45 protein-coding genes and 1 tRNA gene are annotated in these 54319 nt (G+C 51.8%); 17 read left to right on the top strand and 29 right to left on the bottom strand.

All coding sequences use genetic code 11. The features are described 5' to 3' along the window. The coding region (locus tag AC27K1_RS20315; RefSeq protein ID WP_487152620.1) for a nucleoid-associated protein at window positions 1-267 on the bottom strand (267 nt) is incomplete at its 3' end. Window positions 268-854: 587 nt separating this feature from the next. On the opposite strand from AC27K1_RS20315, the gene AC27K1_RS20310 reads away from it, so the two are divergent. Beyond that, window positions 855-2657, top strand: coding sequence for a phenylacyl-CoA dehydrogenase (locus AC27K1_RS20310; protein WP_487152619.1), 1803 nt, complete (start codon window positions 855-857; stop codon window positions 2655-2657). A 63-nt stretch (window positions 2658-2720) separates the two neighbouring features. Here AC27K1_RS20310 and AC27K1_RS20305 read toward each other — a convergent pair whose 3' ends face one another. Both AC27K1_RS20305 and yqfB read right to left on the bottom strand, forming a co-directional pair. Beyond that, the gene (locus AC27K1_RS20305; protein ID WP_395180021.1) at window positions 2721-2981 is read right to left on the bottom strand and encodes a hypothetical protein; all 261 of its coding nucleotides are present in this window, start codon (window positions 2979-2981) and stop codon (window positions 2721-2723) included. Between the two features lie 323 nt (window positions 2982-3304). After that, entirely contained in the window at window positions 3305-3649 is a 345-nt protein-coding gene (yqfB, locus tag AC27K1_RS20300) for a N(4)-acetylcytidine aminohydrolase (RefSeq protein ID WP_487152618.1), read from the bottom strand. A gap of 231 nt (window positions 3650-3880) precedes the next feature. On the opposite strand from yqfB, the gene AC27K1_RS20295 reads away from it, so the two are divergent. Then, a complete protein-coding gene (locus tag AC27K1_RS20295; RefSeq protein WP_487152617.1) occupies window positions 3881-5674 on the top strand; it encodes an acyl-CoA dehydrogenase C-terminal domain-containing protein in 1794 nt (597 codons plus the stop codon). Window positions 5675-5768: 94 nt separating this feature from the next. Here the strand turns inward: AC27K1_RS20295 and AC27K1_RS20290 are convergent, their stop codons facing one another. The 6 genes from AC27K1_RS20290 to AC27K1_RS20265 all read right to left on the bottom strand — a co-directional run bounded on the left by AC27K1_RS20290 (window position 5769) and on the right by AC27K1_RS20265 (window position 12886). Next, window positions 5769-6059: a hypothetical protein gene (locus AC27K1_RS20290; protein WP_487152616.1), complete on the bottom strand. Its 291-nt coding sequence runs from the start codon at window positions 6057-6059 to the stop codon at window positions 5769-5771. A gap of 139 nt (window positions 6060-6198) precedes the next feature. Further along, complete coding sequence (locus AC27K1_RS20285) at window positions 6199-6831, bottom strand: endonuclease (RefSeq protein ID WP_487152615.1); 633 nt, start codon at window positions 6829-6831, stop codon at window positions 6199-6201. 322 nt (window positions 6832-7153) lie between these two features. Next, on the bottom strand, window positions 7154-9952 hold the full coding sequence (locus AC27K1_RS20280) for a response regulator (protein ID WP_487152614.1): 2799 nt from the start codon (window positions 9950-9952) through the stop codon (window positions 7154-7156). Between the two features lie 13 nt (window positions 9953-9965). Next, entirely contained in the window at window positions 9966-10517 is a 552-nt protein-coding gene (locus AC27K1_RS20275) for a YfiR family protein (protein WP_487152613.1), read from the bottom strand. 27 nt (window positions 10518-10544) lie between these two features. Further along, on the bottom strand, window positions 10545-12641 hold the full coding sequence (locus AC27K1_RS20270; RefSeq protein ID WP_487152612.1) for a TonB-dependent receptor plug domain-containing protein: 2097 nt from the start codon (window positions 12639-12641) through the stop codon (window positions 10545-10547). Between the two features lie 168 nt (window positions 12642-12809). Next, window positions 12810-12886, bottom strand: a tRNA-Ile gene (locus tag AC27K1_RS20265). A gap of 197 nt (window positions 12887-13083) precedes the next feature. Here AC27K1_RS20265 and AC27K1_RS20260 point away from each other — a divergent pair. From AC27K1_RS20260 to yciH, 3 genes are all read left to right on the top strand, one after another. Next, window positions 13084-13737: a transglutaminase-like cysteine peptidase gene (locus AC27K1_RS20260; protein WP_487152611.1), complete on the top strand. Its 654-nt coding sequence runs from the start codon at window positions 13084-13086 to the stop codon at window positions 13735-13737. 119 nt (window positions 13738-13856) lie between these two features. Beyond that, window positions 13857-14909: a DUF2333 family protein gene (locus tag AC27K1_RS20255; RefSeq protein ID WP_487152610.1), complete on the top strand. Its 1053-nt coding sequence runs from the start codon at window positions 13857-13859 to the stop codon at window positions 14907-14909. Window positions 14910-14932: 23 nt separating this feature from the next. Beyond that, the gene (gene yciH, locus AC27K1_RS20250; protein WP_487152609.1) at window positions 14933-15256 is read left to right on the top strand and encodes a stress response translation initiation inhibitor YciH; all 324 of its coding nucleotides are present in this window, start codon (window positions 14933-14935) and stop codon (window positions 15254-15256) included. Between the two features lie 48 nt (window positions 15257-15304). On the opposite strand, the gene panD is transcribed toward yciH, so the two are convergent. The 3 genes from panD to panB all read right to left on the bottom strand — a co-directional run bounded on the left by panD (window position 15305) and on the right by panB (window position 17452). Beyond that, window positions 15305-15685 (bottom strand): aspartate 1-decarboxylase, encoded by a 381-nt coding sequence (panD, locus tag AC27K1_RS20245; protein WP_395180010.1) that lies wholly within the window; start codon window positions 15683-15685, stop codon window positions 15305-15307. Window positions 15686-15806: 121 nt separating this feature from the next. After that, the gene (panC, locus tag AC27K1_RS20240; RefSeq protein WP_487152608.1) at window positions 15807-16655 is read right to left on the bottom strand and encodes a pantoate--beta-alanine ligase; all 849 of its coding nucleotides are present in this window, start codon (window positions 16653-16655) and stop codon (window positions 15807-15809) included. Then, entirely contained in the window at window positions 16652-17452 is an 801-nt protein-coding gene (gene panB, locus AC27K1_RS20235; protein WP_487152607.1) for a 3-methyl-2-oxobutanoate hydroxymethyltransferase, read from the bottom strand. The genes panC and panB overlap by 4 nt, the downstream gene beginning before the upstream one ends. Window positions 17453-17845: 393 nt before the next feature. On the opposite strand from panB, the gene AC27K1_RS20230 reads away from it, so the two are divergent. After that, window positions 17846-18445 (top strand): hypothetical protein, encoded by a 600-nt coding sequence (locus tag AC27K1_RS20230; protein ID WP_487152606.1) that lies wholly within the window; start codon window positions 17846-17848, stop codon window positions 18443-18445. Between the two features lie 151 nt (window positions 18446-18596). On the opposite strand, the gene AC27K1_RS20225 is transcribed toward AC27K1_RS20230, so the two are convergent. The 11 genes from AC27K1_RS20225 to dksA form a co-directional block, all read right to left on the bottom strand. Then, entirely contained in the window at window positions 18597-19298 is a 702-nt protein-coding gene (locus AC27K1_RS20225; RefSeq protein WP_487152605.1) for a deoxynucleoside kinase, read from the bottom strand. A gap of 139 nt (window positions 19299-19437) precedes the next feature. Then, window positions 19438-19941, bottom strand: coding sequence for a 2-amino-4-hydroxy-6-hydroxymethyldihydropteridine diphosphokinase (folK, locus tag AC27K1_RS20220; RefSeq protein ID WP_487152604.1), 504 nt, complete (start codon window positions 19939-19941; stop codon window positions 19438-19440). A 68-nt stretch (window positions 19942-20009) separates the two neighbouring features. Continuing rightward, window positions 20010-21407, bottom strand: a complete 1398-nt coding sequence (gene pcnB, locus AC27K1_RS20215; protein WP_487152603.1) for a polynucleotide adenylyltransferase PcnB — start codon at window positions 21405-21407, stop codon at window positions 20010-20012. Window positions 21408-21543: 136 nt separating this feature from the next. Beyond that, entirely contained in the window at window positions 21544-22311 is a 768-nt protein-coding gene (locus AC27K1_RS20210; RefSeq protein WP_487152602.1) for a hypothetical protein, read from the bottom strand. A 213-nt stretch (window positions 22312-22524) separates the two neighbouring features. Continuing rightward, window positions 22525-23898, bottom strand: coding sequence for a sigma-54-dependent transcriptional regulator (locus AC27K1_RS20205; protein ID WP_487152601.1), 1374 nt, complete (start codon window positions 23896-23898; stop codon window positions 22525-22527). Between the two features lie 19 nt (window positions 23899-23917). Continuing rightward, window positions 23918-26902, bottom strand: coding sequence for an ATP-binding protein (locus AC27K1_RS20200; RefSeq protein ID WP_487152600.1), 2985 nt, complete (start codon window positions 26900-26902; stop codon window positions 23918-23920). Further along, complete coding sequence (locus AC27K1_RS20195) at window positions 26892-27068, bottom strand: hypothetical protein (RefSeq protein WP_211825455.1); 177 nt, start codon at window positions 27066-27068, stop codon at window positions 26892-26894. Before AC27K1_RS20195 ends, AC27K1_RS20200 begins: the two co-directional genes overlap by 11 nt. A 108-nt stretch (window positions 27069-27176) precedes the next feature. Further along, window positions 27177-27731 (bottom strand): YfiR family protein, encoded by a 555-nt coding sequence (locus AC27K1_RS20190; protein WP_487152599.1) that lies wholly within the window; start codon window positions 27729-27731, stop codon window positions 27177-27179. 8 nt (window positions 27732-27739) lie between these two features. Then, a complete protein-coding gene (locus tag AC27K1_RS20185; protein ID WP_487152598.1) occupies window positions 27740-29812 on the bottom strand; it encodes a TonB-dependent receptor plug domain-containing protein in 2073 nt (690 codons plus the stop codon). 111 nt (window positions 29813-29923) lie between these two features. Beyond that, a complete protein-coding gene (gene gluQRS / locus AC27K1_RS20180; protein ID WP_487152597.1) occupies window positions 29924-30826 on the bottom strand; it encodes a tRNA glutamyl-Q(34) synthetase GluQRS in 903 nt (300 codons plus the stop codon). A gap of 11 nt (window positions 30827-30837) precedes the next feature. Further along, window positions 30838-31281 carry an RNA polymerase-binding protein DksA gene (gene dksA, locus AC27K1_RS20175; RefSeq protein WP_487152596.1) on the bottom strand — a complete coding sequence of 148 codons (444 nt, stop codon included), beginning with the start codon at window positions 31279-31281 and terminating at the stop codon, window positions 30838-30840. A 412-nt stretch (window positions 31282-31693) separates the two neighbouring features. Between dksA and sfsA the strand changes: the two genes are divergently transcribed. After that, window positions 31694-32422: a DNA/RNA nuclease SfsA gene (gene sfsA, locus AC27K1_RS20170; protein ID WP_487152595.1), complete on the top strand. Its 729-nt coding sequence runs from the start codon at window positions 31694-31696 to the stop codon at window positions 32420-32422. Between the two features lie 35 nt (window positions 32423-32457). Here the strand turns inward: sfsA and AC27K1_RS20165 are convergent, their stop codons facing one another. The 3 genes from AC27K1_RS20165 to AC27K1_RS20155 are packed head-to-tail and all read right to left on the bottom strand — an operon-like array spanning window position 32458 to window position 33664. Continuing rightward, window positions 32458-33117, bottom strand: a complete 660-nt coding sequence (locus AC27K1_RS20165) for a DUF2959 domain-containing protein (RefSeq protein ID WP_487152594.1) — start codon at window positions 33115-33117, stop codon at window positions 32458-32460. Further along, window positions 33110-33316, bottom strand: coding sequence for a YqaE/Pmp3 family membrane protein (locus AC27K1_RS20160; RefSeq protein WP_487152593.1), 207 nt, complete (start codon window positions 33314-33316; stop codon window positions 33110-33112). Before AC27K1_RS20160 ends, AC27K1_RS20165 begins: the two co-directional genes overlap by 8 nt. Window positions 33317-33346: 30 nt before the next feature. Beyond that, window positions 33347-33664, bottom strand: a complete 318-nt coding sequence (locus AC27K1_RS20155) for a Rieske (2Fe-2S) protein (protein WP_487152592.1) — start codon at window positions 33662-33664, stop codon at window positions 33347-33349. Between the two features lie 303 nt (window positions 33665-33967). Between AC27K1_RS20155 and AC27K1_RS20150 the strand changes: the two genes are divergently transcribed. Further along, a complete protein-coding gene (locus tag AC27K1_RS20150; RefSeq protein WP_487152591.1) occupies window positions 33968-34474 on the top strand; it encodes a hypothetical protein in 507 nt (168 codons plus the stop codon). Window positions 34475-34565: 91 nt separating this feature from the next. Here AC27K1_RS20150 and hutX read toward each other — a convergent pair whose 3' ends face one another. From hutX to AC27K1_RS20135, 3 genes are all read right to left on the bottom strand, one after another. Further along, the gene (hutX, locus tag AC27K1_RS20145) at window positions 34566-35075 is read right to left on the bottom strand and encodes a heme utilization cystosolic carrier protein HutX (RefSeq protein ID WP_487152590.1); all 510 of its coding nucleotides are present in this window, start codon (window positions 35073-35075) and stop codon (window positions 34566-34568) included. Beyond that, window positions 35072-36394, bottom strand: a complete 1323-nt coding sequence (hutW, locus tag AC27K1_RS20140) for a heme anaerobic degradation radical SAM methyltransferase ChuW/HutW (RefSeq protein WP_487152589.1) — start codon at window positions 36392-36394, stop codon at window positions 35072-35074. The genes hutX and hutW overlap by 4 nt, the downstream gene beginning before the upstream one ends. A gap of 376 nt (window positions 36395-36770) precedes the next feature. Continuing rightward, complete coding sequence (locus AC27K1_RS20135) at window positions 36771-38957, bottom strand: TonB-dependent hemoglobin/transferrin/lactoferrin family receptor (protein WP_487152588.1); 2187 nt, start codon at window positions 38955-38957, stop codon at window positions 36771-36773. A 214-nt stretch (window positions 38958-39171) separates the two neighbouring features. Between AC27K1_RS20135 and AC27K1_RS20130 the strand changes: the two genes are divergently transcribed. The 9 genes from AC27K1_RS20130 to AC27K1_RS20090 form a co-directional block, all read left to right on the top strand. Then, window positions 39172-39948 (top strand): energy transducer TonB, encoded by a 777-nt coding sequence (locus tag AC27K1_RS20130; protein WP_487152587.1) that lies wholly within the window; start codon window positions 39172-39174, stop codon window positions 39946-39948. A 77-nt stretch (window positions 39949-40025) separates the two neighbouring features. Then, window positions 40026-40709, top strand: a complete 684-nt coding sequence (locus AC27K1_RS20125; RefSeq protein ID WP_487152586.1) for a MotA/TolQ/ExbB proton channel family protein — start codon at window positions 40026-40028, stop codon at window positions 40707-40709. After that, entirely contained in the window at window positions 40706-41128 is a 423-nt protein-coding gene (locus tag AC27K1_RS20120) for an ExbD/TolR family protein (protein WP_487152585.1), read from the top strand. Before AC27K1_RS20125 ends, AC27K1_RS20120 begins: the two co-directional genes overlap by 4 nt. A gap of 2 nt (window positions 41129-41130) precedes the next feature. Continuing rightward, window positions 41131-42000, top strand: coding sequence for a heme/hemin ABC transporter substrate-binding protein (locus AC27K1_RS20115; RefSeq protein WP_487152584.1), 870 nt, complete (start codon window positions 41131-41133; stop codon window positions 41998-42000). A gap of 271 nt (window positions 42001-42271) precedes the next feature. Beyond that, a complete protein-coding gene (locus AC27K1_RS20110) occupies window positions 42272-43318 on the top strand; it encodes a FecCD family ABC transporter permease (protein ID WP_487152583.1) in 1047 nt (348 codons plus the stop codon). A gap of 2 nt (window positions 43319-43320) precedes the next feature. Beyond that, window positions 43321-44100 (top strand): heme ABC transporter ATP-binding protein, encoded by a 780-nt coding sequence (locus tag AC27K1_RS20105; protein WP_487152582.1) that lies wholly within the window; start codon window positions 43321-43323, stop codon window positions 44098-44100. Between the two features lie 93 nt (window positions 44101-44193). Next, window positions 44194-45075, top strand: coding sequence for a ChaN family lipoprotein (locus tag AC27K1_RS20100; RefSeq protein ID WP_487152581.1), 882 nt, complete (start codon window positions 44194-44196; stop codon window positions 45073-45075). Between the two features lie 260 nt (window positions 45076-45335). After that, window positions 45336-45533, top strand: a complete 198-nt coding sequence (locus AC27K1_RS20095) for a hypothetical protein (RefSeq protein WP_487152580.1) — start codon at window positions 45336-45338, stop codon at window positions 45531-45533. 548 nt (window positions 45534-46081) lie between these two features. Further along, window positions 46082-54319 (top strand): Ig-like domain-containing protein (locus tag AC27K1_RS20090; RefSeq protein ID WP_487152579.1); only part of this gene is annotated, 8238 nt, incomplete at its 3' end.

The raw sequence follows: 54319 nt of genomic DNA, 5'->3' as shown, positions 1-54319 counted from the left end.
CTCAGTGATAGCCTTAAAGGTGTTGTCATCAATCGTATTATCATGGTATTCACGGAAATCGGTAGGAAAAGTAAATGGGGAGTTTTCCTTGAAAGTTCCGTATACAGCAGAGTTTTCTTTTCTACTGAACAGAGATACGAGGCTAGATACAAGGCGAATGACAACTTCGGAAGAGCTATCTAATAGATCTTCACCTGCTTGTGAAGTGCATTCTTTGGTCTTTTGCTCTTTGATTAGCTTATGAATAATAGCGTGATGTATCTGCATTGAATTATCTGTCCATGTAATTTGGTGGTCTTATATATTCGTGGCAAATAATAAACATTGATCTAAGCCATATAAAACCCTTTAAAAGCCAACCTCCCCCTTGTGCTGCCTTAATCTGCGACGGTCGTCAGTTGGTTGAGGGAAAATCCTACCGCTACTACAGCCCCGCTTGTTACTGGGACAAACACGGCAACGTGCGTTCGATCAAGTCCGTGGGGTTGACCAACACTTAGAACCTGTCGGAACTCCCGGCATTCAACCACCAGTCATTTAAACCAGAAGGAGAATAAAAAGTTACCAGACTTATCCCCAATTCCCTTTGCAGGTATAGCTATCAGAATCTGGTGCAGACGGAGTAATAACACTGATTCCAGAGCTGTTGTGCGGGTCGAAATATAGCAAGTCCATCTAGGTGAAAATGCCTATTTTGTTGTGGAATGCCCTTGACACGGGCTACACTCATACGTAAGTTTCAAACACTTGTTTAAATACGCTATCTACTACAGCCGTAAATAAGAACAGTCTTCAGGTAATGACCGCTCCGGTGGTCGGAATGATTACAACGAGAATAGCCCGAGGTAGACGCTATGCCTGAGTACAAGGCCCCCCTTCGCGATATCCGCTTTGTTCGCGACGAACTGCTGAACTATCCAGAGCACTATGCCACCCTGCCCGGTGCGGAAGACGCCACTCCGGACATGGTCAACGCTATCCTGGATGAAGGTGCAAAATTCTGTGAACAGGTACTGGCGCCATTGAACCAGGTGGGGGATCAGGAAGGCTGTACCCTGACAGAAGACGGCGTGACCACACCTACAGGCTTTAAGGAAGCCTACCAGCAGTTTGTGGAAGGCGGCTGGCCGTCGCTGGCGCACAATCCTGATCACGGTGGTCAGGGCCTGCCAGAGTCGCTCAACCTGGTGATGAGCGAGATGATCGGTGAAGCCAACTGGTCTTGGGGTATGTACCCCGGCCTGAGCCATGGTGCCATGAACACCTTGAGCGCGCACGGGACGCCGGAACAGCAGGAAACCTACCTGACCAAACTGGTTTCCGGTGAATGGACTGGTACCATGTGTCTGACCGAGCCTCACTGTGGTACGGACTTGGGTATGCTCAGAACCAAGGCTGAACCGCAGGCTGATGGCACCTACAAGGTTTCCGGTACCAAGATCTTCATTTCTGCCGGTGAGCACGACATGGCAGAGAATATCGTTCATATCGTACTGGCCCGCCTCCCTGATGCGCCGGAAGGCACCAAGGGTATTTCACTGTTTATTGTTCCCAAGTGCCTGCCGAATGGCGATGGCAGTGCCGGTGAGCGGAACGCTGTCAGCTGTGGTTCCCTTGAGCACAAAATGGGTATCCACGGTAACGCGACTTGTGTCATGAACTTTGACGGCGCAACCGGTTTCCTGATCGGCCCGCCGAACAAAGGTCTGAACTGCATGTTCACCTTCATGAACACGGCGCGTCTGGGTACTGGTCTGCAAGGTTTGGCCCATGCTGAGATCGCGCATCAGGGTGCACTGCGTTATGCCCGTGAGCGTCTGCAGATGCGTGCCCTGACCGGTCCCAAGAACCCGAATGGCCCGGCGGACCCGATCATCGTTCATCCGGATGTTCGCCGGATGCTGCTGACCATCAAGGCCTTTGCCGAAGGTAACCGTGCACTGGCTTACTACGCTGCGCGCCTGGTAGACGTTCAGGCGCACAGTGAAGATGAAGAAGCCTGCAAGGCCGCTGACCAGATGCTGGGCTTCCTGACCCCGATTATCAAGGCCTTCATCACCGAAACGGGCTTTGAAGCCGCCAACCTTGGTGTTCAGTGCTACGGTGGTCATGGCTTTATCAGCGAGTGGGGTATGGAGCAGAACGTGCGTGACTGTCGTATTGCCCTGCTGTATGAAGGCACCACCGGTATCCAGGCGCTGGATCTGCTGGGTCGTAAGGTACTGATGACCCAGGGTGAATCGCTGAAAGCCTTCACCAAGGTTGTGCACAAGTTCTGCAAAGAAAACGCTGACAATGAAGACCTGAAGGAATTCATTGAGCCGCTGACAGCCCTGAACAAGGAATGGGGCGACCTGACCATGAAAGTGGGCATGGCAGCCATGAAGAACCGGGATGAAGTCGGCGCGGCATCCGTGGATTACCTGATGTACTCCGGCTACGCCTGCCTGGCCTACTTCTGGGCTGACATGGTGCGGGTTGCCAAGCAGAAGCTGGCAGAAGGCACCACGGAAGAAGGTTTCTATCAGGCCAAGGTGCAGACTGCGCAGTTCTACTTCCAGCGTATCCTGCCGCGGACCCGTACCCACAAGGCCTGCATTGAGTCTGGTGCGGATAACCTGATGGCGATGGATGAAGCTAACTTCGGTGATGTCTGATTAGCTTGATTAACGCGATATAAATGAAATAAAGGCTCCTGTTATGCAGGGGCCTTTTTTGTATCAGGGGGTTTCGTCCAGAATCGCGAAAGATAACAGGGTCACTGGCAGGCCGATCAGCAGGGCAAACCACGGCAGTGGATAACAAAGTATTAACAGCCCGGCCACCATCCAGATATGTTTCACCAGCCGTTTCTTGGCCTGATAGCGTCGGCTGAACATACGGCGGTAAAAGTGGTTGTTGTCGGGGGTACGGCAGTGCATCCAGTCCGGAAACAGGTGCTCATCCAGCCATAGCCTGAGCATTTCTAACAACAGGTGCATAGTCACTCCATCGACAGCGGTATCTTTTAATCTAGCAGTATTCCAGAGGGCTGGTGGCGGGCAGAAAACAGGCATAAAAAACGCCCCAAAAAGGGGCGTGATAAGAGAGCACAGGTTGAAGCAAAATCGTCAGCCGATGTGTTGATCAGTTCGCTGTCAACGCATTGGCTACAACAAATGCATGGCTTTACTTTAATCATCCTGCGGTAAACCGAACTTGATCTGGGTCAATGTCGAAGGTTTTATGCGGCAAGTTTCGTTTTTTCAGGCGGGAAAAGAACTGTTTTCCTGCTCATGTCTGTTATCTGCAGGCACTTAAAGCTTTAGTTGTGTGTGACTGGAACGTTGTTGGTGACGTCCAGACGGGTGAAATCGATGACAAAGAATTCTTTCTGGTCGGGGTAAATGGCCCGGATCACGGATTTCAGTTCCTCAAGCGTCATATTCTCCTGAACGGCATGCTGCTCATTCAGTGCATCGAAGTGAATGGGTGTCACGGTATTGACACGAATATGGCAGAAATACTGGTCATCCTCATTGCGGGCTACTGTCAGGATTTCGCCGGGCTGGAAATGGGATTCACTCTGGTCACGGATCGTAATGGTTTTTCGGTCGGCGAGGATATCGGACTCGAAACGGCTGAAGAAGGTGATATTGCGATAAGACATTGACGTCTATCCGGAAAGTAACGGGAGCGGGGAGGATAAACGATTCGGTATCTCCAGCTACTTGGGTTTTCCACAATCTCGACTTATGTAAAAACCTTTTTCAGACTCAAACGCCCGTTTGAAGCAGGCCTGAATGGGAGTATGATACGCATCACATACGGATAAACCGAAAAAGAAAACGGGCATCTGCACTGCGGGTGTGAAACATGACAAGAGTGTTGAGGTTGACCTATGGCGGAATACAAGGCTCCGTTGCGTGACATACGCTTTGTGTTGAACGAAGTGTTCAAGGCGGATGAACTCTGGGCCTCGCTGCCGGGACTGGCGGATGTGGTGGATGCAGAAACGGCAGATGCCATCTTGGAAGAGGGCGCCAAACTGACCGCCCGCGAACTGGCACCGCTGAACCGTTCCGGCGATGAAGAAGGGGCTCGCTGGGATAATGGTGACGTCACCACACCGGAAGGCTTTAAGGAAGCCTTTGCGACCTACGCGGAAGGGGGCTGGGTCGGCCTTGCGGGTAATCCGGAATATGGCGGCATGGGCATGCCGAAGATGCTTTCTGTACAGTTCGAAGAGATGATGTACAGTGCCAACAACTCTTTCACCCTATATCCCACGCTGACCGCCGGCGCTTGCCTGGCCTTGAATGCTCACGCATCTGATGAACTCAAGGAAGCGTATCTACCGAATATGTATGCCGGTGTCTGGTCTGGATCAATGTGTCTGACCGAGCCGCATTCAGGTACGGATCTCGGCATTATTCGCACCAAGGCCGAGCCTCAGGCCGATGGCAGCTATAGCGTGACCGGCACCAAGATCTTCATCACCGGTGGCGAACACGATCTCAACGAAAATATTATCCATCTGGTGCTGGCCAAACTGCCGGATGCGCCTAAGGGACCTCGTGGTATTTCCCTGTTCCTGGTACCCAAGATCCTTGTGAATGAAGATGGTTCGCTGGGTGAACGCAATGGTGTCAGCTGTGGTTCCATTGAGCATAAGATGGGGATCAAGGCATCCGCTACCTGTGTTATGAACTTTGATAGCGCCAAGGGATACCTTGTCGGTGAAGTGAACAAGGGCCTGGCTGCCATGTTCACAATGATGAACTATGAGCGGCTGTCCATTGGTATTCAGGGGCTGGGTTGCTCTGAAATGAGTTACCAGAGCGCTCTTGAATATGCCAAAGAGCGTATTCAGGGTCGTTCCGCGACCGGTGCAACTCAGCCCGATAAGGCCGCTGACCCCATTCTTGTTCACCCTGATGTTCGTCGTATGTTGCTGAATATCAAGGCGACCACTGAGGCGGGACGTGCTTTCTCCACCTATGTGGCGAAACAGCTGGATATGTCCAAGTACAGCGAAAATGCGGATGAGAAGGCCAGTGCCGAAGCGTTGGTTGCGTTGCTGACCCCGATCGCTAAAGCCTTCTTTACCGATGTTGGTCTTGAGAACTGTATTCAGGGTCAACAGGTATTCGGTGGTCACGGCTATATCCGCGAATGGGGACAGGAACAGTTAGTCCGTGATGTCCGTATTGCCCAGATTTATGAAGGGACCAACGGTATTCAGGCACTGGATCTCATGGGGCGGAAGACCGTTGCTAACGGCGGCAAGTTCTTCGCAGGCTTTGCCCGTGAGGTGAAGACGTTCCTTGAGTCCAGCAACACCGGCAAAATGGCTGAGTTCAATGCTCCTTTAGCGGATGCGATGAAGAACCTGGAAACCCTGACGGCCTGGGTTATCGACAATGCAGCCAATAACCCGAATGAAGTGGGTGCGGCATCTGTCGAATACCTCCATGTCTTCGGTTATACCGCTTATGCCTACATGTGGGCATTGATGGCGAAAACCGCGCAGGATCAACTGGCTGCAGGTACTGAGGAAGAGTCTTTCTATCTCGGTAAGTTGACCACCGCCCGTTATTTCTACAAGCGGCTGTTGCCGCGCATTCACAGTCTGTCACAGGCGGTGATGTCCGGTGCTGATCCTCTCTTTGAATTGGGTGATGATCAGTTCTGAGATTCGTGTCAGAGATAATGAAAAAGGAGATCATATAGATCTCCTTTTTTCTTGGGACACCGAAACGCTTTCTTCTAATTGGAAAACATATTCATTAGTTGTGGCGATATTCAGAGAGCATTCTTTGAGTGAATAACAACGAGTTTTCCAGCAGTTCAGCTTCCTCGGTAAGGCTGCTGACAATTAACCTGGCCTGCCTGGCAGCAAAGTCCTGGGCTGACATAGTTGTATATGATAGAGGCTGTCTTTTTTCAGATGATGATTGTGAAGCTGCTTCTATCACCGCTATGGGAGTAAGTTTGATCACATTGCTGTAAGGCGCAGCAGTTACAGTAAATGTTGTAGAAGTTAGCAGCGCCATTGCTAAATGTCTGGTTAACGGCATGCAGGCACCTTTGTTTTCGGGTGATGGTTGTTTTCTACAACAGGCCACTGATGTACCAAAGATTGCTGGAATGAGAGAACGTATCAGATAAGGTTATCGTTGATTTAAACGGGTTCTTTAGGAGGGAGTGCCCGGGAATTTATTCCCGGGATGTCAGTTGTTCAGCCAGTTTCGGATTATCAATAAACCGGTTTCTATTGCCCTGTAAGGTCGCAATAATGTTATTGCGCTCAAGTTCTTGGGTATCCGGTTGATCTATGTCGTTCCATGCCTGCAAGGTTGTAAGGGGGGCTTGCAGTGGCAGGGCGTACTGCTCATGCATGTACAACAATGCACGGGCGATGTCACCTTTTAGGGTATCCTCAGGTTCAAGGGTCAAGTAATCATGCATGAGTGAGCAGTTTGGCAATAGTGGGCTAGCGTCGTTGCGAACATTGCCAAACATCGTATCACGTCGTTTTAGTTCAACGCGGGTCATGACGGGATAGACGTTATGCAGATCCGTCAGAATAGCTCGGTAGCGTTCGTTTTCACGTTGGCATTCGCTATTGGTTCGGCACTGCAGTTCTTCGCGCACCACTTTCAGGGAATAGATATAGCCAGCGGTGAGTCGGTTACTTTTGCGGGTGAAAGGCTGGTTGCAGAAAAGTGTCTTACCACCATCCTGATACAGGCTTTGCCAGAAAACACTATCTTTGTCGTTAAGGTTGCTCTCGGCATAGGACGCAGACGAGGTAAGGAGCAACATCAACCCGATTATTTTTATTTTCATAGGTTGACCATCCTGACGGTCGGAACGGTTTCGCTGTTCAGTCTATCAGCAGTTCGCTTCGGGAGGAAAGAGATGCGAAGAATATAAGAAAAACAGCATGTTGCATTTTTCTGTGACCGTTAATATCAATTTCTTTACAGCTTATAAGTGTCGGCTATATTTAAGGTTAGTCAGACGATATACAGGGACGTAGCCGCAAGGAAGCGCGGGTTACTAAAGCAGGAATGCACCAGGGAAACGTCTGACCTACTTGCCTCGCTTATGCGGGGTTTTTTGTGCCTGTCATTTAGCAGTGAATAAAGAGGGTTGAAGATCAAATCACTCAGTTATTCAGGGAGTTTTTGAGTTCTTCACAGGTAGCCTGGAAAATGGTTTCCAGTTTCTTCAGCAGGGGGCGTACTTCGCCCAGGTTTTTCTCCCGTCCACTTTTTTCCAGCTGGCTGGCCAGTTCGCCCAGGCGATCAGCACCCAGGTTCTGGCTGCTGGATTTTAATGTGTGGGATGCCCGGGTAAACACTTTAATATCCATATTTCGCGCAGCGTTCAGTGTGTCCTGAACCAGCTTGGGAGAGTCCTCAAGATAACTGTTGATCAACAGGTCAAACTCTTCTTCCATGACCATGCGCAGTTGCTCAAGAGTCTCCTGGTTGAGTAAGGGCTTTTCATGCAGATTATCATTCTGGTCATCGGCATGTTGCTCCACCATAACGGATTGCTCCTTTTCTTCCGGGGATTCCAGCCACTTTATCAGCATATCTTTCAGTACATCTGCCTTGATCGGTTTGCTGAGATAATCGTCCATACCGGCCGCCAGGCATTTTTCCCGGTCACCCTCCATGGCGTTTGCCGTCATGGCGACAATCGGGGTGTGGCGTTGCTGACCCTGTTCCAGTTGCCGAATGTGCCCTGTGGCTTCGTAGCCGCTCATTTCCGGCATCTGGCAGTCCATTAGAACCAGGTCGTAATGCTTGTTTTGCCAGGCTTCGACGGCAAGACGACCATTTTCAGCGACATCTGCCGTCAGGCCCGCTTTCTTGAGCATGGCCAGGGCAACCTTCTGATTGACGATATTGTCCTCAACCAGAAGCAGTGACGTATGTTCACTGAAGATATCCTGACTTTCTTTGGGTGCGTTCTGTTTCTGAACCGGTTGATCAACGTTCTGGTTACCCATGACTTGCCGGGTCAGCTTAAGCAGTTGGGCCTGTCGGTAGGGCTTGGTCAGGGCGCCTGCCAGGAAAGCGTCCCGGCGCTCCTGCTCGGACATATGCCCTGTGGATGTCAGCATGATGCGATGGGTTTTATGCAGCTGACTGTCGGCCTCAATGGTTTTGGATACGGTGATGCCATCTATCCCCGGCATTTGCATATCAAGATAGATAATGTCGAAAGGGCGTCCGGCGATGATGGCGTCGCGCATCTTGTCGAGCGCCCGTTCGCCATTTTCTGCTTCGGCGTGGTCGATGCCCCAGGCGGTCAGGTAGTGTTTGAGAATATCCCGGTTAGTCTTGTTGTCATCCACGATCAGTGCATAGGTGCCGGTGAGGTCCTGGGAGGTTGTGCTGTCTGAAGTGTCCTGCTGCTCTGAAACCGGTAAATCGACATCAAAGAAAAAGCAGGAACCTTTGTTTAATTCACTGGTGATCTGTAGCTTTCCCCCCATCAGCTCAACCAGTTGCCGGGATATGGTCAATCCAAGGCCGGTGCCGCCAAATTTACGGGTTGTGGAACCATCGGCCTGTGTAAACGGGGTAAACAATTTGGGAATGACATCCGGAGCGATACCAATGCCGGTATCTCGCACCTCAAACCGGACGCGGGCGACATTGTCATCATTGCTGATCAGTAGAACTCTGACAACAACCTCACCTTTCTCCGTAAACTTGACCGCATTGCCCAGCAGGTTGGTCAGTATCTGACGGAGGCGAACCGGATCAGCCTTAAGCTTGTGAGGTAGCTTTACGTCCGTATAACAGCCCAGCTCTATACGTTTTTCACGGGCTTTGCTGGCCAGAAGGGCAGAGACATCCTCTGCCAGCGCGCCTATCTGTGTGTCGATCTGCTCCAGTTCCAGCTTGCCGGCTTCAATCTTGGAGAAGTCCAGAATATCGTTGATGATCCCCAGCAGTGCATCGGCAGAACCGTAGGCGGTTTCCAGGTAATCCAGCTGACTGTTATCCAGTTCGGTGTCCCGAAGGAGTTCCAGCATACCCAGGACCCCATTCATCGGGGTGCGGATTTCATGGCTCATGTTGGCCAGAAAGGCGCTTTTGGCTTTGGCGGCTTCAAGGGCAACTTCTTTTGCCTCAGTTGCATCGCTGATGGCATGTTTCAGGTTTTCATTGGCAAGATTGAGTGCCGTGGTGCGCAGTTCAACGGTCTTTTCCAGTTCTTCGCGATGAACGCTGAGCTGTTCGTCGCGCTTGCGAATCTGCTCCAGCATTTCATTGAAACGTTCATAAAGCTGCCCAATTTCGTCATCACTCTGCTTCTCCAGGGTGCTGACGTAAATCTGGCAGGTTGAGACCTGTTTCATGGTATCGGCGAGTCGGACAATGGGTTTTGATATGACTTTTTGCAGCCGATGTGCCGCCAGGTACGAAAAAATGATGGCAAGAATGGCAATCATCAGGGCGGCGAGCAGGTTCAGGGTCATCTGCTGCTTGAGTACCGCCAGGTCGGCCCGGATAACAACGGTACCTATCAAGTCGTTACCGTAGTAAATGGGACCTGCCACATCCATCCATTCATCCTGAATATCAACGGACGTGGTTTCATACAGGGAAGGGGTGATGCGGGATTTTGGATTACCGTCACGAAAGAAACTGGCGAGAATAATGCCGTCTCGTCCAATCAGGTGCGCTTCCTCGACGGATTTGATGCCATGGAGGGTACTGATATGTTGTCTGGAAAGATTGGCGTCACCGGCGTGTACGGACATCGCACTGTTACGGCTGATGACTTCGACGAGGTTTTGAATCCGTTCCGTCATGGCATCCCGTGATTTAACATAATCACTGACGCTGTAGACGAGCAGGGTTATCAGCAGGCCAATCTCTGCTGTTGTCATCATGGCGTAACGAAGCTTACGCTCTATGGAACCCCTGCCGAATGTGAACATCCTGTTCTTTCGCTTATCGAATAACCCGGGCGATCTTCATTAACTGGGAACTGACAACAAAGCCGCCTGCCTTGGCCGCCGGCAGGTTCAGTGTGAAACTGACCCTGTTGCTTTCCCTGACCAGCTCCACCATGCCGCCCTGTTTGGCGAAATCCTTGATATCACTGACAGTCAGGACAGGTGTGCTCCTTAATGAGTTTAGAACATGTTCAAGCTGCTTTTTCGCGCTCTCATTGACAAACAGCAGGTTACAGACTGAGGTCTTGCGATCGAAGGTCGTCAGAATAGTTACGTCAATCGTTTGACTCATATTCTTTCGGCCTTTCAGTGAGGCGACGTAGGTATTCAGGGGGTCTTTCCCCAGCATGCAAATTGTCAGTGTGTCCGTCCGTGCTGTTCGGGGCCACTGAATAAAGCGGGTCATTTTATAGAGGATGGCCGCCTTGACCCGGTCCTCCTGCACTGGCGCCGCCTCCGGGCGCGTGCTGACCAGGTTGGCTGCGATGATGCAGAGAAACAGGGCAATGAGCCGTAACCCCTGAAACGGGCTTTTAGTGGGCTTCATGGCCTGAATTGCCTCCGGGCTGGCAGGTTAGTACTGCCAGCTGACCTGCCCGTAGACGCTTCGGGGAACCTCGGTGCTGGCGATGCCGGTGAAGGTGTCGAGATATTCCGGATGCTGGCTGTCCAAAAGGTTTTGGCCGACGATGGAGAATTCGAAATCACCCACGCGTTTGGCAATGCGGATATCGGCGGTCACGAAGGATGGGACGCCAACACCCTGTACGTTGTCCTGGTAACGAAGCCAGAGGTCGAGTTCCCAGTTTTCGGCAAGGTTATGGCGGGACATGAGGCTCATGTTGTGTTCTGCCGTTGTCGTTTCAAATACCGGTTCAATGGTAGTGGTGACGGCGTTGTTATCGGTTGCTTGCAGATCGATTTGGAGGAAACCATAGGCCAGTTTCAACTTCCAGTTATCCTTGACCTGCCAATCGGCTGCTATCTCAAAACCGTAACCATCGCCTTCCATGGCGTTGTCGATCATCACTGGAAAATAAAAGGGGGCAGTGAAACTAAGGCTCGGTTGACATAGCGGTGATGGCGGTGGTCCTGGTAGAAAACCGGAAATATCTGTCATACCCAGTTCTTCGCAGGTAGTCTGGCTGGTTGCTGCCAGGTTTTTGTAATGATTCAGGAAAACAGTGGTATCGATAGTCAGTGTTTCACTGAATATACGGCGATAACCGAGTTCATAGGAGTACAGTGTTTCTGATTCAAGCTCGTTATTACCTGCAAAAGCGACAAAAGTATTGGCGGCATGCTCTTGAAACCCGTACACCTCAGAATCCGATTCTGCAATAGACGGTGTCCTGACTGACTTGGAAACGGCTGCCCAGAAAGATTGTTCAGCATCCGGAGTAAAGATAACGCGTGCATTGGGCTGGATTTCATCTCCGGTGAACTCGTTGTTCTCAAACCGGGAACTGAGCGTCATGCGCCAGCGGTCGGGCACCAGGGTAATTTCATCCTGGATAAAGGCGCTGTAAAGCTCGGTGGTGCGTGAGCGTGGATCAAAATCGACGAACTGGCCGGTGTAGACTTTGTTATCGACTTTCCGGTATCCGAGTCCCCAGATGATTTCCTGACGCTCCGTGAGTGGGAAGCGGTGTTGGAAATCCATATCCCAGGTATCACGATGGCGGGGCGCCCGGATGCTGCTGTTTTCATAACGGTCATAATAGAACTGGGTAATGGTTTCTGAATCGTCCGAGATCTTATGGGTCCAGCGTCCCAGCAGGTTGCCGCCGGACTGCCTGTTGGACGGCGAAACAAAGGCCGAGGTGCCAGTCGTGCGGTCAAAAGTCTTTACGGTCGCGTTGGTGTGGCCCTTGTACAGGTCACCCTGGAGCGTCACGAAATCTTCAGCTGTTTTATCCCAGTCAATCCTGAAACCGGTGCGGTTTATGTGCCAGCGGTCATCGACGCTGGATACGGTATCCAGCCCGATGTCCGAATTATTCGCGGCCGTTGTTGAGTTCATCGGTTCCTGACTGTCGCGGTCATTGTACTTGTAGTAGACACGATAATAGGCGCTGTCACCCAGTTCTCCACCGTAGCGGAAACTGCCAAAACCCTCCTCATAGCTGCCGGCGCCAACCTCAACATAAGCACCCTGGGTTTCTGCGGCGGGGCGGGTCATGATGTTGATGACACCATTCACCGCGTTGGACCCCCATAGTGCGGCGCCTGGCCCCCTGATGACCTCAATCCGGTCAATATCGGCCAGCACCAGGTCCTGGATGTCCCAGGTGACCCCGGAATAGAGCGGAGTGTAAACGGAGCGACCGTCAATCAACACCAGCAGCTTGTTGGAAAAGACGCTGTTGAATCCCCGGGAGCTGATCGACCAGTTATTGCTGTTGACCTTGGAGACCTGGAGTCCGGGCACCATGCGAAGGAGGTCGGGAATCGTTTTGGCGCCACTGCGGCGGATGTCTTCCTGGGTAATGGCATAAATTGCTGCGGCGGATTCAAGAATACTCTGGGATTTTTTCGATACTGATGTCACTTCCAGGGATACCAGCTCTTCAAGGCTCATATCCAGAAAGTCATCTTCAGCGATGGCATTGGGTACAGAGAAGAGAGAACAGAGTGCTACAGCCAGTCCGGTTTTATTGAATGTATTCATAATGTGGCAGCTCCCTGGCCAGCATTTTTTATATTAAGAATCCTTTTTAAAAATCTAGACCATATTTCTTTTTGCACCAGTTTAAGCGCGACGAGCAAGACACGAAGCGTTTCAGAGAAATAAATGGAATAAAAACAGAAGGGAAAGACAGGTATAAAAAAGCGTGAATGGTGGGCCCAGTAGGACTTGAACCTACGACCTGCCGATTATGAGTCGGATGCTCTAACCAACTGAGCTATGGGCCCGCGCGGCGAGATTATACGCATACTGAAACGTCGATGCCATACCCGTGATCATGTTTGGGGCAGAGAATGCTGTCGGTTTTTTTGAATTCCGCAGGCGCAAGTGATCAAAAAATCATGAATAAAGGCAATTTTCTGACCGTGCCAAAATTTGGACTATATTTTTCCTAGGGATAGCTGTCACATGGAGTGTGTATCCTTTGAGAAGTATCGCATTAGTCCTGTATGGGTTGTTAGGGCTTGTTGGTAGTGCGATTGCCAATGATTCCAGAACCGGTAGCAATGCCGAAATCTCCCCCCGGGCACAAGAAAAAATCGCCGAATGGCATCAGTTTGTCGACCATCTTCGTCAGCAGGCGGAAGACACGCAACTGGACCAGGCCAACCGTTTCTTCAACAAGCTGACCTTTGTCAACGACATCAAGCTCTGGAAAAAGGAAGACTACTGGGCCTCACCGCAGGAAATGCTGGCGCGGGGCGCGGGGGACTGTGAAGACTACGCCATAGCCAAGTTTTTCACCCTGAAACGGGCGGGGGTTGATGAACGCCGCATGCGGCTTGCCTATGTCCGTTCCCTGACCCTGAACCAGGCGCACATGGTGCTTCTGGTGACCCCGAGGCACGGCGGCCCCGCCCTGGTGCTGGATAACCTGGAAGCCGGAATCCGGCCTGTCACGGAACGGGATGACCTGATGCCGGTCTATGCCTTCAATTCCAGTGACCTCTGGATGCTGGACCGGAATTTTAATGAACGCTGGGTGGCTCCATCCTCCAGGGTCGGCGCATGGCGGGTATTCCGGGAACGGGCAAGCGAGTTCTTTACCGATATGCCGGCCGCGGGTCGTTACCCCTGAATCCCTGGCGGGAAGGTTGGCTAATCCCGCATATTCTTTCTCCTGATGCTAGTGGTTCTCCCCGAGTTTGCCCATAATAGCGAAACTCGGGGAAGGCCTGTCAGAACAAAGGAGAAATCATGTCACTGGACAGATTCAAGGAGCGGTGTTCGGGAGCTGCCAGTTATCTGCGCAATCCGTTTGCCGGCCACAAAGCGGTTAATGTGCTGATCATTACCCTGATCACCCTTTTCATCCTGGTCAATGTGGTTCTCGGGATTTACTGGAGCCGTGAGCCGGACCTGCTCAATGTCAGACAGGAAGCGGCGCAGAAAGCGCAGGCAATGAGCCGCGAGGTTGTGCCGGGCTTTACCTCAACGACAACCGCCATTCGGATTGGTGAAACCCTGTTAGACAAACCGGGTGGATACCTGCGCAACGACATCATGCCGCCCAGCGTGCTGCTCGATAACATGCCCAACTGGGAACTGGGCGCCCTGGTTCAGCTGCGGGACTTTACCCGCGCACTGCGTAAAGAATTCAGCCGTTCACAGTCCCAGTCCAGGGAAGATGCGGACCTGGCGATCGCCGAACCGCAATTCAACTTTGATTCCAATAGTTGGGCGCTTCCATCCAGTGAAGGCGAATACCGTCGTGGTATTAATCGTCTGGACAGTTACCTCGGGCGACTGTCTGATCCTGGCGATCCGGCACAGTTCTATGCCCGGGCGGATAACCTGACCGATTGGCTGAAGGATGTTGAAACCCGTCTCGGCTCATTGTCCCAACGTTTGAGCGCCAGTGTTGGCAAGTCTCGGCTGAATACCGATCTGGCCGGTGATGCAGAGGCCGTACAGTCGACCCCCAGTGAATCAGAAGTTGTTGTCAAAACGCCCTGGTACAAGATTGATGATATTTTCTATGAGGCTCGCGGTACCTCATGGGCGTTGATTGCACTGTTGAGCGCCGTGGAAGTGGATTTCGCCGATGTGCTGGAAAAGAAAAACGCCCGGGTCAGCCTGCGACAGATTATTCGCGAACTGCGTGAAACCCAGGAGCCTTTGGGCAGTCCAATCATTTTGAATGGGGATGGTTTTGGTATTCTCGCTAATCACTCCCTGGTAATGGCGAACTACATTTCCCGCGCCAATGCCGCGATCATTGATTTACGCAGATTGCTTGAGCAGGGGTAACCCTGCCTTGAGGATGTGATGGTATGAGTAAGAACAGCAGGCTGGTGTATTCCACGGACCAGGGACGTATCCGCGAGGAAAAGCCTGGGGAAGTCCTTCCCGAAACAGACGGCATTGTTCGTGTAAGGCCGGAGAAAAAAGGCCGTGGTGGTAAGACGGTCACGGTGATTACCGGTTTACCCATGACCGGCAATGACCTGAAAGCGTTAGCCAAACAGCTCAAAAAGCGCTGTGGCGGTGGTGGTGCCGTCAAGGATGGCAATATTGAGTTACAGGGTGATCATGTCGAAGTCATGGTCGCGGAGCTGACGAAGCTGGGTTATCAGGCTAAGCGATCTGGTGGGTAATCCGGTCAGTCATAATATGCCCCTGTCGTACAAACAGGGGCAGACTGTTCAACCGAGCTGTACCGGAATGGCGTTCGCGGTATGGTCTATGGTGTTGTCTTTGTTCAGATAGATCAGAGCAGGCTTGTGGTTTTCCAGCTCTTCTTCAGAGTAACTGGCATACGCGCAGATAATCACCCGATCCCCAACCGACACCTTGCGGGCCGCAGCACCATTCATGGAGATCATCCGTGAACCTTCTTCGCCACGGATAATATAGGTTGTGAAACGCTCACCATTGTCCTTGTTATAAATCTGGATCTGCTCGTATTCACGCAGCCCCGCCATATCCAGCCATTCACCGTCGATGGCGCAGGAACCTTCGTAGTTCAAAACGGCATGAGTCACAGAGGCCATATGAAATTTGGCCTTGAGCATAATGTTGTGCATTGAATCCCCTCTTGCGGAACACTCGTCGGATCGGGGATAGCCCCCGGCGGAGGTCGAAGATTAAACCCTGCCTGCCCATTCGGCAAGCAGGGTTCTAACGGCAGGTCGTCCGTAGGATTCCCTAGAGATCAATCTGGATATTGTCGATCAGGCGGGCACGGCCAAGCACCGCGGCGGCAAGGATGACCAGTTCTTTATCCGCCAGTGTGGCTGGCTGCAGCGTGTGACGGCTGACGATATTGAAATAGTCAGGTTTGAAGCCGGCACGAGCCAGTTTGACGAAGGCGTCACGGTGAATTGCATCATAGTTGCGATCGCCGGCGGTGATCGTTTCACGAGCGCCAGTCAGCGTCTGATAGAGGATAGCAGCCGTCTGCTTTTCTTCCGCAGAGAGGTAGCCATTGCGGGAGCTCAGAGCCAGCCCATTTTCAGCACGGGCAATAGGCGCGCCGATGATTTCCACCGGCAGCATCAGGTCGTTGACCATTTTCCGGATAATGCAGAGCTGCTGGAAATCTTTCTCACCAAACACGGCGTAGTCCGGCTGTACGATGTTGAACAGCTTGGTGACAACGGTTGCAATACCGGTAAAGAAACCGGGACGGCTTTTGCCGCAATGTATGTTATCCAGCGCATCCACACGCACGACAGTGTGATGTTCTGCACCTTCCGGATAAATCTCATGGGATGACGGCGCAAAGACCAGCTGTACATCGTGGGCTTCCAGTAATGCCTGGTCTTCCTCAAAGGTACGCGGGTAGCTGTCGTAATCTTCGTTGGGGCCGAACTGCAGCTGGTTCACATAGATACTGACGACAACTTCATCCGCCAGTTCTTTCGCTTTTTTAACCAGCGACAGGTGTCCGTCATGCAGGTTCCCCATGGTCGGGACAAAGGCAATGCTGCGTCCCTGTGCCCTGGCGCTGCGGATATAGTCCCTGGTGTCGTTTATGCTGTAGACAGTTTTCATTCTGAATAAAATCCGTGTTCCGGTCCGGGGAAGCGGCTTTCTTTTACATCGCTGACAAAGGCGGCGACAGCACCCTGCGGCGAACCGCTGTCGGTCATGAAGTTTTTGACAAAGCGGGGGCGATGACCGGCTGTCATGCCCAGCATGTCATAGATGACCAGTACCTGACCGTCAGTGTCGGGGCCCGCACCAATACCGATAACAGGAATATTGACAGCCATGGTGATTTCACGGGCCAGTTGAGTGGGTACACATTCAAGCAGAAGCAGGTTGGCGCCGGCCTGCTCAAGAAGACAGGCGTCTTCTATCATGCGATTGGCGCTGCCGGTATCTTTCCCCTGAACCTTGTAGCCCCCCAGCATACTGACCGTTTGTGGCGTCAAACCAAGGTGGAGGCAGGTGGGAATGCCGCGCTCAGAAAGCTTCTTGACGGTCGGGCACAACCAGCGTCCGCCTTCCAGTTTGATGATGTCGGCGCCTGCCTGCATGAGTACGGCGCAGTTCATCAACGCCTGTTCTTCCATCGCGGATGCCATGAAGGGCATATCCGCCATCAGCAGGGCGCCCTGGTTACCGCGACTGACGCAGCGGGTGTGGTAGACCATATCGTCAATGGTGACGGGCACAGTGCTGGATTGACCCTGGCAGACCATGCCAAGGGAATCACCGATGAGGATCACTTCCGTGCCGTTACTGCTTACCAGGTTGGCCTGCGTCGCATCATAAGCGGTGAGACAGGTGAATTTTTCGCCGGACTGCTTCAGGGCAGCGAGAGTATGCAGTGTTATTTGAGTCATTGGTAATGTTGCCTTGGGTCGCCTGACCGGGTGTCAGGCAGGCCGTTAATAACCTTTTATATGACGGGAAACGGTAATAGTGGGGCTATATTGGTGGAAACCGGCGCGTATTTCCAGTGGGTATTCGTTTTGTTCTGCATTGTGCAATGCGATCGGGTAGGTCAGTGACAATGGTGCAGTGGTTATCGGTTAGAAAATAGCCTGCCTAAAATAAGATGTTGAGCACTGTCAGTTGCCAGGGCATGTTGAAGTTTGCTTTTGAGAGGCCGGGCGCTAACAGGTTTCGCTGAATGGGGGCGCGGATTAGTGATTGTCTTCATGATGGTCTAGACAGACTCAGGAAGTCATATTACTTCAAGGGTTTATATCAAACATTAATGAGATTGTTTAATTATGAAATTAAAGCATATATTTGAACAAATAGAGGCTTCTAACCCTATAGATATTAAGCTTTTAGGCGAACTTACTGAACAGAGTATGGATACATTCAGGGGGGTGAGGTTGGTATTTTATGACATATTATATTTGAGAGAGGATGCTCAAATGCTTGTAATTAGTACTGAGAACTTTGGTGCCCAGTACTGTGATTTGGTTTATTGGTTACCATGGCAATTATATTCGGTTGAGTCGGTCACCTGGGTAGAATTAGATAATTCAGACTGCTCCGTTCTTTTAACCTCAGAGTTTACAGGGTGCCGCTTAACCGTAACGGATAGGGGAATTTCACACGTATCATTCAGTCAGGTTGAAGGATGCGATAGTTTTTCACGAGATATCGCCGAGATGTGCGACTATGTTGCCAGTGGAACAACGATAATACGTCGTTCAATTGGTGATTGTGGAGAGTACTATGGATCTGCTGGATTAAATAGCCGAATGATGGTTGTTGGTTATAAAACACAGGCCAACAAATGGGTGATCAAGGAAATCAGTTACAGCGTCCAGGAGCATATGACTCGTCGTATGAGACGTCAAAGCTATCAAATTGACTGATATGCCTGATCTGACTTGGTTCAGATATTACCGATTTTCCAGGAAGTGCCTGTCAGATCCCGGTTTGAACTACAACATCTGCAAACATATGTATTGCTTTAATCCGGCGTCACCCTTGAAAGTGTCACTGGGTGTTAGCAGAATGTTGTATTCAGAGTTCTGAGGGTTTCGGGTTGAAGTAATGCCTGCCCTTGCGACACGACATGATTTCTTCCACCAGTTGCCGGTAATCCTGTTCGTTATGAACAAGGTCTATTTCAGCAGCGTTCACAATCAGTAGGGGAGATTGATCATAGTAGTGGAACAACTCTGCATAGGCTTCGTTCAAGCGTTTAAGGTAACCGTGACCAATCAGCCTTTCTGCTTCATCCCCCTGTTCGCGGATGCGTTCTTTCAGGATATCAACCGGCGCCTGCAGGTAAATGACCAGGTCCGGAGTCGGCAAATCCTTCGTTTGCATTTCATAAGCACGGTTATACAGTTCCAGTTCATCCGCAGAAAGGTACATTTCGGCAAACAGGAGATCTTTCTCCATACAGAAGTCAGACACCCGCACAGAACGGAACAGGTCATTCTGGCGGATTGACTGTAAATGGCTGGCCCGGTGAAACAGGAAGTGAAGCTGAGTCGCCAACGCCATCTGGCGTGGATGGCGATAGAAGCGGCTGAGGAAAGGATTATCCTGTGGGCTTTCTTCCAGCAGAATATCGTAATTGAAGGTTGCCGCCAGACGCCTTGCCAGTGTCGTTTTTCCAACACCAATCGGGCCTTCCACGGCGATGAAACGCGGGAAGTCTTCCTTTTCAGGTGTCGGCGATGCATCTGCAGTATGCGGTAAAGTGGCGGCTTCCATGACAGCTCCTTTCATTCACAACAATGCACAGACTTCCGCTCAATGGCTTGTGTCGTGCATTACTGCGCGTGCCTAAAACTGTTGGGTTCAATGCAAACAGTTTTCGTAATCCAGTGTCATGAACGATGGCGCAGCTGATTTATGCTTCCGTTACCAGGCTGTCACTGAGTCGTTCGATTCCTTTCCTATCAATGTTTTGTAAAAGCTTTTTAATGCTTTGTCCAGTCGGGAGTGTGATATCCGGTGCAATATCGGCCAGGGGAATCAGTACAAAGTTGCGCCACGACATCTCACGATGCGGAACGGTAAGGCGTTCAGACTCAATGGTTTCGTCGCCATAAAGCAGAATATCCAGGTCCAGTACTCTTGCTCCCCACCGGATGGTGCGTACCCGGCCATGACTGTTTTCAATGGCCTGCAGGGCATCGAGTAACTCAAGGGGGGGTAATGAGGTTTCAATGGCTGCGGCGGCATTGATGTAGTCAGGTTGTCCGGCAGGACCAACGGGGGCAGTTTGATAATAGGGGGAGACGGTCAGCAGTCTGGATTTCGGCAATTGTTCCAGGGCAGCGACAGCACTGTGAAGTTGCTGCTCCGGTTCTTCAAGGTTACTGCCAAGGGCGATATAGGCCGTGACGGACATCGTGACATACCTGTAACACATGACTGCCTGCATCTGTAGCCGGCAGTCATAAGAGTTTGGGGTGGGGGTTAAGCCGTGTTGCCCGGACGCTTGCGAGGACGTCGCCGGCGACGTTTGCGCTTGTTGCCCGGCACTGAGTGTAGCTGCTTCAGAAGTGTCTGGCGGTCATCATCCCGTGACGAGGACTGATAGTCTGTCCACCACTGTCCGGCATCGCCAATGGTTTCGCCTGACTGTTCACGCAGCAACAGGAAATCATAGGCGGCACGGAAACGCGGATGCGTGGCCAGTTCATCAACCCGGCGAGGCTGTCGGCGTTCAAGGCGTGATTGCATTTCCCAGATTTCCCGCATGGGAATGGTGAAACGCTTGGGCACAGCAGTGCGTCGGCATTGCTGGGAAATGACCTGGGTGGCAGCCTGTTGCAGGGCCGGTACCGGTGGCATGCCTTCATTCTGATAACGATTACGCAGGCGAACCAGTGCCGGCCACAGCATCGCGGCGAAGAAAAACGCAGGGGTAACCGGTTTGTCTTCCTGGATACGGAGATCGGTGTTGTGCAGGGCATTGATGATGATCTGCTCGAATTCCGGTGTTTCCTTCAGACTGGTTTGCGTGACCGGGAACAGGGATTCAAACAGATGGAAATCCTGCAGCAGGTAATAGGTACTTTCTGCACGGCCTGACAGAAACAGCTTCAGCACTTCATCAAACAGGCGTGCCGCCGGAATATCTTTCAGCAGGTGGGCCAGTTGGGGGATGGGCGAGGCCGTGCTATCAGCAAGATGGAAATCCAGCTTGGCGGCAAAGCGAATGGCTCGCAGCATCCGCACCGGATCTTCGCGATAGCGGGTTTCCGGGTCACCAATCAGGCGGATAACCCTGTCGTGAATATCCTGCACGCCACCACAGTAGTCATGGATACTGAAGTCGGTGGTTGTGTAGTAAATCGAATTCATGGTGAAGTCACGGCGGATGGCATCATCCTCAATGGTGCCGTAGACGTTGTCACGCAGAATTCTGCCTTTCTGGGAGTGGTGGGAGACGGAACTGTCATGTTCATCATCTTCCGCACGATGGCTGGCACGGAATGTCGCCACCTCGATGACTTCACGGCCAAAGACGACATGGATCAGCTTGAACCGACGCCCGATGATACGCGAATTCCGGAATAGTCCCCTGACGTCCTCCGGTGTCGCATCAGTGGCGATATCGAAATCCTTGGGATGCAGGTCCAGCATCAGGTCGCGGATACAGCCACCCACCAAATAGGCCTGGTAGCCGTGGCTGTTCAGTCGGTGCAGTACCTTGAGGGCGTTATCGCTGATATGCCTGCGGGAGATCGTATGCTGATCCCGTGGCAGGATGCTGAGTGTCGGTACCGGCGCCTCGGGACGGGTATCGCATTGTTTGCCGGTGACATAGCTGAACAAGCGATGGATGAATCCGGATCGCTTGCTTGTCATAATCTGTGGGTATTCCTGATTACTGCCATGGGGTGACTAATATTCATCGTGAAATCGAAAGCGGCATTTTATCATTCACCCGCAAGCATAGACAGTCTCTATCGTTATGGCAGGTAACCATAGAGTCCGGGCAGGACTAGCCGGAAAGATAGAGCCAGAAAACCATGTCGCCGGGGCATTGTTCCCCCAGGGCATCTGTGACCACATCGCTGGCGCGGGTTTCCTGCATGCTTTCGATCCACGTCTCGTCATCCAGCCGGCCTTCAAAATACCAGGCCGGGTAGGAGTGGAGTTTCTTGTCATAGTAGGCCAGCGGGAACTGGATCTGTCTCGGAAGCTGGGGCAGGTTCTGGTGGAAGGCCGTCACGCACTGCTTGACGATTTCCTCGCTGCGTCGGTTGCGCTTGTTGATATAGATGGCGCTTTCTTCCCGGTATTCGTCGTTGTAGGGCTCCATGAGTTCCAGGAAACGCTCATCAATGCAGTCTTCGTATGACATGCTGAGCGGCCCTTCACCATATCCCATCACCTGGCACGCCAGATCAGCCTTCTTGCGAGTTTTGACGCTCATGTTGTCATACCAGGGCGCGTTCTTACCCAATTCGGCCTGTGCGGTGACCAGACTGACATAGTAGAGGTTTTCGGCAGGGGTGAAGCAGTTGGCGTCGCCTGTCTGACGAAGGGGGACGCGAAGGTCGATATCCGGGTTATTGTTGATATCGCGCTGTCGCTCAAGACGACGGCGTTCACAGTAACTCTGGGAGTCATTGTAAGCAGGCGCAGTTGCCGGTTGCATGGCGAGTTGGTATGGATTTGCTGTCAGCGAGGTATCAGGCAACAGCAAGAGTGCCACAAAGGAAAAGAAAGTAAGCGCGTTGCTTGAGACAGATTGTTGAGTAGTCATGCCAGTCCCTGCCTGATACTTCCGCCTGACTCCATGGGGAAGTGTGCTGCTCAATAGAATGATTGTTTATCTTTTTATAATAGCGCCATGTTGCGAGCAATTATAGCAACGGCAGATTTTGTATATCGGGGCAGCAACGTAACAGGAATTGATTGAATCATTATCCTGTCAGAGTGACTCGCTACCCCTGACCTGATTAGTTTATTGCTTCATTCAACTGGCTGATTTTTTCCGGGGAATGCCCAGGCGTTGCCGACGTTCCCAGAGACATTTACGACTAATGCCCAGTTTCTGCGCCAGTTCGGTTTCAGTCATTTGCTCCTGGTGTTCCAGTACAAAGCGCTGGAAATAATCTTCAAGAGAAAGCTCGTCAGGATTATCGTCATCGCTGTCACCGGCCGGGCGGTCTGTTGACAGGCGGGTGCTGGTATCGATACCGAGCAGATCCGGTGTAATCATTTCATCATCACAGAGGATGACCGCCCGCTCCATGGCGTTTTCCAGTTCACGGACGTTGCCGGGCCATGGATAACTGCTGATCGTCGCCAGGGTTTGAGGCGTGAACAGTTTTTTCTCAATGCCCATGCGTTCACAGGTGCGAGCCAGAAGGGCTTCGGCAATCAGGATGACATCCTGCCCCCGATCCCGAAGTGGCGGGAGATGCAGTTCGACGACATTAAGCCGGTAATAAAGGTCTTCCCGGAACAAGCCTTCACGGGCGAGTTGTTTGAGATTTCGGTGCGTGGCTGCAATCAGTCGAACATCCACTTTTTGAGACTGCACGGATCCCACACGACGGATTTCACCTTCCTGCAATACCCGTAGCAAACGGGCCTGTGCTTCCAGTGGCAGCTCACCGATTTCATCCAGAAAGAGCGTGCCTTTATCTGCGGCTTCTACCAGACCATTTCTGGCGGCTGTCGCTCCCGTAAAAGCGCCTTTCTCATGGCCGAACAGTTCGGATTCGATCAGTGTTTCCGGAATCGCTGCACAGTTGACGGAAATCATCGGTGCATCACAGCGTTGACTGTTTTCATGCAGGGCGCGGGCGACCAGTTCCTTGCCGGTACCGGATTCTCCCTGGATCAGAACGGTTGCATTCGTCGGTGATACTTTGCTGATGCGTCGGAAAAGATCCAGCATCGCCTCGGATTCACCAATAATCCCGGTCTCAACATTTTCGGTAGTCGCGGAGTGTGCAGCAGATTGGCTGGTGGTTTTATCAGTCTTCTCGCGCGCCCGACTGATGATTGTAGTGACCGACTGCACCATCTCGTCATGATCAAAGGGCTTGGCAATATAGTCGACAGCGCCCATCTTCATGGAATCTACCGCAGAGCGCAGGCTGGCATAGCTGGTCATGATAAGAACCGGCGTATTGCTGGCCAGGCGAATCATTTCGGTTCCCGGTTCGCCCGGTAGGCGCAGATCGGAAATGATCAGGGCAAAGCTGTCGAGATCATGTTGGCGGGCATCTGCCACAGATTCTGCTTCGGTGACTGTATAGCCATTGCGGGTTAACAGGCGACGCAGTGAGGAGCGTATGACGGCCTCGTCTTCGACAACCAGTATGTGATCCTGATGCATTCTCCGACCTCGACTGTTATTAGACTGCTTCCATATCCCGGTGAGCCGGTGATGGCTCCGGTGTCGCCTGGTTCAGTTCCGCCAGGTGCCGTGGCAGGCTGACGCTGAACCGGGTGCCGCGATGGGTTTCTTCATCGACCGGTGACTGGATGGTGATTGTACCAAAATGTTCTTCAATAATGCTGTAGACGAGCGCGAGCCCTAATCCTGTGCCTTTTCCCGCTTCCTTGGTGGTAAAGAAGGGCTCGAACAGACGGTCACGCAGGTGTTCCGGAATCCCTGAACCATGGTCGGTTATCTCCAGGGTAATGGAGTGTTCCCAGGCGATCGTATTGATGGTGACAACGGCATTTTCTGGCGACGCGTCACGGGCATTACTCAGAAGGTTGATGATGACCTGGGTGAGTTTTTGCGGGTCACCAGTGGCGAGCAGGTCAGGGTCGCAGTTGTTCACAAAGCGAATGCCCCGGTTGTCCTTGCGCAGTGATAACAGGGAAGTGGCTTCATTACTGCATTGATACAGGCTGACCGGTTCGATCGTCAGGCTTTCCGACGTTTGACCGCTGTGCGCAAAGTTAATCAGGGAATGCAGAATCCGGCTGATGCGCTTGGTTTGGTCAAGGATCTGTTCAGCGACTTCGCGGGTGTCCTGATCATCGGATAAGGTTCGCAGCTCCTGGGCGAGACAGTCGACCCCCGTCAAAGGATTGCCTATCTCATGAGCAACACCGGCAGCCAGTCTGCCTATGGACGCCAGTCGTTCACTGTGAACCAGTTTTGCTTCCAGCATCTGGGTGTCAGTCAGGTCTTCCAGAAGAATCACCAACCCCTGGTCCGTTTCGGCTTCTGATTCACTGATGGTTGCCTTATGGAGGTTGAACCAGTGGGGTTGCCCTGAAATGGTCAGTTTTTGTTTGTGCTGGTGGCGCGAGCTGTCATCAACAAAGGTGCTTAGCAGGGAGCGCCAGGGTTCATCAATGCTATTAAGTCTGGAGCCTACCGTGTTGTTACCGGATATGCCGGTCGTATGTTCCATGGCCCGGTTCCACATCAGTATTTCACCATCACGGCCGAGTGAGCAGACAGCCATGGGCAGGTTTTGCAAGGTTCTGCGGTGATAACGACGCAGGCTATCCAGCTCTGCAGCAAGACCGGTTAAACGATAGTGGTAGTCTTCAAGGCGGTTCTCAATGAAATTGATATCTTCCGTGATATAGGCGTCAGCCTGCTCTTCATAGGGTAACCAGCGATTCAATATTTCCTGCGCCACGCTGGGACCCATTAACCCGGATAAATTAGCTTCAAGCCGGTCACGTAAACGACGAAGGGCATACGGACGACGTTCGTTGATGGACATCTTCAGATCATTCAATGCCTGTGCAACTTCACGTTGAGCCGTATAAGTGCCAAGCGGCTGTGACAGTCTTTCCTGAAATTCTTTAGGGGATGTTGCAGCTACTGTTCTGCGACTGGGTCTGTCGAGATTTTGTACGGAACAGGCTTCGGCTGCATTCTCTTCTTCCCGTGATATCGGGGAGCTCATTGATACCAGGATAAATACAATGATATTGGCTGCCAGAGATGCCAGTGTCGCCCAATGCCAGGTATTGCTGGTAAGAGAAATCTGTACCCAGTACAAGTCAATCACATCAAGGTTGCCGGTCAGCGGTATCAGCATCGTGGAAAACCAGACGGCCATGCCGGTAACCAGTCCGCAGATGAAACCTTTCCGATTTGCCTGAGGCCAGTACAGTGTTGCAAGTACGCCCGGTAAAAACTGCAGGGTAGCGACAAAGGCGACAATCGCCAGGTTGGTCAGATCCTGCTGGGCTTTGAGCAAACGGTAGAAGCCATGGCTGGTGAGAATGATCGCAGCAATCAGCAGGCGCTTTGTCCATTTAAGCCAGCGATAAATGTTGATGTTGGTGGGGGGCTGATAAACCGGCAGTACCAGGTGGTTCATGATCATCGCGGATAGCGCCAGCGTTGTCACAATGGTCAGTCCACTGGCGGCAGACATGCCGCCGACGTAGGCAATAATGCTCAGTGCGGGTGATTCCAAGGCCAGCCCGATACCCAGAATAAAATATTCCGGGACTGCAGAGGTTTCCAGCCGCAAGCCTCCCCAGAGAATCAGAGGGGCGGAAATGCTCATCACCAGCAGGAAGAGTGGTAATCCCCAGCTGGCTGCATTCAAGTGACGAGGGTTAAGGTTCTCGTTGAATGCCATATGGAACATGTGGGGCATAACAATGGCTGATGCAAAGAACATCAGCAGCAGCGTACGCCAGGGACCATCCTGCAGTGGTGCGTGTAAAGACGTCAGTGCTTCGGCATTAACATCCAGCCATTGTTGCAGGCCCTGGGGTCCATCAAACACCTGGAATAAAATGACGCCGCCGATCGTCAGCATGGCCACCAGCTTGATGACGGATTCCATGGCAATCGCAAATACCAGGCCATGGTGTTTTTCCCGGGTGGCAATATGTCGGGTGCCAAACGCCATGGCAAATAACATGATGATCAGGCAAAAGCCGAATGCCAGACGCTCCTGGGAGGACTCCATGGTCATGATGTGGATGGTGTCTGCGACTGCCTGAATCTGCAATGCCAACAGCGGCAGTGCTGCCAGTAACATGAAAATGGTAGTCAGTGTGCCTGCCCAGGTGCTGCGAAAGCGGAAGGCAAAAATATCGGCCAGTGAACCCAGTTGGTAGGTTCGGGTAATGCGCAGAATCGGGGAGAGTAATACCGGAGCCAGCAGATAAGCACCGCATATCCCGAGGTAGTAGGCGAGGAAAACAAAACCGAATTGATGCGCCAGCCCAATCGTACCAAAGAATGCCCAGGCGCCGGCGTATACCCCCAGTGACAACACATACGTCAACGGGTGGGCAATGAAACGTTCGGGAATCCAGCCCTTTTCAGTCACCCAGGCACAACCAAACAGGAATAGCAGGTAGGCAATACTGATGCCTGTCAGCTGGCCCAGGTCAAAACTCATCCTGCCCCCTCCTGGTCTGCAGCAGGAAACCGGCAACAATGAGAATAAACCAGAGAATCCAGGGGCGGTACCAGCCTTCCGCCGACTCAATCCACCACTGCATGATGGCGGGCGAAAAGAGGTAGATGCCAATTACGAGTAAGAGTACCAGCCGGTGGAGATACATAACCTGCCATGAGACCTGACTGCCTGTAATGAGGGATCATGGTAAACGGCTGAACAGCAAAGGGAAAGGCGCAACAAATGGCAATGAAAGATTTTGCGGTGGACTGTGTTAGCGAATAACCCGAGACATTCTCAATAACTGTGAACCGATGAGAAAGCCACTGGCACGGGTTGCCTTGAGATTGACAACCAGCTTGATTCTTTCCTTGCTTTCGTTCAGTTCAAACATGCCGCCGCTCGTTGCAAACGCGGGGATGTCGCTGACGGTCAGAACAGGCTGTGTAGCCAGAAGGCGTACAAGTTCATGAAGCTGGTGAGAGGCTGAATTATTAATAAATGCCAGATGACACAAGTCGGTTTTCTTTAAGGCTTCGTAGTATATGACGTGTACTTTTTTGCCCGAGAGTTTCTTGCCACTGAGCTCCTTTAGTTCACGGTTAATTGATCCTTTTCCAACCATGCATAATCGTATGGTGTTATTAGTCAGGGCTTGTGCGGGCCACTGAACATACTTGAGGGCTTTCAGGAGTATGACGGCTTTCAGTTGGCTGTTGTCGTTACTTTCTGCGTTAGCGACATGACTGAAGAAGCAGGCTGATAGCAGGGTGATCAGGGCCATTATCCGTGAAAAGGGTTTTGGGTTATTCCGAGGATTGTTCATCATGGTTACCCTCAGAAATCCCAGCTGATTTTGCCATAGATACTTCTGGGAACTTCCGTTGTTATCTGGCCTGAGAGGACATCCACGAATTCAGGGTGGCTGCTATCCAGCAGATTCTGGCCAGTAATTGAGAGTTCCATGTTGCCAAAGCGTTTTGCAATGCGCACGTCCATGGTTGTCAGCGATGGCAGGCTGATGTCAGGCGCTGACAGACTGTCGCTGTAACGTACCCAGATATCCAGTTCAAAACCATGTGGCAGGTTGTGTCGGCTCATCAGGCTCAGGCTATTCTGGGCACTGGTTTCTTCCTGAGTTTTTTCACTGTTTTTGGCGATGGCATCCGAGCGGTTGGCCTGCATGTCCTGTTGCAGGTGGCTATAGGCGACTTTTAACAGCCAGTTCTGCCTGACCTTCCAGTCCATGCTGAGTTCCAGACCGTAGGCATAGCCATCCAGCAGGTTCTCCAGTGTTGTCCGTTCGCAGGTGGGGAAGGCGATGGCCGGTTGGCTGGCAGTGAAAAAGTCAACACAGTCGCCCAGATCAATCTGACCACTGAGGCCGTCAAAACGGTTTAAAAAGACAGTGCTATCCATGGACAGTCTGTCGTTAAACTGCCGCTTGTAACCCAGTTCCAGGGCGATGAGTTTTTCGGAATCCAGTGATTCATTGCGGTTGTATTGGCGGCCAGGGTTGATGATATCAATACCTGTTTCCGCCATGGTGGGCGTTCTCACAGCCTTGGACAGCGCTGCCCAGAAGGACTGATAAGCGTCGGGTGTATAAATCAGGCGTGCGTTGGGTTGCAGTTCAAAACCTGTGATGTCGTTATGCTCGATGCGACCACTGAGCGTCAGGTTCCATTTCTCCGGGACAAGTGTGAATTCACCCTGCATGTAAGCACTGTACAGTTCAGTGTTCCAGTGGTTTGGTGTGACGACCATGCTGTCGTATTCACTGATGTAGTGACTGTGGAAATCATCATCCACATAGCGATAGCCCAGCCCCCAGACAACGCTGGTGGCGCTGGACAGGTCGAAGCTGTATTGGAAATCAATGTCCCAGGTGTTCCGGTCTTCATCAAGTACATAACTGTCGGCTTCGTACCGGTCATACCAGAATTGCAGTACGGCTTCTGAATTATTCTCAAGGGTGCGCGTCCAGCGCCAATGGGTGTTTCCGCCAAACTGACGGGTGTCAAAGGGGTGGAATACTGGCGTGGCATAGTTTTTGGCATCAAAGGGGTTGAAAAATACTGGGCCACTGAAAGTAGTGCTGGGAACATAAGTTTCGCCGCGATAGATGTCGCCTTTGAACATGAAGGTGTCCAAAGCGCCTTTATCCCAGTCAACCCGGAACCCTGCCTGCTTCATTCGACGGTTGTCTTCTGCGCTGGGATCCAGGTACTGCTTACGCTCAGCAAGCGTGCTCCCTAAATCATCCTGTGCACCCTGCTCAAATTGTTTGATATAGGCGCGATAGGAAATGTCATCGCCGATTTGGCCTCCGTGGCGAATGGCGCCGAATCCTTTTTCAAGATCGCCCGCACCCACTTCGGCGTATGTGCCCTGGGTCACCCGTGCGCTGCGGGTGATGATATTGATGACGCCGTTCACAGAGTTGGCGCCCCACAAGGCAGCGCCGGGGCCACGGATGACCTCGATGCGCTCAATATCTTCAAGCAGCATGTTCTGGGTATCCCAGTGAACACCGCCAATGAATGGGCTGTAAATGGAACGGCCATCAATCAATATCAGGATTTTGTTGGAGAAAATGCTGCTGTTTCCACGGGCGCTGACAGACCAGGTATGGTTGTTGAGTTTATAAACCTGGAGACCTGGCGCCATACGAAGGACATCCGGTATGGAACGGGCGCCACTTCGACGGATATCTTCCTGGGTAATGGAATAAACAGCGGCGGGTGCTGCAAGAATGGATTGTGATTTTCTCGATACGGAAGTGACTTCTGAAGCAACCAGCTGTTCCAGATCCATATCCAGCAGTTGATCAGCATTGTCCCCACGAGCAATACCCGTGAAACTGATCATGGATAGAACGAGGATTATCCTCAGTGGTTGTGCGGTCATCAGCTGCCTGTTCCTTGGCAAGTTTATTTCGATTCTTAATAAAACTTAGTACAACGTTTGTGAAACGCAATAAGACAGTTTTATGAAACTTGGTGAAGGAAATGCTGCCCGTTATTTGTGTGCAACGCTGGGTAAACTGAGTTCCAGAATGGACAGGGTTTGCGGGAGTTTTTTAGACGACCATTGACTTATTGCGTATGTCACAATGGTTTCCGGGTCTGATGACAGCATGTCGTCATCAACAGGAATGTGAAGTGCGTGCAGTGCTTTCAGCAGCATGGGGATCGGATTGTCCAACGGCAAGGCTGGCGCCAGGTTCTGCTTGCTGAGTTTGCTGCCGTCAGGGTTAATGATGACAGGAATATGTGCGTAAACCGGTGTCGGTACATTCAGATGACGTTGCAGGCAAATCTGCCGTGGTGTTGAGTCGAGTAAATCAGACCCTCGCACAATATGCGTGATCCCTTGGTTCGCATCATCGACAGTCACTGCCAACTGGTAAGCAAATAATTGGTCTTTGCGGAAGATAATGAAGTCACCCAGTTCCTTCATATCAAACTGCTGCTCGCCCTGAATGTCGTCATTGAATGTGATGACATCATCGCCACAGTTCAGGCGAATGGCAAAGGGCGTGTCCGGATCATCGGTACGCTTGCGACAGGTTCCCGGGTAAATATTGTGATATCCGGCCAGTTCTTTTCTGGAACAGGTGCAGGGGTAGGCAACGCCCTGTTGGCGTAGCTGGCTGATTGCTTCCCGATAGGCATCATAACGATCATGTTGCCAGACCAGTTCGCCATCCCAGGTTAAACCATAGACTTCCAGCGCCTTTAAAATTGCAGAGCTGGAACCCGGGACTTCTCGTGGTGGATCAATGTCTTCAATGCGGACATACCATTCCCCTTCATGCGCTCTTGCGTCCAGGTAACTGGCAAGCGCTGCGACAAGGGAACCGAAATGCAGGGGACCGGTAGGCGAGGGGGCGAAACGCCCCCGGTAGAGAGTAGCTGCCATAGATGGGGATATCAGGATCCCAGCTGGCGCTCTTTGATTTCTGCAAGGGTTTTGCAGTCAATACACAGGGTGGCAGTGGGTCGCGCTTCCAAGCGACGGATGCCGATTTCGACACCGCAGGAATCGCAGAAGCCATAGTCGCCATCTTCGATACGCTGAAGTGTTTGATCAATCTTCTTGATCAGTTTCCGCTCACGATCACGTGTGCGTAGTTCCAGACTAAACTCTTCTTCCTGGCTTGCACGGTCGGCAGGGTCCGGGAAGTTGGCGGCTTCGTCTTTCATGTGGGTGACCGTCCGGTCAACCTCTTCCATCAGCTCCTGCTTCCATTGCTGGAGGATTTTGGTGAAGTGCTCAAGCTGTGCATCGCACATGTACTCTTCACCCTTCTTCTCCTGGTAAGGCGAGAAGTTTTTCAGCAGGTTGCCTGTCTCTGGCTTGTTCTGTGCTGACATGGTTTCAGCCCCGTTTCTCTCCAAGTCATCATCCTGAAGGAGGCAAAGCCCCCCGAGTAGGCCGCTCTGTGGTAAATACCTGTCGGCAGCTTCTCAAGGAGCGGAAAGCTACCAGAACATTTCTAAGGATGCTACAAGAAAATGTTTCAGGTCACGTAAAACTTTTCCATTCTAATTAGACTTTAGCCAGATGGAAATGCGTACCAATAGATAGAACAAAGTAATTTTTAATAAATAAAATATTTTTAATTACTTATGAGTCTTTTGACATCATAGCAATTTGTGGCTGGTTAATTCCAATTCTGTCAGTTCGGGCTGTTTTTATGGAATAGTGGTGTCATGGATTTCTCTATAAAATGTCAGTGTATTTTATCGCCTGAAACACATGTCGTTGCCATAAGAGAGGGGTTCCGTGCAGTTTGATCCGCCGTTGTCAGAAGCCAGACTGATCCGTCGTTACAAACGCTTTATGGCCGATGTTGTCCTGCCGGATGGTTCAGAGATAACCCTGCATTGCCCGAATACGGGTTCGATGAAACATTGCCAGCCTGAAGGCGCCCGAGTCTGGTATTCGGATTCCGGCAATCCCAAACGGAAATATCCGTGTACCTGGGAGCTGGTGGAAGTACCCGTTACCCAGAAGGGGGAAACCGGGTATGCGGTTGCCGGTATCAATACGGGGCGTGCCAATGCGCTGGTGCGGGAGGCGATTGAGCAGGGCGTCATTCCTTCATTAAACGGTTATGACAGTATTCGTCAGGAAGTGAAATACGGCGATGAAAACAGCCGGATTGATCTGCTGTTATCCGGTGAAGGTCAACCGGACTGTTATGTGGAAGTGAAGAATGTGACGCTGGCGATGGGCGACGGTCTCGGACTTTTTCCTGATGCCGTGACCTCCCGGGGAACAAAACACCTCAGGGAACTCATACGTGTGGTGGAATCCGGCGCAAGAGCCATGCTGGTTTTTTGCGTGCAGCATTCAGGCATTCAGTTTGTTGCGCCGGCCGATGATATTGATCCGTTATATGGCCAGATATTGCGAGAGGCTATTGAAGCAGGCGTTGAAGTTGTCGCCTGTGGCGGAACCCTTTCCGCTGACAAGATTGCGCTGGATCATTGTCTGGACGTGCGTGTGTGATACAGGTGCCGGGCAGATGCCCGGCATTGTCTGTTTTACTGTTTCTTCAGGGTATTGATAAACGCCTGAGATTCCCTGATAGACGTCTGCATCTCTTGCAGCAATTTGTCGATATCCGACTTGATGCTGCTGAATTCGCCTTTCAGTGCCGCAATGGCCCGCGCGTTCAGGTTGTGCTTAAGGTAAAGCACCTGATCATGCAGGGCATCCAGTACGGGTTGCATCCGTTTTTCAGCTTTCACCATGCTGACCATCATCTGGTCATAACGACGACGAGTGTCTTTCAGTTTCCGGCTGCTCTCGGCACGCAGTGTTGAACTGGAATACAGGCTGAGCTCATCTTCCCATTCATCGAACAGGGCTTCTGAAACGTCACGCACGCCGTTGATCCGCTCACGCACTTTCTCGGCGGCGGCATAACTGCTTTCGTACTCGTCGTTCAAACGGTTGTAGACGGATTCCAGGTCGCCCCCATCAAAAGCAACCACACTGCGGAACTGATCCAGTGCCGACTGGAACTGCTCCTGGGCCTCCTGCTGGGATTCTTGGGTGTCCTCAATCCGGTCAACCATGATATCCCGTTTGTGGAAGCCAACCTGCTCCATGGCCTTGTAATAGGTACTCTGACAACCAGACAGCATGACGCCCGCCAGTAACAGGAACGACAGCTGTCGCAGTGCGGATGCTTTAATCATTCTTTTTTCCCCGTTCGATCGCATCGATGACTTTTTCCGTGCGCTTGTCCGCCAGGTGGCTGTGCACCACAAACAGTGCGTGAGCCGCACCCGGTATCCAGAAACAAAGGGTCAGGATCAGGTTCAGTATCGCCTGAAATGGTTTGCCACACAGCAGTACGGCAATGGGAGGAAGCAAAATAGCCAGCAGGTAACGCATGATAATGTGCTCTCAGGTTGTTCGGTCCGATCAGTCTGGCAGGTACAGGGTATCGCCCTGGATGATATAGGAAACTTTGGTCAGGTGGTCGCCTTCACAGGGACCGACAATACATTCACCGGTTTCCATCAGGAACTGGGCGCCGTGGGTTGCGCACTGGATCAGCCGTTTCTCATGATCCAGAAACTGATCCGGTTGCCACTCCAGGTTGATACTCATGTGTGGACAGCTGTTTTCGTAAAGGTAGATTTTACCGGCTTTCTTGACGGCAAAAAAATCGCCTTTGTCCGTAGTAAAGCCTTTACTGCCATTTTCGGGAATCGCATCCAGACGACAGAGTTTTATCATTTTGATTGCGCTGTGGAAAAACGGTGGTGTGCCATTCTAGCGCAAGAGGGTGATGGTCTGTACACGACTCATGAATTTGTATGTGTTCCAGTCATCATGGGTATAGTTGGATCAACGTCTATAGAGACACGGGTTTTTCCATTAATGCTTTATTTTTCAGTGGGTTATTGTTGACTTCAGGGGGGTAAGTCGTTTGATTCATTGAAGAAGGAAGGGAACCAAACGTATTGCCTGCAGTCTAAAACAGTAAATCCACATAATACATAGACATATGTATAGCTATTAGTTAACAGGAGGTTTCATATGGCAGCATCCGCAGTTACAGCAAAAGCAACCCCAGGTTTTCAGGCACCAGTAATCCAAGATAAGAAGGCTGATGGTGATGCGCATACAGGTGGACCCACATTTGGGTCTCATACGGTTGGCTCAGTTGAACCTACTTCTGTTGGTGAGAAGACTCAGCCTGCGTATACCGCCACAACCAACTTGGCTGAGCGTAAGACAGGAAGAGCCTTGGGTATAGTGTTGGCTATTTTCTCAACTGTGTTTTTTGTACCTCTATGTGTAGGTCTTGGCGGTAGTCTTTTGGGAACCCTTGGTTTTGGCATCGGAGCGATCGGAGGCCCTGTAGGTGCGGCCTTGGGTACTATTGTTGGGGCTTCTGCCGGTGCTACTGTAGGCTTATTCATCGGTTTTTATTACGCACCGTATTTGATTGCGAAAATGTACAATTGGGGTTTACAGCTTCAAAACGGTAACATCTATGAACGATCGAATTGGGCTGACAAGACGATTGCTTCCTACTCGTGACAGTTCTTTTTCCGACATCTGCCACTCTAAAGTGAGCATGTCCGGAAAGATGCGCTGCACCGTTATCGGGTGCAGCCATCAATAATAATGATCAGGCAGCCTGTTGTGAGGCGAGTTGAGCCAGCGCTTCGAAACGTTCCTGTTGTTCCGGAATAATCTGCTTCTGTTCATTGCGGCTCAGGTAAACCTTGAACACGCAGCGACCACTGTGGCTGAAGAACTGGACGGAACGGGTATCGACGCCATGGAACGGTTTGCTGACCAGGGCGATGAGGCTGATCGCATCCGGTTTCAGATGCCCTTTCAGCGGCGTACGACGGTCACTCAGGTTGTAATAGCCGTATTTCATGCCCCCTTTGGGAAACGGCCCCTTCAGTTCAAAAATAGAACCATCAACATCAATCACGGTCAGGATGTCGCCCCAGTCCTTGATGTCTTTCACAACGGTTTCAAACAGGGAGCCATCCAGCAGCGTGACCATGTCTTCAGGCAGGTGACGGATCACCTCGATTTCATCAACAGCCAGCTCTGCTGCGATATCAGCAGGCAGTCGTTCAGGATTTTCAGTGATCAGACGGTGTACGTTGTCGCGGATGCTCATGCAGCAAGTTCCTCAAACGGGCTGGCTTCCAGGTAGTGGACCAGGCCCTGGTTCATATTGATGTTCCAGAACTGTCCGGCCAGGGTCAGTTCCAGGAAGTCGCCATTGCGCTCAGCCAGGCCATTGTTGACCCAGGCGTCAAACAGGGGCGCGCAATGGGTCGCCAGGTCATACCCCGTGGTGCGCTGAATGCGATTCAGATCCAGCCAGCCGAGATCAAAACCGCCACCGATCACGTTATGCAGTTGTCGCATGGGCTTCGGTGCGGTCATGGCCATGATCGGTTTACGACCGGCGGCGATCATCCCGAAATACGCGTCAAGGCTGCGGTGCATCATGATGCCATGCCCGCCAATATTGCCGCCGGCGCCGGAGCCGAAGGGGATGATTTCCGCACCCGCTTTGACGCTGTGGTTATAAATGTTGCGTTCCCGGCTATCCCTGGCCCAGTGGCTGACGCTGAGTCGGCTGAAATGGTGCTGACCCAGAATATCCACCCCTGTCAGGAACATGTTTGCCTTCATGGCATTGTCGGCAGGTTCCGGCATGGAGCCTTTTTCGATGGACTTTGCCATACGGCTGCTGCCCTGCAGTACCAGCTGGTACAGGTCTGCGCCATGCACGCCACTGTTGATCAGTGTGTGCAGGTCTTCTTCCCAGGTGTCCAGGGTCTGGTAGGGCAGGCCGAACAGCAGGTCGATGACCACGGCTGCCTGGTCCAGACTGACCAGCTGATCCAGCCGCTCCAGCAGAACTTCACGGGCATCAATCCGGCTCATCTTGCGCCGGATAAAGGTATCAAACGTCTGTGCGCCAAGAGAGAAACGGTTGAATCCCGCGTCTATGCACGCTGCCATCTTTTCATCGGACAATCCGCTGAACCGGGATTCAAAGGTCATTTCGCAATCATTCGATAAGGGCAGGTGCTGACGAATAGCGTCGCCCAGTCGTGTGATTTGCTCCGGTGTCAGGTCGGTCGGCGTGCCGCCGCCAAAATACACCGCGTGAATGGGCCGTGCCTGAATGCGGGGGCTGGCGGCGGTAATCTCGATTTCACGGATCAGCGCATCGACATACTGTTCGATCAGCCCCGGCTTGCTGGCGTTCTGGAAAAAGCCGCAATAAGAGCAATGGGTTCGGCAGAACGGAATATGGAAATAGGCCAGTCGTTTGCCGGCTTCGCCAGGTTCCGCCATGAGTCGTTGCCAGGTCGCGACCTGTTGCTCCGGCGTCAGCGGCTGGGGACGGTTGTTAACATGGGCCGAGGTTTTCCCACTGAACGCCAGTCGCAGCGGATCAGGGGTTGAGTAACCTGTCATCTCGGGTGACAGCGGGGAATGCATGGACATAATCAGAAAAGACAGGTGTATGGATGATTATGCAAATAATAATGATTCTCATTAATGATTTTGTTGATCTGTATCAATTTTAACCGGTTTTCTTATGGCGGAATGGTCATTGGTATGAAGACGTCATCCGTTTTTCGGATGTTACTGCCAGTGATAGTGAAGGGAGGAAAGGCGGCAGCTGTGCTAACTGGAAGCACATGCCGTTCGTGATCCGATTTTGTGTCAACGACCGGTATGACGCGAGGCAGTCGTCATGGTATTTGATGCACGCTATTTGTGTAATAAAAAGCCGCCCCAAAGGGCGGCAACGGTTAGCGAACAGCAAAAGCGATTGTTGGGAAAATGATCAGAATTCCCACTTGGCGCTGACGGCGAAGTTACGGCCGGGTTGGGTCAGGCGATCAAAGCCAACATAGGTAGTATCCCGTCCACGTGCGTTCTCCCACTCCATGTACTTCTTATCGGTCAGGTTGAACAGACCGGCACGGAGGGTGATATCCTGATGCGGTTTGTAGTAAGCGGTCAGATCCACAAGGCCGTAACCGGATGGAATGTACTGTTCTTTGCCACTGGATACTTCATTGTTGGCTACATCGGAACTGCTCTTGCTTTTGACCAGTGTCCAGGTCAATTCACTCCCCCAGAGTTCAGATGGGGCATCATACGCAAGCCCGAAGACCCCTTTGAGCGGAGCAACACTGTTGAGTGGCTCGCTCTTGGCGTTATCCTGCTTACCTTCACCGTCAGCGTACGCGACGGATGCTTTCAGTGAGGTACCCATGGGAGCGTTAATGGCTTCATCCAGCCAGAGTTGGCCTTTAACTTCTATACCCTTGATACGGGCTTCAGAAATATTCTGTTCCTGCGTAATTTGCCAGTAGCCTGAGCCTGGTTGGGTCGGCAGGTAAACAGTATCAATGAAGTCTTTGTATTTGTTGTAGAAGGCTGCAATTTCGAAACTGCCTAGGTGGTTATTTCCACGAAGTCCAAGTTCAAATGCGTCACTGGTTTCTGGCTTTAGGTCAGGATTGGCAAGTTGCTTATAGCCGTGGCGCGGGTTATCCATGGTCTGATACATATCGATCAGGTCTGGAGCCTTGAAGCCCTGGCTGTATTGCGCAAAGGTAGACAGATTCTCTGTCAGTTTGTAGACCGCGCCCAGTCGTCCGGTCAGCTTGCCTTCTTTGGTGTCTTTCTGCTCGGTGGTGTAGCCGGTGTTGCTTTTCGGCTTGTACTCGTAATGGTCATAACGAATGCCAGGCGTGACGCTAAGGCGATCGGTGACCTGGATATCATTCTGGGCAAAGATGCCGTAGGTCAGTGCATCCACCTTTGGAATGACATTTTCTTTGGTAGTGGTGTTTTTGCCAAGATCCAGCGTTGTCTGGTCATTGGTAAATTCGGTATCGACCACATCAAAACCGTAAATAATATGATGCGTCAAACCACTGAGTTGGAGGGTCTTGTCGAGCTGGGTGCCCAGTTGATAACTCGTTTCCGAATAATCATATTTTTTGATGCGGTCATTGTTGGAGCCATAGGCTGGGATGTTGGTCTTTTGATCAGTGGTGCTGTCCTGCCAGTCCAGGTGCCATTTCAGGCTATCAAAAGCCGCCAGATCCGCATCCCATTCGTGGGTAAAACTCAGTCGTGAACGTTTCTTCTTGTCGTCGCCCTTGGTTGTGCTGGGGAGATATTTGTCAGACATCAACTTGTAATCGGTTTTTGTCTGCAGGAATTCCCCGGTAACGCCAATGCGATTATCGTCGTTCAGCTGGTACTGCGCCTTGGCAAGAATGTTGTCACTGCCAGCATCCAGCGGGTTGGCTCGGCCACGGGCTTCACCGGTGATGTTGGCGCCGCCATGGGTTTCGGTTTCCTTGTAATCACGGCGGGTGTAAACCAGCATGGTTTCCAGATCACCGGTTCGATTGGCCAGCGTGAGGGTTTCTGTCAGGCCTTCATCGGCGCTGGTGTATCCGCCCTTGATGGAACCGTAGGTGTCGTCACCTTCGGATTTCAGATAATCCGCTGGATCTTTGGTGGTAAAGGCAACAATGCCACCCATGGCGTCACTGCCATAGAGGCTGGAGGAAGGGCCTTTGACGATTTCGACGGCCTTCAACGTGTCCACATCAATGAAGTTGCGGCGGGATTGCAGATAGGTGTAGCCGGAGTCAAAAGACTGGGGCTGGCTGATGCCATCAACCATAATTTTGACACGGTTGTCGCCCAGACCCCGGATATTGATGTCCTTGATGCCCGTACGTCCTTCAGTGCCAACTTGCACACCGGGCTCATAGCGCAGCATATCCTTGATATTACGCGCCATCTCTTTTTCGATCTGCTCGCTGTGGATAACAGTGACACTGGCTGCCACATCTTTCAGCTGCTTCTCGGTCCGGGTGGCAGTGACGGTGACCTGGTCCAGCATCGAGGCTTTGCCCGTTTGAACCGTTTCTTCTCCCATCGCCTGTGTCGCCGTCGCCATCATGACGGCGGTAGCCAGCAAGGTGCGCTTGAACTTCATCATTTTCCCCGTGTCAGCAACTCGTAAGGGTCGATTGTGTGTTGTGTGAATTATCGTGAATGGGGCGCACTATATCGTTGACATGCGTCAAACGCAAATCATTCTCATTTGTATTTTTGTTGCTGCGAATATACGCTTTGGTTATGATGTCGCCTGTTTTTAAATGCTTTATATGTAGCTGGTCGCTGTAACCCGCGGCCAGGTGCAGGATCGATCCATGAACCAGAATTCATTCACCTCCCGGGCCCTTGAGGGCTTTTACAGCAGTGGCAGGGCCAGTGTCTGGCTGATGCTGGTGGTGTCGGTGGGTGTGCATGTTGCGTTACTGCTGACCCTGCCGGAAAAACAGGCGCAGGCGAATACCTCGCTGGGCGCACTGGCTGCGCCGGTCAGTGTCAGTGTCAGTTTTGCGGCGGTTCAGCAACCCGCCGTTGTGCAGCAGGAAACCCCGGTTAAGCCAGAGCCGGAACCGGAGCCGGTCAAACCGCCGAAACCCCAAAAGATTGTTGAAGAGTCACGCATTGTGCAGCGGCCAGAGCCGAAGCCTGAGCCGGTAAAACAGCCGGAGCCCAAAAAGGAACCGGTGGAAGTCGCTGAGAAGAAACCGGAAGTGGTTGAGCAGACAGTGGCTCAGGAACAACAGCTGGCCGCTGAGCAAACCACAACCGTAGAGGCAGAGAACACCGGTGTGGCGGATGACATTGTCGTCGTTACCGATCCGATGTTCCGCAGTACGCCAGATCCGCTGAACTATCCGCGGGCTGCCCAGCGCCGGAACCAGGAAGGCAAGGTGCTGGTGGAAGCCATTGTCGATGAACAGGGAAACACCATGGATCTGAAGGTGGTGGAATCCTCCGGATTTGCCCTGCTGGACCGCGCCGCACTGAAGTGGGTGGCGGCATTGGAATTTATGCCCGGCAGTCGCGATGGGGTTGCCCGGTTGTCACGGGTTCATATGCCCGTTGTGTTTGCCCTGAAGGGACGGCGCGGATAGGCCTTTTATTCACTATCCACTTTATTCGTTTTGTACCAAAACCATTTTTTGAGTTTGTTAGATACAGGTAATTCATTATGTGGCAAGAATATCTCTCACGTTTGGGGCCCGTCAGCTGGCCGCTGATCGTACTTTCCTGCCTGTCACTTGCGTTTATCCTTGAGCGGATGCTCACTTACCTGATGCTTCCGTCGCTCAGCCAGCGCCGGGTGCGGGGCATGATGGAGAATGTTCAGAAGCATCGGGCCGAGAATCGCCAGAATGATCTGTGCGCCAACCTGTGCACACAGGGACACTGCCTGAGTAAGGGGGTGGCGGTATTGCTGAGCCATGCCGGTAGCGGAAAAGCCGTGCGCGAAGAAGTGGCTGGTCTCTGGCTGCTGCGTCAGCGTCAGCGTCTGCAGGCCTGGCTGCGTTTCCTGATGCTGATCGGTGTATTGAGCCCGATGATTGGCCTGTTGGGCACAGTAATCGGCATGATCGACATGTTCCAGGGCATGGCCATGAGCACCGGTCCTGTCACGCCGGCGGTGCTGGCGGATGGTCTCTGGGTCGCCATGTATACGACGGCCTTTGGTTTGATCATTGCAATTCCTTCACTGGCGGCCAGCCATGGCTTCACCCTGTGGTCTAACCACTATATTGGTCGGCTCGAATTTGTTCTCAACCACGTCAACCTGCTGCTGGAAGGCGTCAACATGACCGAAAACGGCATGAGTGATGATGGTCGGGTGGTGGCCTTTCGGGAACGGGCGGCATGATCAGCATTTCCCATAATGATGAACCCCAGGGTTCACTGCTGCCTGACCTGACGCCCCTGCTGGATGTCATCTTCATTGTCATGGTGTTCCTGATGTTCACGGCGAATGTTGCGCCTAATGTGCTGAAGGTGGATCTGCCCGAAGCGGGTGCTGAAGCGGCTGTCACCCTGCAGGAACCGGATACGCTTGCCGTCAACCTGATGCCCGGGGATGAAGGCTGGGCCATCGACGGTCAGCGGTTCTCCGATTGGGATGCGTTTGCCTCAGCATTGAAGCAGCGCGTTGCCAGTCAACCGGAGCGTCCGCTGATGATTGCCGGCGATCGCAATGTACCCATGGAGCGCCTGGTTCAGCTGTTGGCGTTCCTGCAACAAAATAATATGACGGCTGCACAGATTCAGATGGAGGATGCACGGTAATCATGGTTACGCTTCGGAAGTCCCAGTGGTTGAAGCCGCTCAGGTCAGTCACAGCCGCGATCAGCCTGGCAGTGATGACGGTTGCACAGGCTGCAGAAACACCGCGTATTGTCACGGTCGGCAGCAGTGTGACGGAACTGGTCTACGCCCTGGGTGCCGGAGAGCAGGTTGTGGCCGTGGATGTCACGAGCCAGCAGCCTGAAGCCGTACATGAACTGCCAAAAGTCGGTTACCACCGCGCGCTGTCGACGGAAGGCGTATTGTCTCTGCGTCCGGATCGGGTGATTGGTTCTGATGAAATGGGTCCCCCGCCAGTCATTAAGCAGTTGCAGGCGACGGCGGTAAAAGTGGATATCCTGACCACGGATGCCTCACTGCAGAATTTGTATCACCGGATTGAACAGACGGCTGCCTTGTTGGATAAAACCCGGGAAGGTGGTCAGCTGCGGGCCAAAATCCAGCAGGATATTGATGCAGCCAAAGCCAGGTTCAAGGGCGAGAAGCCCCGGGTGCTGTTGTTCTTATCTCATAATGGCACGCCCATGGTGGCGGGTGCTGGCACGACCGCAGATACGCTGATTCAACTGGCCGGTGGAACCAATGTGGCTGCCAGCCATTTTGAGCGTTTCCGTCAGGTATCCGACGAAGCGGTATTGTCGATGCAGCCGGATCTTATTCTGATTACTCAGTCGTCCCATGAAGCACCCGATGAATCCAGGATACTGGCTATGCAGCCGGGGCTGGCCATGACCCCTGCCGGTATGAACAAACGTTTTGTGCCTGTGGATGGCTCATTGCTGGTCGGCGGACTGGGACCTCGCGTGGGTGAGGCTGCACTTGCGCTGGCCACCGAGTTTTATCCGGAAAGCTGATTTTGTCTGTTGCGAGATCGTGCAATGTACAGGTGTTCATGCCTATTACTGATGGCTTCTGTAAGTATTATGTAAATCGCATGTTAAAAGCGTCAGGAATATCAGCGCTTACATCTATACTGGGTTCCTCTTCAGTCACCTGATACTGAATGCTGGCAGGAGGGCAGGGCATAATCCCTGTCCCCGGAACAGATAGCAGGGTATCGCCCGCCGGAATGTCGTCATGGTTGCGCTATTTACCGGTCGGGTTGTTTGAGAGTTGTTTTACGCAATGGATAGAGAAAAAAAGGCCCGTCTTTTTTTTACGGGACTGCTGATACTTTTACCCCTGGTTATGCTGCTGTCTATTGGTACGGGACCGATTCCGGTGTCACTGGCAGATACCGTGGATATCCTGATGTACCGTCTGGGGCTTATTTCCGTTGAACCTGACCGACAGCAACAGCTGATTGTTGAAGCGATTCGTCTTCCCCGGACATTGCTGGGCGTGCTGGTTGGCAGCAGCCTGGCAGCCTGCGGCGCCGCCATGCAGGGGTTGTTCAGGAATGCGCTGGCCGATCCCAGTATCATCGGTGTTTCCAGTGGCGCGGCACTGGGGGCTGGGCTGGGTATTGTTCTGGGCGGCACCTGGCTGGTTTCCGTGACCGAGTTATTCCAGGCGTATACCGTGTCTGTTGCCGCGTTTGTCGGTGGATTCACATCAACCTTGCTGGTCTATCGAATCGGTACAACCAGCCAGGGTACTTCTGTAGCCACCATGCTGCTGGCAGGCATCGCGGTTAGCGCCCTGAGTGGCGCGGGCATTGGCCTGATGAATTATGTGGCCGACGACACCATGCTACGTAACATGACCTTCTGGCAGATGGGCAGCCTTGCCAGCGGGAACTGGCAGACCATCATCATGGCGGCGTCCTGCCTTATTCCCCTGCAATTCTTATTGATTAGCAAGGCGCGTGGTCTGAATGCCCTGTTACTGGGGGAATCTGAAGCCCGGCATCTGGGGCAGGATGTACAGAAACTCAAGCTGCAACTGATCCTGATTACTGCGTTGGGTGTGGGCGTGGCAGTTGCTGTAGCGGGCATGATTGGTTTTGTCGGACTGGTGGTGCCTCATCTGGTAAGACTCTCCATTGGCCCGGACCATCGCTGGCTGCTGCCTTCTTCTTGCCTGCTGGGTGCGATGATCCTGCTGGTTGCTGACATTATTGCCCGTATTGTGATTACCCCTGCGGAGTTGCCGATTGGTATTGTCACCGCATTGCTCGGTGCGCCCTTCTTTATTTCTCTCCTCTGGCAGCAGCGCAACAGGATCGGTTGAAGATGATCTGTTTGAATATTGATGGCGTTTCCGTCAGACGGGGTTCCCGGGAATTATTGTCCGATGTTTCGTTAACGCTCAGCGCCGGTGAAGTCGTTGCGGTGCTGGGTCCCAATGGCGCCGGAAAAAGCACGCTGTTCCGTGCTGTTACGAATGAATATCTGCCAGAAAAGGGTCAGGTTTTTCTGGGCGAAAAACTGGTAGCAGACTGGGCGCCGCTGGAATGCGCATTGCAGATGGCAATACTTCCCCAGTCTTCCTCCCTGAATTTCTCCTTCACGGTGAATGAAGTCGTGCAGATGGGGCGGACACCTCACACCAGCAGCCGGGAACATAATCAGGATATTTGCCGTCGGGCGCTGGTCGAAGTGGATGCTTTGCATCTGGCGAATCGCAATTACACTCACTTGTCAGGCGGTGAGAAGCAGCGTGTTCATCTGGCAAGGGTTCTGGCCCAGATCTGGGAACCACCACTGGTGGGTAACCGGGTATTGCTGCTGGATGAACCAACCTCTGCGCTGGATCCGCGGCATCAGCATCAGACGTTAGCTGTTGCCCGTGCGTTTGCCAGCCAGGGCGTCGGGGTCATTGTTATCCTGCACGATCTGAATCTTGCCGCTCAGTATGCGGATCGCATTGTGATTCTGAAAAATGGTAAGAAATGTGCGGATGGCTGCCCGGCAGAAGTGCTGACTCAGGAAACCATTCAGTCGGTATTCGATATCCGGGCCATGATTATGGCGCATCCGGTGCATGGTTATCCGCTGGTTGTGGCTGAATAACGGTTTGGCTGTTATCCAGAAATGAGGTTTGAGCGGGCTGGATGGAATCTATCCTCACAGTACGTTTGTTGCGATGTCAGAAGGATAATATTGATGACGGTTTCCCACCTTTTAAAAGGTTTTACGGCAGCTTGCCTGGTTCTGGGGATTTCTGCCTGTAGTGTTTTGTCTCAGGAAAAACCGCGGGAATCACAGCGCATCCGGGTTGTCGAAACAGGTCAATCGCTGACCCAGCCAGACCTGTTAACTACATTGGCCACATCAGATTATGTCATCCTTGGCGAACGACACGACAATGCCTCGCATCATGCCTATCAGTTGGAAGTGCTTCAGGCGCTATACCAGGCTGGCTGGTTGAAGCAGTTAAGCCTTGAGATGTTGCGTCCTGGTCAGCAGGCAGGTATGGACAAGGCTTATGCCAGAAAACTGCCGTTTTCTGATGAACTGCGCGATACGATCGGTTGGGACAAGAACTGGACCTGGGAATATTACGGCCCCATTGTTGCCTGGGCGATTGCGAACCAGGTGCCTGTCCGCTCTGCCAATATGGATCGTGATGAATTGATGCAGATTTATCGCGAAAAAGCGACGCCATCCAGGGCAATACTCAATGACGCTGCAATCGCGAAGATTCGTGAACAGATTCGTGAATCGCACTGTGGCATGGCCGATGACACCATGCTGGATGCCATGACACGTATCCAGCAGGCTCGAGATACCCGTATGGCTGAGAGTCTGCTGCTTCGTGAACGGGGAGTGGCTTTGCTGGCTGGTGCATTTCATGCCCGCAGGGATGTCGGGGTTCCACGTTATGTTGCCCAGTTGAATGGGCAAGCCAAACTGGTAACACTTGGGTTTGTTGAAGTCATGGATAATGAAGAGCCTGCTTTGGCAAAGCAGGCGGATGTTTATGATATTGCCTGGTTCACCGGCTCCGTTAATCGTAAAACACCCTGCGAACTCATGAAAAAGTAGCGATTTTATTCACATAAATGCGGATTCTTAAAGTAACAGGATCCGCATGTGCTATTGGGAATAAAATAAAATCTCGTTTTTATTTCTAATTAATATAATTATTGGTTTTTATATTTTTAAAAATAATAAAATTTGAGTAAAAATGATCCGCTCATAATGTTAACTTGATGTCCTCTAACGCTCACTAAATTAATCACTTCTATTTTCCATTGTTTTGCCATAATGGATGCGAGCATTTTTAAGGTAGAAGGAGTCGATGAATGGACATAATTGCACTTTTTTCCGGGCTCAGTCCGGTAGGTTGGTTTTTAGTGACAGTGGCCATTATCGCATGGATAGTGTCTTGTTACTGGATGGGTGAATTTTCCGAGAAGCGATGGGGAGATCGTGAATCGGGAGCACTTCTTGGCTTTTTTGCACCAGGATTGTTTCTTCTGGTTTTTTGGCTAATTCGCTAATTAATGAAAAATAGCGTTGTTTGTAATCTTATAAATAATCAAGTGGCTGATATTTATCTCATAGGTATTGCCGACGACTACATATGTGAATCTAAGCTTATAAAGATAAATTGTTTTTTTGCGGACACCATTGAATCCTGTCTGGATCTGACCACTGTTACTGGTAATACGGAAATATCAGTAAAAGACCGGACGAATGGGCAAATGGCCCAAATATTTGTTCTGGATTTTATCAATCTTTCCGCCATAGGATCCGAATCAGGGATTATCAACAATTGATGGAATAACGGTGATTTGAATATTGATCAGCATTTTTTAAATTAAAAAACGAATGGTTATTTCTATATTGTAGTTTGGTTTTTGGGGAGAAGATTTGGTTTTTCAGGGCTTTTGAATTTGATTGTCCTTTTAGTCTGACCCTTAAGACGAGGTTTTATTGAAACTAAAATTAAAAGATGGATTTTAAACGTTGCCTTAAAGAATACCTGTTCAAATAGTTATAAAGGAAATAACGGTCGAAATGCTTATTTCGATGACAAGGAGTTGTTATGGCAGATGAACCATCCAGGGATGCCGGGGAAACTTCCGGTACCCCATCCTCCGGCGAACATTCTGAGAAGGTCGACAATCAGGTTGAAAAGAAGCAGGGCGCTGAACTACAGACGTCATCACAGCCTGCCTCTGATCAGCAGGGATCAAGTTCTGTAGGCCCAGAGGGTGGCCCATCAGTTGGGGATTTTGCTGAGCAACCTGCATTTGATGGAAGCCCAGAACCTCAGGATTTTGCTGAGCAACCTGCATTTGATGGAAGCCCAGAACCTCAGGATTTTGCTGAGCAACCAGCATTCGATGGAAGCCCTGAGTCTCAGGTTTTTGTGACTAATCCTGACTTACAGAAAGGGCTGCCCCAGGAAGAGCTGCAGTATCCCGATTCCGGCTTTCAAAAGAATCAGGAAAGCTGGGTCTACCGTTCTGAGCCTGATCCCACCATCCCGTCAGCGCCCTCAGCTGAGTCGGATTCTGAAAGGCGCGGTTCATTTAGTGACCAGGCGCGACAGGATGACCGGTTCAGTAGCAGCCAGGCTTCACAAACCCTATTGTTGCCGGATTCTCCGGCATCGCCAGACCCTCTGCTGTTACCAGAAGTGGCTGACACCCCGCTCCAGGAAGTGGATGTCCAGGAGAGCCGGGAGGATGAAAGCCTGAAAGAAGAAGAGCGTATTACATCGCTCCTGGTGGAAATTGATGACATTGGTATCAAGGATATCAATGATATCAATGAGCAGGATGCAGAAGAAGAACCCACAACAAAGAGCACGGTCATGGTAAACCATGCCCCGGTGGCCGTGAATGATATCGGGACGCTCAGTGAAAACAGTATTTTTGGCGTTGATGTTGTTGCCAATGACACGGATAAAAACAGTAATGATCAGCTAACTATCCAGCCAGGTTCTGTCACGCTGATGTCTGCCCGTGATGGTGATGGTAAAGCGATTTCTCTGGATACCTCGCAAATTATTCAGAAAGACAACCGGATTGAGTTTGATCCGGGGCAGGATTTTGATTTTCTCACGATTGGGGAAACGGCCAGGGTACAGATCAGTTATACGGTTCAGGACAATGCCATGCAGCCTGAAACGGATAATGGCATTCTGACTCTGACCATCACAGGGGTTAGGGAAACCGCTCGCGCGCAAGACGTAGAGCTGGATGCGGTTGATGATCTGTCAGCGACCATCGGTGCTTTTTCCGCCATAGAAGAGTTTGATACCAATCCCTACCATTACCGCATCCTCCGTCAGCCTGATGAAGGGCATGTCACTAATAACCAGGATGGCACCTTCAGCTTTGAGCCCGGTGATGATTTCAGGGACCTGGCGGCAGGAGAAACACGACAAGTCAGGTTTGTCTATGAGGCTGTTGATGAAACCGGTGCTCCCGGTACTGCACCTGCCACGGTCACATTGACGATCACGGGTACCAATGACCGTCCCGTTGCGGAAGTGGTGAATGTTGATCCGCTCTCTGAAGACAGTTCCGTCGTATCCGGACATTTCCGGGTAACCGATGCAGATATATCAGACACTCACACATTCAATATCCTGAGCCAGCCTTCACAGGGTACGGTGTCTAATAACCAAGACGGTACCTTCAGTTTTTATCCCGGGACAGATTTCACGGATCTGTCTTATGGCGAAAGACGGCAGGTTACGTTTACCTATGAAGCGGTTGATGATTCAGGCACTGCCAATGCTCAGAGTATTCCTGCAACGGTGGTGTTGACCGTTATCGGTACGAATAACCAGCCGGAAGCTTTAGTGGTTGCCATCACTGATGCCGTAGAAGACGGTACTGCGCTAACCGGCAGTTTCCGTGTTAATGATGTCAATGTGCTTGATACACATACCTTTAATATCCTGACACAACCCCGGGAAGGTCAGGTTGTTAATAATAATGATGGCACCTTTAGCTTTAATCCGTCTTCTGGCTTTCAGGACCTGGCGGCAGGTGAAACACGACAGGTGACATTTACCTATGAAGCGGTAGATAGCACAGGCGCAGAAAATGCCGTCAGTGAACCTGCCACGGTGACCATTACTGTAACGGGAACCAATGACAGGCCAACAGCAAGTGACCTCAGTGTTGTACTGGATGCTGCTTCCAGTTCAACAGTAACTGGCCGATTCTCCGCGCAGGATCCTGATACATCTGACACCGTCGTATTTAACCTGCTGACCCATCCTCCACAGGGAACAGTCATCAATAATCATGATGGCACCTTCAGCTTTGATCCGGGTACTGCCTTTGATGACCTGGCGACCGGAGAAACACGACAAATAACGTTTACTTATGAAGCTGTTGATGACTCCGGCAATGCAAATTCTCAAAGCGAAGCAGCTACTGTCACGATCACGGTCAGAGGCACCAATGACGCACCGGTTGCCAGTGTGGATAACGGTACAGGGCATGAACACGAAACCCTGTTGCTGGATGTACTGGCGAATGACACGGATGTTGATCATAACGATGATTCATCCCGCTTCTCGCTCGATACTGTGCAGCTTGTCGATGGCAACGGAGATCCGCTAACCGGCAACGGTAGTGTGAGAATCGTCAATAACCAGCTCGAGTTTAATCCGGGGAATGATTTCAATTACCTGGCAGCGGGTGAAACGGCAACGGTTACCGTGCGCTACGTCATGTCAGATGATGAAGGCGCCAGTGCCGAATCCACTGCCACGATTACTGTGACAGGTACCAACGATGCACCGGTTGCCAAAGCGGATTTTCCGCTCAGCGAAGAGGGATTGATTCCGGCTCTCTCCTCAGCCAGTGACGAGGGCATTCGGGTTACCAGCAGTGGTGAGTTGTCCAGTCATTTTGCTGCCTGGAAAACCATGGATAATGTTGACGCATCAGCTGCCAACAATGTGAATTCATGGGCAACAGCGGGTCAATCAGGCTGGTTACAGGTGGAACTGGCGAATGCTCACAGCGTCATGCAGTATTCGCTGACAGGGATAGCCCAGACGGTAGGCAGGGAACCGTCAGAGTGGCAACTGCTGGCCAGTAATGATGGTGTCAATTTTGTGGTTGTTGACACGCAAACCGCTGAAACCGGTTGGGCTTCGCGGGAAACGCGTACTTATACATTGTCTGAACCGGCTGAGTATCGTTATTTCCGCCTTGATATTACCGACAATAATGGCGACAGCTATACCGGGCTGGATGCATTCCAGTTGTTTGAAGGAACCAATACCGATTCTGTAGGCACCGAGCATGAAGTGCTGTCAGTTGATGTACTGGCCAATGATATTGATCCGGATAACAACAGCGGATCCAGCACATTTACCCTGAATACGGTTGAGACTGTTGATAGTGATGGCAACCCTGTAACCGGCCAGGGGGCGGTGACGGTCGTCAATAACCGGCTGCAGTTCGATCCTGGCAATGATTTTGATTCGTTGGCTGTGGGGGAATCCGCAGTGGTCACCGTGCGCTATGTGATGTCTGACAGTGGCGGTATGACATCGGAATCGACAGCGCGAATTGTCGTTAAAGGCACGAATGACAGGCCAGTAGCTGAGCCTGTTTCTGTCACTCATGTGGTAGAAGACAATGGTTCCATTACTGCTTCTTTCAGCGCCACTGATCTTGATACATCAGATACGCACACATTCAACCTGCTAACCAGCCCGCAGGAAGGTTCGGTCATCAACCACCATGATGGAACCTTCAGCTTTAATCCCGGTAACGATTTTCAGGATCTGGCTTTGGGCGAAACCCGTCAGGTTACGTTTACCTATGAAGCGATAGACAGTTCCGGAGCCGCCAATGCTGCCAGTACCATTGGTACGGTGACAGTGACAGTCACAGGCTCCAATGATGGGCCTGTAGCTCTTCTCGACACGGCTCAGATAACGGAAAACAGCAGTATCACTGTCGATGTCATTCACAACGACAAAGATGTTGATAGCACCGATACGCTGAGCTTAAAGAGCGGGACAATCAACCTTGCCAGCGCGGTAGATCAACAGAATACGGCGATCACGTTGTCCAGTGCGACGGTCAGTCAGGTTGGCAATAGCATCCAGTTCGATCCGGGAACGGATTTTGACTTCCTGGCTGACGGCGAACAGGCAACTGTCACCGTCACTTACCAGGTGCAGGATAACCATGGTGGAACCGGTCAAGGTTCATTGACCATTACTGTAACAGGCAGTAATGATGGCCCCGTGGCTATGGCTGAGAGTGCGACGACTGCAGAAGCGAGTCCTGTATTATTGGATGTGCTTGCCAATGATAAGGATGCAGATGCAGGGGATTCCCTCACGCTTGAGAGCGCCACTATTGTTGACAACAATGGTGATCCATTAACGGGACATGGCAGTGTCATTGTCGTCAATAATCGACTGCAGTTCAGCCCCGATAGTGATTTTTCATACCTCGCATCCGGTGAGACAGCGACGATCCGTGTTCAGTATGACATTTCAGACAACGCCGGTGCACGATCACAGGCAATCGCAACCATCACCGTAACAGGAACCAATAGTCTACCTGTAGCAAAAGCTGATACAGCCAGCGGACATGAGAATGAAGTGCTGACCATTGATGTGCTGGCGAATGATACAGACATCGATCATTCGGATTCGTCGGCTAGTTTCTCTCTCGACAGCGTACGGATTGTGGATGACGAGGGGAATACGCTTTCCGGTCAAGGCAGTGTCAGCATTGTCAATAATGAGCTCCGTTTTGATCCTGGTAATGATTTTGATGGCTTGGCTACAGGTGAAACCGCGACGGTAACGGTTCGCTACATGATGTCTGATGATGAGGGTGCACTCTCTGAATCCAGCGTCACGATTACTGTCACCGGTACCAATGATGCGCCCGTTGCCAGCGCGGATTCTGCACTCAGTGATGAGGGACTGATTCCTGTACTCAATTCAGCGGATGAGCAGGGCTATACCATTACGGCCAGTGGGCAGTTGAGTGACAGTTTTGCAGCGTATCGTGCCTTTGATCAGGTGGATGCTTCTGCGACTAACAACACCAATTCCTGGGCGACCCAGGGGAGCTCTGGCTGGTTGCAGGTTGAATTGCCTGCAGCAACAAGCATCTTGCAGTATTCCATCAAGAGCATTGCGCAGGCAGCCGGTCGGGAGCCATCAGAGTGGCAACTGCTGGGAAGTAATGATGGTGTCAATTTCACAGTGATTGACAGCCGCTCCGCCGTGACGGACTGGTCCCCGAGGGAAACGAAACAGTTTACCTTGTCAGAGTCGGCAGAGTTCCGGTTCTTCAAAATAGATATTACCGATAACAATGGTGGCGCCTATACCGGCATGGATGAGTTCCAGCTGTATGAAGGTACCGATACAGCGTTAGCGGGTACTGAACATGAAGTGCTCACTGTTGATGTGATCGCCAACGATAAAGACCCGGATCTTAATGATAATGCAGAGAACATGATTCTCCGTACGGTTGAGGTTATCAATGATTCTGGTGATCCGGTATCTGGACGAGGTACGGCAACAGTCACCAATAATCAATTGGAGTTTAATCCGGGTAATGATTTCAATTATCTGGCGGCGGGTGAAACCGCGACTGTAACAGTGCGTTATGTGGTTGAAGATGATGAGGGTGCCAGCTCTGAATCAACCGCAACGATTACGATTACAGGTACGAACGACAGGCCCACTGCAGAAATGGTCATGGTCGGTGCTACTGAAGATGGCACCGGGATGACCGGCAGCTTCAGTACCGCAGATGCAGACGCAGCCGATACTCATACATTCAACATCCTGACCCAGCCGGCTGAAGGGACGGTCATCAATAACAATGATGGTACTTTCAGCTTTAATCCAGGCAGTGACTTCCAGGATCTGGCCGCAGGAGAAACCCGTCAGGTTACGTTTACCTATGTAGCGGTGGATGATTCCGGTGAGGCAAATGCCACCAGTGAACCGGCCACAGTGACCGTTAGGGTCACCGGTACCAATGACAAGCCCACGGCAGAAGTCGTCAGTGTCAATGTTGCTGCTAATGGCGCTGCAGTGAGTGCCAATTTCAGTGCAACGGATGCAGATACCACCGATACCCACACATTCAATATCTTGACCCAGCCTGCTGAAGGCACGGTTATCAATAACAATGACGGCACCTTCAGTTTCAACCCGGGCAGTGACTTCCAGGATCTGGCCGCGGGAGAAACCCGTCAGGTCACGTTTACCTATGTGGCGGTGGATGATTCCGGTCTCGGAAACAACACCAGTGAACCGGCCACGGTCACGATTACGATCACCGGTACTAATGACAAGCCCACCGCCGAAGTAGTGAGTGTCAGTGCCACGGAAGATGGTGCGGCAGTGACCGGCAATTTCAGTGCCACGGATGCAGATACCACCGATACCCACACCTTCAACATCGTGACCCAGCCGACAGAAGGCACGGTAACCAACAACAATGACGGCACCTTCAGCTTCAATCCGGGCAGTGACTTCCAGGACCTGGCCGCGGGAGAAACCCGTCAGGTCACGTTTACCTATGTAGCGGTTGATGATTCCGGTCAAGGGAATGCCACCAGTGAACCGGCCACGGTCACGATTACGATCACCGGTACCAACGATAAACCGACAGCGGTGGTTGAGAGTGTCAGTGCCACGGAAGATGGTGCTGCGGTAACGGGCAACTTTGGTGCCACGGATGCAGACACCACCGATACCCACACCTTCAACATCGTGAGCCAGCCGGCAGAAGGCACGGTAACCAACAACAATGACGGCACCTTCAGTTTCAATCCGGGCAGTGACTTCCAGGATCTGGCCGCGGGAGAAACCCGTCAGGTCACGTTTACCTATGTAGCGGTTGATGATTCCGGTGAAGGGAATGCCACCAGTGAACCGGCCACGGTCACTATCACGATCACCGGTACCAACGATAAACCGACAGCGGAAGTTGAGAGTGTCAGTGCTACGGAAGATGGTGCTGCGGTAACGGGCAACTTTGGTGCCACGGACGCAGATACGACTGATACCCATACATTCAACATCTTAACCCAGCCAGCTGAAGGCACGGTGACCAACAACAATGACGGCACCTTCAGTTTCAACCCGGGTAATGACTTCCAGGATCTGGCGGCTGGAGAAACCCGTCAGGTCTCGTTTACCTATGCAGCGGTTGATGATTCCGGCGAAGGGAATGCCACGAGTGAACCCGCGACGGTCACAATTACGATTACCGGTACCAACGATAAACCGACAGCTGTGGTTGAGAGTGTCAGTGCCACGGAAGATGGTGCTGCGGTAACGGGCAACTTTGGTGCCACGGATGCAGACACCACCGATACCCACACCTTCAACATCGTGACCCAGCCAGCTGAAGGCACGGTGACCAACAACAATGACGGCACCTTCAGTTTCAATCCGGGCAATGACTTTCAGGACCTGGCCGCGGGAGAAACCCGCCAGGTCACGTTTACCTATGTAGCGGTTGATGATTCCGGTGAAGGGAATGCCACCAGTGAACCGGCGACGGTCACTATCACGGTCACGGGTACCAATGATGCGCCAGTCGCTGTAGCTGACACCGGCAATGCTTCTAGCGTGGGTGCAACGACGCTGGATGTACTTGCCAACGATACCGATGTAGACAGTGATGATACTGCGGCCAACTTCAGTCTGGATGCAGTGACCATTACCGGAATAACCGATAGCGATGGCAGCCGCACTACCAATGGTGGTTCCGTTCAGATCGTTAATAATCGACTGGAATTCAATCCGGCGGGTGATTTTGATTACCTGGCTATTGGCGAAAGTGCCACGGTAACTGTCAGCTATACCATGAGTGATGATGAGGGTGTGACGTCAACAGCCACCGCGACGATCACCGTCAGTGGTTCCAACTATCAGCCGGTAGCAGAACTTGTTAGTGTAAATTCGGCAGTGGAAGATGGTGGTGCGGTCTCTGGTAATTTCAGTGCTACCGATGCCAACCTGAGTGATACCCATACATTCAATATCCTGACCCAGCCGACTGAAGGTTCGGTTACCAATAATGATAACGGCACCTTCAGTTTCAATCCGGGCAGTGACTTCCAGGACCTGGCCGCAGGAGAAACCCGTCAGGTCACGTTTACCTATGTAGCGGTTGATGATTCCGGTGAAGGCAATGCCACCAGTGAACCCTCGACGGTCACTATCACGGTCACGGGTACCAATGATGCGCCAGTCGCTGTGGCTGACACCGGCAATGCTTCTACCGTGGGGACAACAACGCTGGATGTG

The organism is Kistimonas ophiarachnellae, from assembly GCF_057552235.1.
The sequence above is the reverse complement of the archived record's forward strand: the minus strand, read 5'-3'. Positions and strand labels throughout refer to the sequence as shown.

What these genes read in the sequence shown, in the direction of transcription:
- AC27K1_RS20150 (WP_487152591.1), top strand. Translation starts at nt 33,968, where the DNA reads ATGGCAGCATCCGCAGTTACAGCAAAAGCAACCCCAGGTTTTCAGGCA.
- AC27K1_RS20310 (WP_487152619.1), top strand. Translation starts at nt 855, where the DNA reads ATGCCTGAGTACAAGGCCCCCCTTCGCGATATCCGCTTTGTTCGCGAC.
- AC27K1_RS20195 (WP_211825455.1), bottom strand. Translation starts at nt 27,068, where the DNA reads ATGTATCTCCACCGGCTGGTACTCTTACTCGTAATTGGCATCTACCTC.
- AC27K1_RS20185 (WP_487152598.1), bottom strand. Translation starts at nt 29,812, where the DNA reads ATGACCGCACAACCACTGAGGATAATCCTCGTTCTATCCATGATCAGT.
- AC27K1_RS20210 (WP_487152602.1), bottom strand. Translation starts at nt 22,311, where the DNA reads ATGACTACTCAACAATCTGTCTCAAGCAACGCGCTTACTTTCTTTTCC.
- AC27K1_RS20305 (WP_395180021.1), bottom strand. Translation starts at nt 2,981, where the DNA reads ATGCACCTGTTGTTAGAAATGCTCAGGCTATGGCTGGATGAGCACCTG.
- AC27K1_RS20205 (WP_487152601.1), bottom strand. Translation starts at nt 23,898, where the DNA reads ATGCATCAGGATCACATACTGGTTGTCGAAGACGAGGCCGTCATACGC.
- pcnB (WP_487152603.1), bottom strand. Translation starts at nt 21,407, where the DNA reads ATGACAAGCAAGCGATCCGGATTCATCCATCGCTTGTTCAGCTATGTC.
- yciH (WP_487152609.1), top strand. Translation starts at nt 14,933, where the DNA reads ATGAGTAAGAACAGCAGGCTGGTGTATTCCACGGACCAGGGACGTATC.
- AC27K1_RS20270 (WP_487152612.1), bottom strand. Translation starts at nt 12,641, where the DNA reads ATGAATACATTCAATAAAACCGGACTGGCTGTAGCACTCTGTTCTCTC.
- panC (WP_487152608.1), bottom strand. Translation starts at nt 16,655, where the DNA reads ATGAAAACTGTCTACAGCATAAACGACACCAGGGACTATATCCGCAGC.
- AC27K1_RS20165 (WP_487152594.1), bottom strand. Translation starts at nt 33,117, where the DNA reads ATGATTAAAGCATCCGCACTGCGACAGCTGTCGTTCCTGTTACTGGCG.
- AC27K1_RS20135 (WP_487152588.1), bottom strand. Translation starts at nt 38,957, where the DNA reads ATGATGAAGTTCAAGCGCACCTTGCTGGCTACCGCCGTCATGATGGCG.
- AC27K1_RS20125 (WP_487152586.1), top strand. Translation starts at nt 40,026, where the DNA reads ATGTGGCAAGAATATCTCTCACGTTTGGGGCCCGTCAGCTGGCCGCTG.
- panD (WP_395180010.1), bottom strand. Translation starts at nt 15,685, where the DNA reads ATGCACAACATTATGCTCAAGGCCAAATTTCATATGGCCTCTGTGACT.
- AC27K1_RS20105 (WP_487152582.1), top strand. Translation starts at nt 43,321, where the DNA reads ATGATCTGTTTGAATATTGATGGCGTTTCCGTCAGACGGGGTTCCCGG.
- hutX (WP_487152590.1), bottom strand. Translation starts at nt 35,075, where the DNA reads ATGAGCATCCGCGACAACGTACACCGTCTGATCACTGAAAATCCTGAA.
- AC27K1_RS20275 (WP_487152613.1), bottom strand. Translation starts at nt 10,517, where the DNA reads ATGAAGCCCACTAAAAGCCCGTTTCAGGGGTTACGGCTCATTGCCCTG.
- AC27K1_RS20155 (WP_487152592.1), bottom strand. Translation starts at nt 33,664, where the DNA reads ATGATAAAACTCTGTCGTCTGGATGCGATTCCCGAAAATGGCAGTAAA.
- AC27K1_RS20160 (WP_487152593.1), bottom strand. Translation starts at nt 33,316, where the DNA reads ATGCGTTACCTGCTGGCTATTTTGCTTCCTCCCATTGCCGTACTGCTG.
- dksA (WP_487152596.1), bottom strand. Translation starts at nt 31,281, where the DNA reads ATGTCAGCACAGAACAAGCCAGAGACAGGCAACCTGCTGAAAAACTTC.
- AC27K1_RS20255 (WP_487152610.1), top strand. Translation starts at nt 13,857, where the DNA reads ATGTCACTGGACAGATTCAAGGAGCGGTGTTCGGGAGCTGCCAGTTAT.
- AC27K1_RS20095 (WP_487152580.1), top strand. Translation starts at nt 45,336, where the DNA reads ATGGACATAATTGCACTTTTTTCCGGGCTCAGTCCGGTAGGTTGGTTT.
- AC27K1_RS20110 (WP_487152583.1), top strand. Translation starts at nt 42,272, where the DNA reads ATGGATAGAGAAAAAAAGGCCCGTCTTTTTTTTACGGGACTGCTGATA.
- AC27K1_RS20120 (WP_487152585.1), top strand. Translation starts at nt 40,706, where the DNA reads ATGATCAGCATTTCCCATAATGATGAACCCCAGGGTTCACTGCTGCCT.
- AC27K1_RS20115 (WP_487152584.1), top strand. Translation starts at nt 41,131, where the DNA reads ATGGTTACGCTTCGGAAGTCCCAGTGGTTGAAGCCGCTCAGGTCAGTC.
- AC27K1_RS20280 (WP_487152614.1), bottom strand. Translation starts at nt 9,952, where the DNA reads ATGTTCACATTCGGCAGGGGTTCCATAGAGCGTAAGCTTCGTTACGCC.
- AC27K1_RS20230 (WP_487152606.1), top strand. Translation starts at nt 17,846, where the DNA reads ATGAAATTAAAGCATATATTTGAACAAATAGAGGCTTCTAACCCTATA.
- AC27K1_RS20190 (WP_487152599.1), bottom strand. Translation starts at nt 27,731, where the DNA reads ATGATGAACAATCCTCGGAATAACCCAAAACCCTTTTCACGGATAATG.
- AC27K1_RS20285 (WP_487152615.1), bottom strand. Translation starts at nt 6,831, where the DNA reads ATGAAAATAAAAATAATCGGGTTGATGTTGCTCCTTACCTCGTCTGCG.
- AC27K1_RS20100 (WP_487152581.1), top strand. Translation starts at nt 44,194, where the DNA reads ATGACGGTTTCCCACCTTTTAAAAGGTTTTACGGCAGCTTGCCTGGTT.
- AC27K1_RS20225 (WP_487152605.1), bottom strand. Translation starts at nt 19,298, where the DNA reads ATGGAAGCCGCCACTTTACCGCATACTGCAGATGCATCGCCGACACCT.
- AC27K1_RS20295 (WP_487152617.1), top strand. Translation starts at nt 3,881, where the DNA reads ATGGCGGAATACAAGGCTCCGTTGCGTGACATACGCTTTGTGTTGAAC.
- yqfB (WP_487152618.1), bottom strand. Translation starts at nt 3,649, where the DNA reads ATGTCTTATCGCAATATCACCTTCTTCAGCCGTTTCGAGTCCGATATC.
- gluQRS (WP_487152597.1), bottom strand. Translation starts at nt 30,826, where the DNA reads ATGGCAGCTACTCTCTACCGGGGGCGTTTCGCCCCCTCGCCTACCGGT.
- hutW (WP_487152589.1), bottom strand. Translation starts at nt 36,394, where the DNA reads ATGACAGGTTACTCAACCCCTGATCCGCTGCGACTGGCGTTCAGTGGG.
- AC27K1_RS20200 (WP_487152600.1), bottom strand. Translation starts at nt 26,902, where the DNA reads ATGAGTTTTGACCTGGGCCAGCTGACAGGCATCAGTATTGCCTACCTG.
- AC27K1_RS20130 (WP_487152587.1), top strand. Translation starts at nt 39,172, where the DNA reads ATGAACCAGAATTCATTCACCTCCCGGGCCCTTGAGGGCTTTTACAGC.
- panB (WP_487152607.1), bottom strand. Translation starts at nt 17,452, where the DNA reads ATGACTCAAATAACACTGCATACTCTCGCTGCCCTGAAGCAGTCCGGC.
- AC27K1_RS20290 (WP_487152616.1), bottom strand. Translation starts at nt 6,059, where the DNA reads ATGCCGTTAACCAGACATTTAGCAATGGCGCTGCTAACTTCTACAACA.
- folK (WP_487152604.1), bottom strand. Translation starts at nt 19,941, where the DNA reads ATGTCCGTCACGGCCTATATCGCCCTTGGCAGTAACCTTGAAGAACCG.